This is a genomic window from Dickeya oryzae, from assembly GCF_009372235.1.
Lineage (GTDB): Bacteria > Pseudomonadota > Gammaproteobacteria > Enterobacterales > Enterobacteriaceae > Dickeya > Dickeya oryzae.
Genome location: NZ_ML762921.1, coordinates 519,044 through 559,584, shown reverse-complemented (window position 1 = coordinate 559,584; position 40,541 = coordinate 519,044). Strand labels below are relative to the sequence as shown.

At 54.2% G+C, this 40,541-nt stretch carries 27 protein-coding genes, 1 tRNA gene, 2 rRNA genes, 3 pseudogenes and 1 riboswitch (1 of these 34 cut by a window edge); of the genes and pseudogenes, 17 read left to right on the top strand and 16 right to left on the bottom strand.

The features are described 5' to 3' along the window. Nucleotides 1–119 precede the first annotated feature (119 nt). The 6 genes from FAZ14_RS07345 to aceK all read left to right on the top strand — a co-directional run bounded on the left by FAZ14_RS07345 (nt 120) and on the right by aceK (nt 9,759). Nucleotides 120–3,025: ribosomal RNA gene (locus tag FAZ14_RS07345) — 23S ribosomal RNA — on the top strand. A gap of 125 nt (nt 3,026–3,150) precedes the next feature. Beyond that, nucleotides 3,151–3,266, top strand: a 5S ribosomal RNA gene (gene rrf, locus FAZ14_RS07340). A gap of 494 nt (nt 3,267–3,760) precedes the next feature. After that, entirely contained in the window at nt 3,761–4,690 is a 930-nt protein-coding gene (gene metA / locus FAZ14_RS07335) for a homoserine O-acetyltransferase MetA (RefSeq protein WP_016940777.1), read from the top strand. A 303-nt stretch (nt 4,691–4,993) separates the two neighbouring features. Further along, nucleotides 4,994–6,592 carry a malate synthase A gene (gene aceB / locus FAZ14_RS07330; protein WP_016940776.1) on the top strand — a complete coding sequence of 533 codons (1,599 nt, stop codon included), beginning with the start codon at nt 4,994–4,996 and terminating at the stop codon, nt 6,590–6,592. A gap of 23 nt (nt 6,593–6,615) precedes the next feature. Further along, nucleotides 6,616–7,923: an isocitrate lyase gene (aceA, locus tag FAZ14_RS07325; RefSeq protein ID WP_016940775.1), complete on the top strand. Its 1,308-nt coding sequence runs from the start codon at nt 6,616–6,618 to the stop codon at nt 7,921–7,923. A gap of 78 nt (nt 7,924–8,001) precedes the next feature. Further along, nucleotides 8,002–9,759, top strand: coding sequence for a bifunctional isocitrate dehydrogenase kinase/phosphatase (gene aceK / locus FAZ14_RS07320; protein WP_016940774.1), 1,758 nt, complete (start codon nt 8,002–8,004; stop codon nt 9,757–9,759). A gap of 14 nt (nt 9,760–9,773) precedes the next feature. On the opposite strand, the gene iclR is transcribed toward aceK, so the two are convergent. Next, nucleotides 9,774–10,604: a glyoxylate bypass operon transcriptional repressor IclR gene (gene iclR / locus FAZ14_RS07315; RefSeq protein ID WP_012886319.1), complete on the bottom strand. Its 831-nt coding sequence runs from the start codon at nt 10,602–10,604 to the stop codon at nt 9,774–9,776. Nucleotides 10,605–10,768: 164 nt separating this feature from the next. Here iclR and metH point away from each other — a divergent pair, with 164 nt between their 5' ends. Further along, nucleotides 10,769–14,452, top strand: coding sequence for a methionine synthase (gene metH, locus FAZ14_RS07310; protein ID WP_020477012.1), 3,684 nt, complete (start codon nt 10,769–10,771; stop codon nt 14,450–14,452). A 73-nt stretch (nt 14,453–14,525) separates the two neighbouring features. Here the strand turns inward: metH and FAZ14_RS07305 are convergent, their stop codons facing one another. Next, on the bottom strand, nt 14,526–15,980 hold the full coding sequence (locus FAZ14_RS07305) for a DASS family sodium-coupled anion symporter (protein WP_016940772.1): 1,455 nt from the start codon (nt 15,978–15,980) through the stop codon (nt 14,526–14,528). Between the two features lie 293 nt (nt 15,981–16,273). Between FAZ14_RS07305 and FAZ14_RS07300 the strand changes: the two genes are divergently transcribed. Continuing rightward, nucleotides 16,274–17,920 carry a Na/Pi cotransporter family protein gene (locus FAZ14_RS07300; RefSeq protein WP_016940771.1) on the top strand — a complete coding sequence of 549 codons (1,647 nt, stop codon included), beginning with the start codon at nt 16,274–16,276 and terminating at the stop codon, nt 17,918–17,920. A 120-nt stretch (nt 17,921–18,040) separates the two neighbouring features. On the opposite strand, the gene lysC is transcribed toward FAZ14_RS07300, so the two are convergent. Then, nucleotides 18,041–19,405: a lysine-sensitive aspartokinase 3 gene (gene lysC / locus FAZ14_RS07295; protein ID WP_016940770.1), complete on the bottom strand. Its 1,365-nt coding sequence runs from the start codon at nt 19,403–19,405 to the stop codon at nt 18,041–18,043. A gap of 117 nt (nt 19,406–19,522) precedes the next feature. Beyond that, nucleotides 19,523–19,720, bottom strand: a riboswitch (Lysine riboswitch). A gap of 207 nt (nt 19,721–19,927) precedes the next feature. Here lysC and pgi point away from each other — a divergent pair. Together pgi and FAZ14_RS07285 are read left to right on the top strand one after the other, a co-directional pair. Then, nucleotides 19,928–21,577, top strand: coding sequence for a glucose-6-phosphate isomerase (gene pgi, locus FAZ14_RS07290; protein ID WP_016940769.1), 1,650 nt, complete (start codon nt 19,928–19,930; stop codon nt 21,575–21,577). Between the two features lie 259 nt (nt 21,578–21,836). After that, entirely contained in the window at nt 21,837–22,181 is a 345-nt protein-coding gene (locus FAZ14_RS07285) for a DUF4156 domain-containing protein (RefSeq protein ID WP_012886313.1), read from the top strand. A 51-nt stretch (nt 22,182–22,232) separates the two neighbouring features. Here the strand turns inward: FAZ14_RS07285 and epmB are convergent, their stop codons facing one another. Next, nucleotides 22,233–23,270, bottom strand: a complete 1,038-nt coding sequence (gene epmB / locus FAZ14_RS07280; RefSeq protein WP_016940767.1) for an EF-P beta-lysylation protein EpmB — start codon at nt 23,268–23,270, stop codon at nt 22,233–22,235. A 39-nt stretch (nt 23,271–23,309) separates the two neighbouring features. On the opposite strand from epmB, the gene efp reads away from it, so the two are divergent. Both efp and FAZ14_RS07270 read left to right on the top strand, forming a co-directional pair. Continuing rightward, nucleotides 23,310–23,876: an elongation factor P gene (gene efp, locus FAZ14_RS07275; RefSeq protein WP_016940766.1), complete on the top strand. Its 567-nt coding sequence runs from the start codon at nt 23,310–23,312 to the stop codon at nt 23,874–23,876. Nucleotides 23,877–24,036: 160 nt separating this feature from the next. Beyond that, complete coding sequence (locus FAZ14_RS07270) at nt 24,037–24,390, top strand: DMT family protein (RefSeq protein WP_012886310.1); 354 nt, start codon at nt 24,037–24,039, stop codon at nt 24,388–24,390. Between the two features lie 92 nt (nt 24,391–24,482). Here the strand turns inward: FAZ14_RS07270 and blc are convergent, their stop codons facing one another. The 5 genes from blc to frdA all read right to left on the bottom strand — a co-directional run bounded on the left by blc (nt 24,483) and on the right by frdA (nt 28,489). Continuing rightward, nucleotides 24,483–25,070, bottom strand: a complete 588-nt coding sequence (gene blc, locus FAZ14_RS07265; protein WP_016940765.1) for an outer membrane lipoprotein Blc — start codon at nt 25,068–25,070, stop codon at nt 24,483–24,485. A 113-nt stretch (nt 25,071–25,183) separates the two neighbouring features. Further along, the gene (gene frdD, locus FAZ14_RS07260) at nt 25,184–25,540 is read right to left on the bottom strand and encodes a fumarate reductase subunit FrdD (protein ID WP_016940764.1); all 357 of its coding nucleotides are present in this window, start codon (nt 25,538–25,540) and stop codon (nt 25,184–25,186) included. 14 nt (nt 25,541–25,554) lie between these two features. Then, nucleotides 25,555–25,950: a fumarate reductase subunit FrdC gene (gene frdC, locus FAZ14_RS07255; RefSeq protein ID WP_016940763.1), complete on the bottom strand. Its 396-nt coding sequence runs from the start codon at nt 25,948–25,950 to the stop codon at nt 25,555–25,557. 12 nt (nt 25,951–25,962) lie between these two features. Next, nucleotides 25,963–26,700, bottom strand: coding sequence for a succinate dehydrogenase/fumarate reductase iron-sulfur subunit (locus tag FAZ14_RS07250; protein WP_012886306.1), 738 nt, complete (start codon nt 26,698–26,700; stop codon nt 25,963–25,965). Continuing rightward, on the bottom strand, nt 26,693–28,489 hold the full coding sequence (frdA, locus tag FAZ14_RS07245; RefSeq protein WP_016940762.1) for a fumarate reductase (quinol) flavoprotein subunit: 1,797 nt from the start codon (nt 28,487–28,489) through the stop codon (nt 26,693–26,695). Before frdA ends, FAZ14_RS07250 begins: the two co-directional genes overlap by 8 nt. 407 nt (nt 28,490–28,896) lie before the next feature. Between frdA and epmA the strand changes: the two genes are divergently transcribed. Further along, the gene (epmA, locus tag FAZ14_RS07240; protein ID WP_029456275.1) at nt 28,897–29,874 is read left to right on the top strand and encodes an elongation factor P--(R)-beta-lysine ligase; all 978 of its coding nucleotides are present in this window, start codon (nt 28,897–28,899) and stop codon (nt 29,872–29,874) included. 117 nt (nt 29,875–29,991) lie between these two features. On the opposite strand, the gene mscM is transcribed toward epmA, so the two are convergent. From mscM to rsgA, 3 genes are all read right to left on the bottom strand, one after another. Continuing rightward, nucleotides 29,992–33,318 (bottom strand): miniconductance mechanosensitive channel MscM, encoded by a 3,327-nt coding sequence (mscM, locus tag FAZ14_RS07235; protein ID WP_153508292.1) that lies wholly within the window; start codon nt 33,316–33,318, stop codon nt 29,992–29,994. Between the two features lie 28 nt (nt 33,319–33,346). Beyond that, a complete protein-coding gene (asd, locus tag FAZ14_RS07230; protein WP_016940759.1) occupies nt 33,347–34,270 on the bottom strand; it encodes an archaetidylserine decarboxylase in 924 nt (307 codons plus the stop codon). Nucleotides 34,271–34,340: 70 nt separating this feature from the next. Continuing rightward, entirely contained in the window at nt 34,341–35,390 is a 1,050-nt protein-coding gene (gene rsgA, locus FAZ14_RS07225; protein WP_016940758.1) for a small ribosomal subunit biogenesis GTPase RsgA, read from the bottom strand. A gap of 146 nt (nt 35,391–35,536) precedes the next feature. Here rsgA and orn point away from each other — a divergent pair, with 146 nt between their 5' ends. Together orn and FAZ14_RS07215 are read left to right on the top strand one after the other, a co-directional pair. Further along, nucleotides 35,537–36,079 carry an oligoribonuclease gene (orn, locus tag FAZ14_RS07220; protein WP_016940757.1) on the top strand — a complete coding sequence of 181 codons (543 nt, stop codon included), beginning with the start codon at nt 35,537–35,539 and terminating at the stop codon, nt 36,077–36,079. 146 nt (nt 36,080–36,225) lie between these two features. Then, a tRNA-Gly gene (locus tag FAZ14_RS07215) sits at nt 36,226–36,301 on the top strand. 194 nt (nt 36,302–36,495) lie between these two features. Here the strand turns inward: FAZ14_RS07215 and FAZ14_RS07210 are convergent. Both FAZ14_RS07210 and FAZ14_RS07205 read right to left on the bottom strand, forming a co-directional pair. After that, nucleotides 36,496–37,595 (bottom strand): IS3 family transposase gene (locus tag FAZ14_RS07210; RefSeq protein WP_152446729.1). Its coding sequence is split into 2 segments (ribosomal slippage): nt 36,496–37,334 and nt 37,334–37,595, totalling 1,101 coding nucleotides; the frame shifts between segments, so codons are not numbered across the junction. Between the two features lie 42 nt (nt 37,596–37,637). Then, a pseudogene (locus FAZ14_RS07205) lies at nt 37,638–38,255 on the bottom strand (IS3 family transposase); the annotation flags it as partial. A gap of 5 nt (nt 38,256–38,260) precedes the next feature. Between FAZ14_RS07205 and FAZ14_RS07200 the strand changes: the two are divergent. Next, a pseudogene (locus FAZ14_RS07200) lies at nt 38,261–38,713 on the top strand (IS110 family RNA-guided transposase); the annotation flags it as partial. A gap of 203 nt (nt 38,714–38,916) precedes the next feature. Here FAZ14_RS07200 and FAZ14_RS07195 read toward each other — a convergent pair. Beyond that, nucleotides 38,917–39,033 (bottom strand): annotated as a pseudogene (locus FAZ14_RS07195) (transposase); the annotation flags it as partial. Between the two features lie 734 nt (nt 39,034–39,767). On the opposite strand from FAZ14_RS07195, the gene FAZ14_RS07190 reads away from it, so the two are divergent. After that, nucleotides 39,768–40,376, top strand: coding sequence for a LysE family translocator (locus tag FAZ14_RS07190; RefSeq protein WP_016940753.1), 609 nt, complete (start codon nt 39,768–39,770; stop codon nt 40,374–40,376). A gap of 137 nt (nt 40,377–40,513) precedes the next feature. On the opposite strand, the gene FAZ14_RS07185 is transcribed toward FAZ14_RS07190, so the two are convergent. Beyond that, nucleotides 40,514–40,541, bottom strand: partial view of a polyketide synthase gene (locus FAZ14_RS07185; RefSeq protein ID WP_016940752.1) — the 3' end only. It continues 722 nt past the right edge of the window; the window shows 28 of its 750 coding nt (coding positions 723–750); its start codon lies off the right edge, out of view; the stop codon is at nt 40,514–40,516.

Genomic DNA, 40,541 nt, shown 5'->3' with positions numbered 1-40,541 from the left:
TCTGCTCTTTAACAATCCGGAACAAGCTGAAAAATTGAAACGACAGCATGTGAGTGAGAATTCATGTGTTGTTCGAGTCTCTCAAAATACTCATACCCCGAGACACTTTCGGGTTGTGAGGTTAAGCGACTAAGCGTACACGGTGGATGCCTAGGCAGTCAGAGGCGATGAAGGGCGTGCTAATCTGCGAAAAGCGTCGGCAAGGTGATATGAACCGTTATACCCGACGATACCCGAATGGGGAAACCCAGTGTGATTCGTCACACTATCATTAACTGAATCCATAGGTTAATGAGGCGAACCGGGGGAACTGAAACATCTCAGTACCCCGAGGAAAAGAAATCAACCGAGATTCCCCCAGTAGCGGCGAGCGAACGGGGAGGAGCCCAGAACCTGAATCGGCTTGTGTGTCAGTGGAAGCGTCTGGAAAGGCGCACGATACAGGGTGACAGTCCCGTACACGAAGATGCACAGGTCGTGAGTTCGACGAGTAGGGCGGGACACGTGGTATCCTGTCTGAACATGGGGGGACCATCCTCCAAGGCTAAATACTCCTGACTGACCGATAGTGAACCAGTACCGTGAGGGAAAGGCGAAAAGAACCCCGGCGAGGGGAGTGAAATAGAACCTGAAACCGTGTACGTACAAGCAGTGGGAGCACCTTTTAGGTGTGACTGCGTACCTTTTGTATAATGGGTCAGCGACTTATATTCTGTAGCAAGGTTAACCGAATAGGGGAGCCGCAGGGAAACCGAGTCTTAACTGGGCGTCTAGTTGCAGGGTATAGACCCGAAACCCGGTGATCTAGCCATGGGCAGGTTGAAGGTTGGGTAACACTAACTGGAGGACCGAACCGACTAATGTTGAAAAATTAGCGGATGACTTGTGGCTGGGGGTGAAAGGCCAATCAAACCGGGAGATAGCTGGTTCTCCCCGAAAGCTATTTAGGTAGCGCCTCGTGAATTCATCTTCGGGGGTAGAGCACTGTTTCGGCTAGGGGGCCATCCCGGCTTACCAACCCGATGCAAACTGCGAATACCGAAGAATGTTATCACGGGAGACACACGGCGGGTGCTAACGTCCGTCGTGAAGAGGGAAACAACCCAGACCGCCAGCTAAGGTCCCAAAGTCATGGTTAAGTGGGAAACGATGTGGGAAGGCCCAGACAGCCAGGATGTTGGCTTAGAAGCAGCCATCATTTAAAGAAAGCGTAATAGCTCACTGGTCGAGTCGGCCTGCGCGGAAGATGTAACGGGGCTAAAACCATGCACCGAAGCTGCGGCAGCGACACTATGTGTTGTTGGGTAGGGGAGCGTTCTGTAAGCCTGTGAAGGTGGCCTGTGAGGGCTGCTGGAGGTATCAGAAGTGCGAATGCTGACATAAGTAACGATAATGCGGGTGAAAAACCCGCACGCCGGAAGACCAAGGGTTCCTGTCCAACGTTAATCGGGGCAGGGTGAGTCGACCCCTAAGGCGAGGCTGAAAAGCGTAGTCGATGGGAAACAGGTTAATATTCCTGTACTTGGTGTTACTGCGAAGGGGGGACGGAGAAGGCTATGTCATCCGGGCGACGGTTGTCCCGGTTTAAGCGTGCAGGTGGGTGGACCAGGTAAATCCGGTCTGCTGTTAACACTGAGGCGTGATGACGAGGCACTACGGTGCTGAAGTGACAGATGCCCGGCTTCCAGGAAAAGCCTCTAAGCATCAGGTAACATTGAATCGTACCCCAAACCGACACAGGTGGTCAGGTAGAGAATACTCAGGCGCTTGAGAGAACTCGGGTGAAGGAACTAGGCAAAATGGTGCCGTAACTTCGGGAGAAGGCACGCTCCTGTTGGTGAAGTCCCTTGCGGATGGAGCTGACGGGAGTCGCAGATACCAGCTGGCTGCAACTGTTTAATAAAAACACAGCACTGTGCAAACACGAAAGTGGACGTATACGGTGTGACGCCTGCCCGGTGCCGGAAGGTTAATTGATGGGGTTATCCGTAAGGAGAAGCTCTTGATCGAAGCCCCGGTAAACGGCGGCCGTAACTATAACGGTCCTAAGGTAGCGAAATTCCTTGTCGGGTAAGTTCCGACCTGCACGAATGGCGTAATGATGGCCAGGCTGTCTCCACCCGAGACTCAGTGAAATTGAACTCGCTGTGAAGATGCAGTGTACCCGCGGCAAGACGGAAAGACCCCGTGAACCTTTACTATAGCTTGACACTGAACCTTGAGCCTTGATGTGTAGGATAGGTGGGAGGCTTTGAAGTGTGGACGCCAGTCTGCATGGAGCCAACCTTGAAATACCACCCTTTAATGTTTGATGTTCTAACCTGGGCCCGTAATCCGGGCTGGGGACAGTGTCTGGTGGGTAGTTTGACTGGGGCGGTCTCCTCCCAAAGAGTAACGGAGGAGCACGAAGGTTAGCTAATCCTGGTCGGACATCAGGAGGTTAGTGCAAAGGCATAAGCTAGCTTGACTGCGAGAGTGACGGCTCGAGCAGGTGCGAAAGCAGGTCTTAGTGATCCGGTGGTTCTGAATGGAAGGGCCATCGCTCAACGGATAAAAGGTACTCCGGGGATAACAGGCTGATACCGCCCAAGAGTTCATATCGACGGCGGTGTTTGGCACCTCGATGTCGGCTCATCACATCCTGGGGCTGAAGTAGGTCCCAAGGGTATGGCTGTTCGCCATTTAAAGTGGTACGCGAGCTGGGTTTAGAACGTCGTGAGACAGTTCGGTCCCTATCTGCCGTGGGCGTTGGAAGATTGAGGGGGGTTGCTCCTAGTACGAGAGGACCGGAGTGAACGCACCGCTGGTGTTCGGGTTGTCATGCCAATGGCACTGCCCGGTAGCTACGTGCGGAAGAGATAACCGCTGAAAGCATCTAAGCGGGAAACTTGCCCCGAGATGAGTCTTCCCTGGGCCCTTGAGGCCCCTGAAGGGACGTTCGAGACGAGGACGTTGATAGGCTGGGTGTGTAAGCGTAGTGATACGTTGAGCTAACCAGTACTAATGACCCGAGAGGCTTAACCTTACAACACCGAAGGTGTTTTGGTGAGAGAGACGCGATTTTAGCTTGTTCGAGGATTGATGTCGTGGTGTGCACTGGTACACGGCGACATGAAGGATTAGGACGTTGAAAGACGTCGAAAGAATTTGCCTGGCGGCGAGAGCGCGGTGGTCCCACCTGACCCCATGCCGAACTCAGAAGTGAAACGCCGTAGCGCCGATGGTAGTGTGGGGTCTCCCCATGCGAGAGTAGGGAACTGCCAGGCATCAAACAAAGCGAAGGGCCCGGTCGAAAGACCGGGCCTTTTGTTTTTTGGTTTTCGGGTGAATGACCGGGTGGACAATGACCGGTTGAGCCGGGTCAATGCGCCCAACGAGCACTGGTTAGCGCCGGGATTTTACTGGGTATCGTCCGACGGCAGCCTGAGACAGCGGGTCAGTCACTTCTGACAGGGTGCCTTGATTACGCTGATTTATACGCGAGCCTCTTCATCCGGGCATCGGTTCCACCGTCGCTTTCATACCTCATCGCTTCTCCTCTGTATCCTTTTTGTTTTTCCCCATTATCGAGGCTTCATTCGACCCCACTCTGCCTTGCTCTTCACTCTTATGCTAAAGATGGATATACAAATCGAATTTCTTATGAAAGATTTTCAACCAGAGGGTTATGCGCTCGACATTGCCGCTGAAAATCGCTATCTTTAGCTGCCTAGAAGTCTAAACGTATAAACGTATAAACGTGTGCAGTGAGGTGTAGGCTATGCCAATCCGGGTTCCTGATGAGTTGCCAGCAGTCAGCTTTTTGCGTAATGAAAACGTCTTTGTGATGGCGTCTTCCCGAGCAAAGACACAGGAAATTCGTCCTTTGAAGGTGTTGGTGCTTAACCTGATGCCAAAGAAGATCGAAACGGAAAACCAGTTTCTGAGGCTGCTGTCGAACTCACCACTGCAGATAGATATTCAATTGCTGCGTATCGATAGCCGAGAATCGAAGAACACGCCGGTAGAGCACCTCAACAACTTCTACTGCGATTTTGAAGATATCGAGCACGAGAACTTTGACGGCCTGATTGTGACCGGCGCACCGCTGGGCTTGGTCGATTTTTGTGATGTGGTGTATTGGCCGCAGATCGAGCGGATTGTTAAGTGGGCTAAGGAACATGTCACTTCCACTCTGTTTGTGTGCTGGGCGGTTCAGGCCGCACTGAATGTCCTGTACGGTATTCCCAAACTGACCCGCGAGGTGAAGTTATCTGGGGTATATTCACACCTTACGTTGCAGCCTCATGCCTTGCTGACGCGTGGCTTTGATGAAACTTTTCTGGCTCCGCACTCCCGTTATGCCGATTTTCCTTCCAGTGTTATCCGCGAGCATACCGATTTGGATATTCTGGTGGAGTCTGATGAAGCAGGCGCCTATTTGTTTGCCAGCAAGGACAAGCGGCTGGCGTTTGTTACCGGCCATCCTGAGTATGATGCGTTGACCCTGTCGGGTGAGTATTTCCGTGACCATGAAGCCGGCCTGGAGCCGGTGATCCCGGTAAATTACTTTCCAGACGATAACCCTGAGAAAACCCCAAGGGCTACCTGGCGTAGCCACGGGCATCTGCTGTTTTCCAATTGGCTGAATTACTACGTTTACCAGATCACGCCGTTCGACTTGCGTCATATGAACCCTACACTGGACTGATTCTCCCTACCTCCATTTTTCCTGTCAGGCGCCTAACGGCGCCTTTTCTTTTCCTGTTGGTATACGACAGGCTCCTCCTTGTACATTTTTCATGATGTATGAAATAGGTTTCTCTATTGCATAAAAATTTAACCTTTTATTAATCAAATGGTTGTTTGTTATTTTTTTATAAAATGGAAATAGTTTTTGATTTTTAATTTTATTGGATTAGGCTTAGTTCTGTTGGCTGAAAAACGTTCGAGTTAAGTTCGCAGATTGAGCAGCCAATAAGGCGAAGATGGTGGAGCAAAAAGGAACGACGACATGACACAACAGACGATAAGCAGGGAACTGGTATTCACCGCAGCGTTAGGTGACGCGGAACGGCAGATTCTGACGACGGAGGCGGTTGATTTTCTCACTGCGCTGGTAAGCCGGTTTACATCGCAGCGCAATCACCTGCTGGCCGAACGTCAGGTAATACAGGCGCGGATTGATAGTGGTGAATTACCGGGTTTTATTTCGGAAATGGATTCCATAAAAAATTCTGACTGGAAAGTTCGTGGTATTCCGAATGACTTGTTGGATCGCCGGGTAGAGATTACCGGCCCGGTGGAACGCAAAATGGTGATTAACGCCCTGAACGCCAATGTGAAAGTCTTCATGGCAGACTTTGAAGACTCACTGGCACCCAGTTGGTCAAAAGTGATCGAGGGGCAAATCAACCTGCGTGACGCGGTACGTGGCTCCATCGCCTACACCAACGAGGCGGGAAAGATTTATCAGCTCAAGCCCAATCCCGCGGTGTTGATTTGTCGGGTTCGTGGGTTACACCTGCCGGAAAAACATGTGCTGTGGAATGATGAGCCTATCCCCGGCAGCCTGTTTGATTTCGCGCTCTATTTTTTCCACAACTACCGCCAACTGTTGGCAAAAGGCAGCGGCCCGTATTTCTATTTGCCGAAAACCCAATCCTGGCAGGAAGCAGCCTGGTGGAGCGAGGTGTTCAGTTACACCGAAGACCAGTTCGGTTTAGCGCGCGGCACTATTAAAGCGACGGTATTGATTGAAACCTTGCCTGCTGTGTTCCAGATGGACGAGATCCTGTATCACCTGCGTGACCATATCGTTGGGCTGAACTGCGGCCGTTGGGACTATATCTTCAGTTACATCAAAACGTTGAAGAATCACCCGGACCGCGTATTACCAGACCGCCAGTCGGTAACGATGGACAAACCGTTCCTGAGCGCTTACTCGCGTTTGCTGATCAAAACCTGTCACCGGCGCGGTGCATTTGCTATGGGGGGGATGGCTGCATTCATACCCAGCAAAGAGGCGGAGCGTAACGCATGGGTGCAAGAGAAGGTCAGGCAGGACAAAGAGCTGGAAGCGCGCAATGGTCATGATGGCACCTGGATTGCCCACCCCGGTTTGGCTGACACCGTGATGCCGGTGTTTGACCGCTTGCTGGGTGATCGCCCCAATCAGTTGGATGTGCTGCGTGAAGATGATGCCCCGGTAACCGCTGATGAACTGCTGGCCCCTTGCCCAGGTGAGCGTACCGAAGCGGGTATGCGTGCCAATATCCGCGTAGCCGTGCAATACATCGAAGCCTGGATTTCCGGCAACGGTTGCGTACCGATTTACGGTCTGATGGAGGACGCGGCCACCGCAGAGATCTCCCGCACCTCCATCTGGCAGTGGATTCACCATGGCAAAACCCTCAGTGATGGCCGCGTGGTGACCAAAGCCTTGTTCTGCCAGATGCTGGCTGAAGAGATGCAGGTTATCCGTAGTGAGCTGGGTGACACCCGCTTCGATAGCGGTCGCTTCGAGGAAGCAGGCAGACTGATGGAGCGTATCACCACGCAAGACGCGCTAATCGATTTTCTTACCTTACCCGGTTACGACTTACTTGATTAATCCTGTTTAAAAAAGGAATCGCTATGAACACCTCTCGTACCCAACAAATCGAGCAACTGGAAAAAGAGTGGAATACCCCGCGCTGGGAAGGCATCACCCGCCCGTATCGCGCCGAGGATGTGGTGAATTTGCGTGGTTCAGTGAACCCTGCCTGTACACTGGCGCAACTGGGGGCGGAAAAACTGTGGAAGTTATTGAACGGTAAGTCACGCAAAGGCTACGTCAACTGCCTTGGCGCGCTCACCGGTGGGCAGGCATTGCAGCAGGCGAAAGCCGGGCTGGAAGCGGTGTATCTGTCCGGCTGGCAGGTGGCGGCAGATGCCAACCTGGCCGCCAGTATGTACCCGGACCAGTCGTTGTATCCGTCTAACTCGGTGCCGGCGGTAGTGCAGCGCATTAATAATACCTTCCGCCGTGCGGATCAAATTCAGTGGGCTAACGGTATCGGACAGGATGACCCGCGTTACACCGATTACTTCTTACCGATCGTGGCCGATGCGGAAGCCGGTTTTGGTGGGGTGTTGAATGCGTTTGAGTTAATGAAATCGATGATTGAAGCCGGTGCGGCCGCCGTGCATTTTGAAGACCAACTGGCGTCGGTGAAGAAATGCGGTCATATGGGTGGCAAAGTGCTGGTACCGACGCAGGAAGCGGTACAGAAGCTGGTGGCGGCTCGTCTGGCGGCCGATGTGTTGGGCGTGCCGACATTGCTGGTGGCGCGAACTGATGCGGATGCGGCTGATCTGCTGACTTCGGATTGTGATGACTACGACCGGGACTTTATTACCGGTGAACGTACGGTGGAGGGGTTTTACCGCACCCGCGCTGGTGTAGAGCAGGCCATCAGTCGTGGACTGGCGTATGCCCCTTACGCCGATTTGGTGTGGTGTGAAACCTCTAAGCCGGATCTGGAACAGGCGCGGCGTTTTGCCGAGGCGATTCATGCCCGTTTCCCCGGTAAGCTGCTGGCGTATAACTGTTCGCCATCATTCAACTGGAAGAAGAATCTGGACGATCGCACCATCGCTCATTTCCAGGACGAACTGTCGGCGATGGGCTACAAATACCAGTTCATTACGCTGGCGGGTATTCACAGCATGTGGTTCAACATGTTCGATCTGGCGCATGCCTATGCGCAAGGCGAAGGGATGAAACACTATGTGGAGAAAGTACAGCAGCCGGAATTTGCGGCCATTCAACAAGGTTACACCTTCTCTTCTCACCAGCAGGAGGTGGGGACCGGTTACTTTGACAAAGTGACCACGCTGATTCAGGGAGGTGTGTCGTCGGTGACGGCGCTGACCGGATCGACAGAAGAACAACAGTTCTGACGCGGATTATCCGCCCTATCGCGGCCAGCCTGATGCTGGCCGCGTGTCGTTATGTCGATGGCCAAAGAGGAGAGTTGGATGAGTCGGGGACGGGAAAAACTGGTGGCACAGACCATTCTGCAAGGGTTCGATGCGCAGTATGGTCGGTTTTTGGAAATCACTGCCGGGGCGCAGCAGCGCTTCGAACAGGCAGACTGGCATGCGGTACAGCAGGCGATGAAGCAGCGTATCCAGCTCTACGATCACCATGTTGGGCTGGTCGTCGAACAACTGGGTTGTATTACTGACCGGCAATGTTATGAGGCCACCTTCGTCGCCCGGGTTAAACAGATTTACACCGCCTTGCTGCCAGATTATCCCCGCTTCGAAATTGCCGAGAGCTTCTTCAACTCCGTGTATTGTCGGTTGTTTCATCATCGGGAGCTGACGCCGGACAAGCTGTTTGTGTTCAGCTCGCAGCCCGCGAGACGCTTTCAAGAGATTCCACGACCACTGGCCCGAACTTATACGCCTGACAATGGGTGGGCGGCCATGCTGGAAGCGGTGTTGACGGCACTGCCATTGCGGTTGCCGTGGGAAGACCTGGCACGGGATATCGGCTATGTGGAGCGATCGCTGCGGGAGGCGTTTCCGACGGCATCGCTGGCTAAAGCTTCGCTGCAGGTAGCCAACGAGCTTTTCTATCGTAATAAAGCAGCCTGGCTGGTGGGGAAACTGCGTTTACCGGGGGGCGTATTTCCCTTTTTACTGCCGATTCACCATAACGAACGCGGTGCGTTGTTTCTGGATACCTGCCTGACTCGTCACTCGGACGCCAGTATTGTATTTGGTTTCGCCCGTTCCTACTTCATGGTCTACGCGCCGTTGCCGTCGGCACTGGTGGCCTGGCTGCGGGACATTTTACCGGGTAAAACAACGGCTGAATTGTATCTGGCTATTGGGTGTCAGAAGCACAGCAAGACCGAATACTACCGGGAATACCTCGATTTTATCGCCAGCACTCAGGAGCCGTTTATTATCGCGCCGGGCGTGAAAGGGATGGTGATGCTGGTGTTTACACTGCCGACGTTCGATCGGGTGTTCAAGGTGATCAAAGACAAGTTTGCGCCGCAAAAAGAGGTCAGCGAGGCACGGGTACGCGAGTGCTATCGGCTGGTGAAGGAGCATGACCGCGTCGGACGCATGGCTGATACGCAGGAGTATGAAAACTTCGTGCTGGAGAAAGCGCGCATCAGCCCTGAACTGCTGGCGGAGCTGTGGCGGGAAGTACCAGACAAGCTGGAAGATCTGGGCGACCGGCTGGTCATCCGCCATCTGTATATGGAGCGGCGAATGACACCGCTGAATATCTATCTGGAGCAGGCTAGCGGGCAGGCGCTGCGCGATGTGATTGAGGAGTACGGCAACGCCATCCGACAACTGGCGGCCGCCAATATTTTCCCCGGCGATATGCTGTTCAAGAACTTCGGTGTGACCCGTCACGGCAGGGTAGTGTTTTATGACTACGATGAAATCTGTTACATGACCGAAGTGAATTTCCGCGATATACCTCCACCGCGCGATCCGGCGGACGAGCTGGCAGCAGAACCCTGGTATAGCGTTGGGCCGAATGATGTCTTTCCCGAGGAGTTCCGCCAGTTTTTGTGTAGTGACCGCCGTTTGCTACCGCTGTTCGAAGAACTGCACGCCGACCTGTTTCGGGCTGAGTACTGGCGGGCGTTACAGCAGCGGATCAGCAGCGGTCATATCGAGGATGTCTACGCCTATCGGCGCAGAAAGCGCTTTAGCTTGCGCTATGCCGACCCGGTGACGCCAGACAGCGCGCTGACGTCATGATGTGCTGATGCAGCTTAACGTGCGCCACCGTATTGGTAGCTAATTTCTTTGGCCGCCTTAATCACCAGCGCACCCAGTTCGGTAATGCGGCTGTCGGTGATGCGGGACACTGGCCCGGAAATAGAGATAGCGGCAAAGGCTTCGTGGTGTTCATCGAGAATGCAGGCGGCGACACACCGTAAGCCTAACGCATGTTCTTCATCGTCCAGCGAGTAACCCTGGCGGCGAATCGCCGTCAGATTCTCTTTCAACGTCTGGGCGCTTAGGGTGTGTGGGGTATAGCTGTGTAACCCTTTGCGGTGCAGTAACTGGGTGACTTTGTCATCCGGCAACATAGCGAGAAACGCTTTTCCGGCACCGGAGGCGTGCATCGGCAGCTTGCCACCGATAGGCGCTGACATACGCATCAGCGCGGTACACTGCACCTGATCGATGATGATTGCCTGATAATCGGTTTGGTCCAGCACAGCCAGATTCACCGTTTCACCGGAGCTTTCCATCAACTGACGCAGCATTGGGTGCACCAGGCTGAGCAGATTTCTGCTTTGCAGAAAGCTACTGCCGACGATAAACGCATGGGTACCGATGGTCCATAATCCTAAATCACCGACCTGGCGAACAAAGCCTTGCTGTTGCATGGTGGTCAGCAATCGGTGTGTGGTGGAGTTGGGCAGGCCTGCTTGTTGGGCCAGATCGGTCAGCGCGATGCTGCCGTTGGCCTTGGCGATATATTCCAGCAGTGTCAGGCCACGGGTCAGCGATTGTACCTGACCGGCGGGTTGCGCTGTGCTGGCCGTGGTAGCGCGGGGTTTTTTACCGCGTTTGGCGGGTTCGGGTGGCGTCATCATCGGTTTCCTTTTTCATATCATGGAATCGATTTTCGTTTTTTTAGCGCAGAATGCAACCGTCTTATCAGATGGGGTTATCAACGGTGCGCAGCGCTGGCACGACGCACTCTTGTGCTAGGATAAGTATTCGCACAGACGAGGGTAATAACGAGAATAAGATGATGGCAAATCGGTTACAGGCATTACAGCAGCAACTGGCGCAGCGCATTATGATTCTGGATGGCGGCATGGGCACCATGATCCAGAGTTACCGCCTGCAGGAGGAAGATTATCGCGGTGAACGTTTTGCCGACTGGCACTGCGACCTGAAAGGGAATAACGACCTGCTGGTGCTGAGTAAGCCGGAAGTCATCACCGCCATTCATCACGATTATCTGGCCGCGGGCGCGGATATTCTGGAAACCAACACCTTCAACGCCACCCGTATCGCCATGGCCGACTACCAGATGGAAGCGCTATCGGCGGAAATCAACACGGTCGCCGCCCGTCTGGCGCGAGCTTGCGCCGATGAGTGGACGGCACGTACGCCAGAGCGTCCACGCTATGTGGCCGGGGTCTTGGGGCCGACTAACCGCACCGCGTCAATCTCACCGGATGTGAACGACCCGGCGTATCGTAATGTCAGTTTTGACCAACTGGTGGCTGCCTACCGGGAATCGACCCGCGCGCTGATTGACGGCGGCGTTGATATCATCCTGATTGAAACGATTTTTGACACGCTGAACGCGAAGGCCGCTATTTTTGCGGTAGAAACCGAATTCGAGGCGCTGGGTGTCACGCTGCCAGTGATGATTTCCGGCACCATTACCGACGCTTCCGGCCGTACCCTGTCCGGGCAGACCACCGAGGCGTTTTATAACTCGCTACGCCATGCCCGGCCGCTGTCGTTCGGTTTGAACTGTGCACTGGGGCCGGATGAGCTGCGCCAGTATGTGGCGGAGTTATCGCGCATTGCTGAATGTTATGTCACCGCACACCCCAACGCCGGGCTGCCGAACGCCTTTGGTGAATACGATCTGGATGCGGATGAAATGGCGCACCAGATTGGCGAATGGGCGCAGTCTGGTTTCCTGAATATCATCGGCGGGTGCTGCGGTACCACGCCAGAACACATTGCTGCAATGGTGAAAGCCGTTGAGGGTGTCGCGCCGCGCGCGCTGCCGACGCTGCCAGTTGCCTGCCGCTTGTCCGGGCTGGAGCCACTGAATATCGGTGATGACACGTTGTTCGTTAACGTCGGCGAGCGTACCAACGTTACCGGCTCTGCCAAATTCAAACGTCTGATCAAAGAAGAGAAGTACAACGAGGCGCTGGATGTGGCGCGCCAACAGGTGGAAAGCGGCGCGCAAATCATCGACATCAACATGGACGAAGGGATGCTTAACGCCGAAGCGGCGATGGTGCGTTTCCTGAATCTTATCGCCGGTGAACCGGATATCGCCCGTGTGCCTATCATGATCGACTCCTCCAAATGGGAAGTGGTAGAGGCGGGGCTGAAGTGCATTCAGGGTAAAGGCATCGTCAACTCGATTTCGATGAAAGAAGGCGTGGAAGCCTTTGTTCATCACGCCCGGCTGGTGCGCCGCTACGGTGCTGCCGTGGTGGTGATGGCGTTTGACGAAGTGGGGCAGGCGGATACCCGCGCACGCAAAATCGAAATTTGTCGCCGTGCTTACCAGATCCTGACGGAAGAGGTCGGTTTCCCGCCGGAAGACATCATTTTCGACCCGAACATTTTTGCTGTTGCCACCGGTATTGAAGAGCACAACAACTATGCGGTGGACTTCATTGAGGCTTGCGTCGATATCAAAGCCCAGTTGCCGCACGCGCTGATTTCCGGCGGTGTGTCCAACGTGTCGTTCTCGTTTCGTGGTAACGAGCCGGTACGTGAGGCGATTCACGCTGTGTTCCTGTATTACGCCATCCGTAATGGCATGGACATGGGGATCGTCAACGCCGGTCAGTTGGCTATCTACGACGACCTGCCCGCTGAACTGCGTGATGCCGTCGAAGACGTCATTCTCAACCGGCGCGACGACGGCACCGAGCGGCTGCTGGAGATCGCTGAGAAATACCGGGGCAGCAAATCCGATGACGATAGCAACAAAGGCGAAGCGGAATGGCGTGGCTGGCCGGTGAAAAAACGGCTGGAATACGCGCTGGTTAAAGGCATCACCGAGTTTATCGAGCAGGATACCGAAGAGGCGCGAGCGGAGTCGGCACGTCCCATTGAAGTGATCGAAGGGCCGTTGATGGACGGCATGAACGTGGTCGGCGACCTGTTCGGTGCCGGTAAGATGTTCCTGCCGCAGGTGGTGAAGTCGGCGCGGGTCATGAAACAGGCGGTAGCGTACCTGGAGCCGTTTATCCAGGCGAGTAAAGAGCAAGGGTCCAGCGCGGGTAAAATTCTGTTGGCGACGGTGAAAGGCGACGTACACGACATCGGCAAAAACATCGTTGGCGTGGTATTGCAGTGCAACAACTACGAAATTATCGATTTGGGCGTGATGGTGCCGACCGATAAAATTCTCAAGACGGCGCGTGAAGAGCATGTCGATATCATCGGCCTGTCAGGGTTGATTACCCCCTCGTTGGATGAAATGGTCAACGTCGCCAAAGAGATGGAGCGCCAGGGTTTTACGTTGCCGTTGCTGATTGGCGGCGCGACCACCTCCAAAGCGCACACCGCGGTGAAGATCGAGCAGAATTACAGCGGCCCGACGGTATACGTGCAGAATGCGTCGCGCTCGGTGGGCGTGGTGTCGGCGCTGCTCTCTGATACGCAGCGCGATGACTTTGTGGCGCGTATCCGCAAAGAATACGAAACGGTGCGCATCCAGCATGGCCGTAAAAAACCGCGCACACCGCCGGTGTCGCTGGAGGTGGCGCGCGATAACGCGATGCCGCTCGACTGGGAAAGTTATACGCCACCAGTAGCACATCGCCTTGGGGTACAACCAGTTACCGCCAGTATCGAGACTTTGCGTAACTATATTGACTGGACGCCGTTCTTTATGACCTGGTCGCTGGCGGGCAAATACCCCAACATTCTGGAAGACGAGGTGGTGGGGGAGGAGGCCAAGCGGCTGTTTGCGGATGCGAATGCCATGCTGGATACCCTGTCTGCTAACGGTACGCTGAACCCGCGTGGCGTAGTGGGGCTGTTCCCGGCTAACCGGGTAGGTGATGATGTTGAAATCTATACCGATGAGCGCCGCACGGAGGTGCTGACCGTCAGCCATCACCTGCGTCAGCAAACCGAAAAGACGGATTTCCCGAACTACTGTCTGGCGGATGTGGTGGCACCGAAAACCAGTGGCAAGCCGGATTATCTCGGTGCGTTCGCGGTAACCGGCGGTCTGGAAGAAGATGCGTTGGCGGCGCAATGGGAAGCGCAGCATGACGACTATAACAAGATCATGCTCAAGGCGCTGGCAGACCGGCTGGCGGAAGCATTCGCCGAGTACCTGCACGAGCGGGTGCGCAAGGTCTACTGGGGCTATGCGCCGAACGAGAACCTCGGTAACGACGAGTTGATCCGCGAAAATTATCAGGGCATTCGCCCGGCACCGGGGTACCCGGCTTGCCCGGATCACACCGAGAAAGCCGTCATCTGGCAATTGCTGGACGTGGACAACACCGTTGGCATGAAACTCACCGAGTCCTACGCCATGTGGCCGGGTGCGTCGGTGTCTGGCTGGTACTTCAGTCATCCGGACAGCAAGTATTTCGCCGTGGCGCAAATCCAGCGTGACCAGGTGGAAGACTATGCGGTTCGTAAGCAGATGCCGATAGAGGACATTGAGCGTTGGCTGGCACCGAATCTGGGGTATGACGCAGACTGATTAACCCGTAGCGTCGATAAGAAAAAACAGGCCGGGGTAACCCGGCCTGTGCTTTTTTTGATGTCTGACAGGCTTAGTAAAGGCCGATGGTTTTCCACCATAACAGGCCAACAGTCATGAATATCGCCTGATTAATCAGGCTGATGATAAAGCCGGTTCGCCACCAGACGGCGGTGGGGACGTAACCTGCGCCGAACAGAATCGGGCCACGGGCGTGGGTGTATTGGGTCAGCGAACAGTACAGGCTGCTGGTGAACGCCAGCATCAGGGCCATCGGTGCCGCCGGGATGTGCAGATTGATACCGACGCCGAGAAACACCGCGTACAGCGCCGCAATTTGCGCGTTGCCGCTGGCGAAAAAGTAGTGGGTGTAGAAATAGGCGGCATTGAGTAACAACAACACCAGTACCCAACTGGTGCCCTGCATCAGATGACCGATATTATTGCCGATCAGGTCGCCAAACCAGTTAGTGAAACCGAGTTTCTTCAACTGGTTAGCCATCATGAGCAACGCGGCGAACCAAATCAGCGTATCCCACGCGCCTTTTTCGCTCTTGATGTCTTCCCAATTGAGTACGCCAGTCAGCAGTAAAAAGGACAGGCCAACAAAGGAGGCGGTGGTGGCGTCCACTCCCAGCATGTCACCAAAAATCCACAAGACCAGCAGGATAACCACGGTAACGGCCATCAGCCATTCACCGCGCGACATGCGCCCCATTTTTTGCAGTTCGGTAATTGCCAGTTTCGGCGCGTCCGGCGTGTGGCGAATTTCCGGCTTCGCCAGCACATACACACACAGCGGTACCAGCAACAGCGAAATCACACAGGGTACTACCGCAGCGACAAACCAACTGCCCCAGGTGATGGTGACACCGGCGTTGGCTGCCAGTTTCACCGCCAGCAGGTTGCCGGTGTACCCGGTCATGAACAAGGCGGCGGTGACATCATTCACGTTGCCGATACAGGTAATCAGGAAGGTGCCGATCTTACTGCGGGAGGCGTCTTCCGGTTTGGAGTCGAAGCTGCGAGCTAACGAGTCGGCGATCGGGTAAATGACCCCACCGCAGCGTGCGGTGTTACTGGGCATAGCGGGGGACAGCACCAGATCGGCGAAGGCTAATCCATAAGCCAGCCCGAGTGTGCGTTTTCCCAACAGGCGGATCATTTGCAAAGCGATACGGCGGCCCAGACCGGTTTTGATAAAACCGCGGGCGATCATGAATGCCACCACGATCAACCAGATAAGCGAACTGTTGAGATCGCTTAATGCAGTTTGAATCGAGGCGCTGGCATTGGTGTCGCCAGCGGCATAGCTTAGGGCGAACAAGGTAATGCTGATGAGGCCAATAGCGCCAATAGGCAAGACATTCGCCACAATGCTGATGATAGTAGCGACAAACAGTACGGCGGAGTGCCAGGCGGCGGGTTTCAGTCCGGTAGGTGGCGTCAGTTGCCAGAAGAAGGCGCCCACAATCACAATAATGAGCAATGCCAGCCAGTTCAGGCCATATGCGGTTTTAGTCTTCATCCATAATTTCCTTTGCTCAAGGCTGAAACGTTACCGTCGCCGGTATTGATTGCAACGGCTGATGAAAAAAGCATAACGCCAGAAATAGGCGGCGTGGGGGAAAAACACCTTGTTTTTGATTTAGACCGTGTTTTTAAAAAATTACGTGTATTTACCCCCGTTGGCTCACGTAAGAATAGATAAGATATCAGTAAGATGGCAGCCTCAAGAACGGATACGGGCAGGAGGCGCCTGGTTTAGGGAGGGATACCTGTGTTTATCACCACGGTTTTAACTGAAGGAGGCCGGGCTCTGTGCTGACGTTGTTGAACTTGTTGTCTGCCATCGCGCTGTTGGTGTGGGGAACGCATATTGTTCGTACCGGAATTATGCGGGTGTACGGCGCACGTTTGCGTCGCACTATCAGCGATAGTGTGAGCCGTAAGCCACTGGCGTTTCTCGCCGGGATAGGCGTGACGGCACTGGTACAGAGCAGTAATGCGACCGCGCTGCTGACCATTTCTTTTGTTTCGCAGGGGTTGATCGCGCTGGCTCCGGCGCTGGTCATCATCCTGGGGGCCGATGTCGGTACCGCCTTGATGGTTCGTGTGCTGACGTTTGATCTCTCCTGGCTGTCACCCTTGTTGATATTCCTTGGCGTGGTGTTCTTTCTCGGCCGGAAACAGACCCGGGCCGGTCAACTGGGGCGTGTTGCTATCGGGCTGGGGTTGATTCTGCTGGCGCTGGAGTTGATTGTGCAGTCGGCGACGCCGATTACCCAAACCACGGGTGTTCAGGTGCTGTTTTCGTCCCTGACCGGGGATGTGATGCTGGATGCGCTGGTCGGTGCGGTGTTCGCTGTAGTCAGTTATTCCAGTCTGGCGGCGGTATTGCTGACGGCGACATTGACCGCCAGCCATGTGATTTCCCTTGATGCGGCGTTGTGTCTGGTCATCGGTGCCAATCTGGGCAGCGGCATTGTCGCGCTGGCGAATGCCAGTACGCAGGGTGCGTTGGCACGGCAGGTTGCGCTGGGCAGTATGTTCTTCAAACTGATCGGTTGCCTACCAGCGTTGCCCGCTATCGGCTATCTGGCTGGCCTGATGGAGGCGTTGCCATTACCGGATGCGGAGCGGGTGATTTACTTCCATCTGTTGTACAACCTGGTGCGCTGCCTGCTGCTGTTGCCGTTTGCCGGACGTATGGCGGAGTTGTGCAGTAATCTGGTGCGGATTGAGCCCGATCTCGACCCACGACTGCGCCCCCGTCATCTCGATACCAGCGCGCTGGATACCCCGACGCTGGCGCTGGCTAACGCCGCGCGGGAAACGCTGCGCATTGGCGATGTGATTGAACAGATGTTGAAGATGTTTCAGGACGCACTGCAGGGCAATCGCCCGCCGGTGCGCGAGATCCGTAAGCTGGATGATGATGTGGATGTGCTCTATAACGCCATCAAGCTCTATCTGGCGCAGATTGAAAAAGCTGGCCTGCATAAGCGTGATTCCCAACGCTGGGCAGAAGTGATCGAAATGGCGCTCAGTCTGGAACAGGCTGGCGATATCATCGAACGGGTGGTTTGCGATTTAGACGCCCACACGCCTGACGGGTTGCGCGGGTTCTCAACGGCAGGTCAGGACGAGCTGAACACGTTGTATGAGCAACTGATGAACAACCTGCGTCTGGGGATGTCGGTATTCCTGTCGTCGGATGTGACCAGCGCCAGACGCCTGCGCCGCGCCAAACACCGTTTCCGTATTCTGAACCGGCGTTATTCCCATGCGCATGTTGACAGGCTGCATCAGCAAAATGTGCAAAGTCTGGAAACCAGTTCGCTGCATCTTGGGTTACTGGGCGATATGAACCGGCTGAATTCACTGTTCTGCGCGGTGGCCTATAACGTGTTGATGATGACGGAAGACGAGGATGACGAGCGGGAAGAGTCCTCTGCGTCGGCGTAACCCGGTGATAGCCGTTTAGTGAAGGTAAAAAAAACCGAAACCCTATGGATTTCGGTTTTTTTGTTGTCAGCTTTAACCACCTCCTCGGGAGGTGGTGATTGTTGCGGCAGTACGGAAGGCTTATTCGAACAGGTTGTGGTGCAGTGTCTGTACCACCTGCTCGGCATCGCTGGAGGGCACCAGGAAGCACAGGTTATGGCTGCTGGCGCCATAACAGATAAGGCGAATGTTGAACGGCTCCAGTACACCGAACACTTCTTTGCCGACACCGCAGGCTTGCGACAGTTTGTTACCGATCAGCGCTACCAGTGACATGTTCTCTTCCACTTCCACCCGACACAGCGAGGAGAGTTCAGTCAAAAGCGCACTGGACAGCAGGCTGTCGCCGGTGGAGGTTGAGCCGGTTGTGTCCAGCGTCAGCGCGACATTGACCTCAGACGTGGTGATCAAATCCACCGAGATGTTGTGGCGAGCCAGAATGCTGAACACTTCCGCCAGAAAGCCGCGTGCGTGCAGCATGTTGAGGCTGTGCAGGGTCAGTAGCGTCTGTTTACGGCGCAATGCCAGCGCACGGAACAACGGTGGGTTTTCGGTGTTGTTGCACACCAGCGTGCCGCCCGCCGCCGGGTCTTTGCTGGAGCCAACAAATACCGGAATATCGCTGCGTACGGCGGGCAACAGCGTCGCCGGGTGCAGCACTTTGGCACCGAAAGTCGCCATTTCGGCGGCTTCTTCAAAGGTAATCTGGTCGATGCGGTGGGCTGATGGCACCACGCGCGGGTCGGTAGTATAGATACCGGGTACGTCAGTCCAGATATCGATGCGGCTAACGTTTAACGCTTCACCCAGCAAGGCGGCGGTGTAATCGCTGCCGCCGCGGCCCAGTGTGGTGGTGCGGCCTTTGGCTTCGCTGCCGATAAAGCCCTGGGTAATGATCAGACCTTGTGCCAGACGCGGTGCCAACTGGCTACGGGTTAACTCACCGAGCGTGTCGCAGTCTGGTTCGGCGCGGCCGAAGCGGTCATTGGTGCGCATGATTTTACGCACGTCAAACCATTCTGCGGCGACATTACGCTCACGCAGGATTTCCACAAACAACAGGGTGGACATCAGTTCGCCGTGGCTGACCAGCTCGTCGGTCAGGGCATTGGACGTAGCCAGCGACGCCGCTTCCGACAGGCGGGCTACGTTTTCCAGCATACGTTCAATTTCTTCGCGGATAACGGCAGGCTGGTTGAGACGGTTGATAATGGCGTATTGAATCTGGCGTAGTTTTTCCAGTTGTGCCGCCCGTTCATCCGGCGGCAAACCTTCAGCCAGCGCCACCAGCAGGTTGGTGACGCCGGCAGAGGCAGACAGTACCACCACGCGTACCTGAGCGTCAGACAGCACGATGTCGGCGCTGCGGTTCATGGCGTCGAAATCTGCGACGCTGGTGCCGCCGAATTTGGCAATAATCAGTGAGTCATTCGTATTAACAGACATTCAAAAAACCTCGTGTCAGGGGCGTCATCGTCGTTATCGACAACAGCATTCCATCGTTAAGCCTTGGCACAAGGGAAGAGCGGTAAGCAGGGGGCAGGCGTAGGAACTGGCTACGGCACACCCAGAAGCGCTCCACCTTGCTGATCGTTTCGCGTTGCGAAGCGATGCGGGTGACAACCCAGGGGATTCAGCCCCTGCAGTCGACAGCGTAAACACCGTAGGTTACGTCCGTCTCGGCGCTGCTCCCCCTCTGGTATCGTCATCGGATACGGTTCCTCCGATACCTTGCCTGGGCGGCGCTCCTCTTCTGGCTTGCGCAACACGTGCGCAAGTAGTCTTTTACAAATAGCGGGTAACGCGTCGGCTGTCAATCAACATTGGATGGGGGCGGGGCATTTCGCAAGAAAAGGGCTTCCCAGCACAGCGTTAAGGGATACAATCGGGGTAAATGCGGGTGGGGTTTCCCGCCTGTCGACCGATTTATTATTAAACCGACTTGTTCTCAAACCGAAGAGTAGTGTGATGAAAAATATCAACCCGACGCAGACTGCCGCCTGGCAGGCATTGCAGCAGCATTTTGCCGCGATGAAAGAGGTTCAGATTAGCGATCTTTTTGCCCAGGATCCTGATCGTTTCTCGCATTTTTCCGCCACATTCGGCGATTTGATGCTGGTGGATTATTCCAAAAACCGCATCACCGCTGAAACGCTGGAAAAACTGCAGGCGCTGGCGCGTGAAACCGAACTGTCCACGGCCATTAAATCCATGTTCTCCGGCGAGAAGATCAACCGTACGGAAGATCGCGCCGTGTTGCATGTCGCGTTGCGCAACCGCAGCAATACGCCGATCGTGGTTGATGGTAAGGATGTGATGCCGGAAGTGAACGCCGTGCTGCAAAAGATGAAGCAGTTCAGCGAGCGCGTCATTGGCGGGGAATGGAAAGGGTATACCGGTAAGGCGATTACCGATGTGGTGAACATCGGCATCGGTGGGTCCGACCTGGGGCCGTTCATGGTGACAGAGGCGCTGCGCCCCTACAAAAATCACCTGACCATGCATTTTGTTTCCAACGTTGACGGCACCCACATTGCTGAAGTGCTCAAACGCGTCAACCCGGAAACCACCCTGTTCCTGGTGGCCTCCAAGACCTTTACCACCCAGGAAACCATGACCAACGCCCACAGCGCGCGTGACTGGTTCCTCAAGGCTGCTGGTGATGAAAAACATGTCGCTAAGCACTTTGCCGCGCTGTCTACCAACGCGAAAGCGGTTGGCGAATTCGGCATTGATACCGACAACATGTTTGAGTTCTGGGACTGGGTCGGTGGTCGCTACTCGCTGTGGTCTGCTATTGGTCTGTCGATTGTGCTTTCCGTCGGCTTCGATAACTTCGAGCAATTGCTGAGTGGTGCACATGCCATGGACCAGCATTTCGCCACCACCCCGGCTGAGAAAAACCTGCCGGTACTGTTGGCGTTGATCGGCATCTGGTACAACAACTTTTTTGGCGCGGAAACTGAAGCGATTCTGCCATACGATCAGTACATGCATCGTTTCGCGGCTTACTTCCAACAGGGCAACATGGAATCCAACGGTAAGTACGTTGACCGCAACGGCAATGCTGTAGATTACCAGACTGGCCCTATCATTTGGGGTGAGCCGGGTACCAATGGTCAGCATGCGTTCTACCAGTTGATTCATCAGGGGACCAAGTTGGTGCCGTGTGATTTCATTGCGCCGGCGACGACCCACAACCCGTTGAGCGACCACCACAGCAAGTTGCTGTCGAACTTCTTCGCGCAGACTGAGGCGCTGGCGTTCGGTAAATCCCGCGAGGTGGTGGAAGATGAGTTCGCCGCTGCGGGCAAATCCGCTGCTGATGTGGCACACGTGGCACCGTTCAAGGTGTTTGAAGGCAACCGCCCGACCAACTCCATCCTGTTGCGGGAAATCACGCCGTACAGCCTGGGGGCGTTGATCGCGCTTTACGAGCACAAGATCTTCACGCAGGGCGCTATCCTGAACATCTTCACCTTCGATCAGTGGGGTGTTGAGTTGGGCAAACAGCTGGCTAACCGTATCCTGCCCGAACTGCAGGATGACGCGGTGGTCAGCAGTCATGACAGCTCCACCAATGGGCTTATCAATCGCTTCAAACAGTGGCGTGCGTAATGACCGCGGCGCTGCGGCGTCTTGAGCGCTGCGCGATCGCTGTCACGTCATGACGATAAGTCATAAAACAGGCCCCGATTTCGGGGCCTGTGAGTTTGTAGGGGACGTGATCGCCGTCATGGTGACAGAAATAGTTGCTCCATGAACAATGACTGCCATGCTGATAGTGGTAACATGGGATTGTTTCGGCATAAGTTTTCGGTTGTCGGGTCGGGTTAGCCCGGCTTCGGCCAGTGTATCGATCATCACGGAGAGAAGCATGCGGACTCGAATACTGATGGGATTGGCTGCCATCACGCTGTTGGCAGGGTGCAGTACGAATAACGATCTCAGTGCTGCCGGTCAGGCGGTGCGTTTTACTGACACCAAACCTGCAGCGCAATGCCAGTTATTGGGTAGCGTTACTGGCACACAGTCTAACTGGTTGTCGGGCAGTGGTAATGAAGGCAGCTCCATGCGTGGTGCGGCGAACGATCTGCGCAATAAGGCGGCGGCCATGGGCGGTAACGTGATTTATGGCGTGAGCACGCCGAGTCAGACGTTCCTGTCCAGCTTCGCGCCGCTGGACAGTAAAATGCAAGGCCAGGTTTATAAGTGCCCTTGATATTCAAGACCGTCAGCGCCATGGGCAAATACCTGTGGCGCTGACAGCGTTTCAGCTCTGATTTTCCTGGCGCATACCAATATCCAGCAGTGTTTTGCTGGCCTCACCGCCGATTTCCCGCGTCAGGTTCGGCACCAAATAGCCCGAAACCTGCGTCATCAGCCCCCGAACCAACGCACGAGCTTCATCATCCGGTACCAGAAAGTGCGCGGCACCTTGAACCTTATCCAGCACATGCAGGTAGTAGGGCAGAATACCGGCGTCAAATAAGGCATTGCTGAGTGCCACCAGCGTGTCAACACGATCGTTAATGCCACGTAGCAAGACACTTTGGTTGAGCAATGTCACCCCGGCACGACGCAGACGCGCCATGCTGTCGGTGAGTTCTGCGTCGATCTCATTGGCGTGGTTGATGTGGGTGACCAGCACCACCTGCAGCGGGGATTGCGCCAACCGCTGGCAAAGCTCCGCCGTGATTCGTGCGGGGATCACCACCGGCAGGCGGGTATGGATGCGTAAGCGCTTGAGATGCGGAATCTGTTCCAGTTCGGTTAGCAGCCAGTCCAGCTCGTGATCCTTGGCCATCAACGGGTCGCCGCCGGAGAAGATGATTTCGTCCAACTGCGGGTGTTGGCGGATATAATCCAGCGCCTGACGCCAGTTAGCTTTGTTGCCCTGATTATCCTGATAAGGGAAATGGCGGCGGAAACAGTATCGACAGTTGACCGCGCATCCACCTTTCACCAGTAGCAGGGCACGGTTGTGGTATTTATGCAGTAACCCCGGAACGACACTCTGCTGTTCGTCCAGTGGGTCCTGGCTAAAGCCCGGTGCGACAATAAACTCGTCCTGGGCGGTCAGTACCTGTAGCAACAGTGGGTCGTGGTCGTCGCCGGGTCGCATGCGAGCGGCAAAGGCGCGGGGTACCCGCAACGGAAATAGCGTGCGAGCTTCGCGTCCGGCGGCCAGTTGCGGATGCTTATCCAGAGCCAGAAGTCTCAGCAATTCATCGGGATCGGTAATAACGTCGGCGAGTTGCTGCAACCAATCTTCTCGGGAGGGTATATTTAGGGTTACAATGTGTGCCATTTTTTTGGCTAAGTACCAGTATCAATGTAGAGGGCCATTATGGCGACTTATTTTAGCAACGATTTCCGTTCCGGTCTTAAAATCATGTTCGAGGGCGAGCCGTATGCTATCGAATCCAGTGAGTTTGTGAAGCCGGGTAAAGGCCAGGCTTTTGCTCGTGTCAAAATGCGTCGTCTGTTGACGGGCTCCCGCGTTGAGAAAACCTTCAAGTCTACTGACTCGGCAGAAGGCGCTGACGTAATGGATACCAACATGAACTACCTGTATAACGACGGGGAGTTCTTCCATTTCATGCACCCTGAAACCTTTGAACAGCATCAGGTTGAAGCGAAAACCGTGGGTGATTCTGCCAAGTGGTTGCAGGACAACGCTGAATGTATCGTTACCCTGTGGGATGGTCGTCCGATCGCCGTTCAGCCGCCGAACTTTATCGAAGCTGAAATCACCGATACCGATCCGGGCCTGAAAGGGGATACCGCAGGTACAGGTGGCAAACCGGCAACGCTGTCTACCGGTGCTGTGGTGAAAGTACCGTTGTTCGTACAGATCGGCGAAGTTATCAAGGTTGACACTCGTTCTGGCGAATACGTTTCCCGCGTGAAGTAAGCCTTCCTGGCGCGTAAACTGTCCATCGGGCGGTTTACGCGTTACCACACCTCTGATTCCCGTCTGAAAAACTCTTTCACACAACCAGAATGTTCCCTGATGGTATTTTATCCCGGCTAACGTAATAATGCCGCGTCTTGGTTAAGGAGAGAGCAGAGCTATGTCCCCACTTATTATCACAGTATTCATGCTGACCCTCAGCAATGTGTTTATGACTTTTGCCTGGTACGGGCACCTTCGCTATTTCAGTGGACGCACCTGGATGGTGGCCGCGCTGGTCAGTTGGGGGATTGCACTGTTTGAATATTTGTTGCAGGTGCCTGCGAACCGTATTGGCTATCAGGTCGCCTCCGCTGGGCAACTGAAAATCTTGCAGGAAGTGATCAGTCTGTCGGTGTTTATTCCTTTCTCGATAGTGATTCTCAAAGAACCCTTCCGTACCGACTATATTTGGGCCGGACTGTGCCTGTTAGGCGCGGTATTCTTTATGTTCCGCGACAAAATTATGGGCTGATCGACCGTCACGTTATTCGATAAAACAGCCGGTATAACAACCGGCTGAAAATACGCCGATGAGAGGCGTTATCATGATGTGAAATTATAATATCAAAACGATGTTTTATTTATTTTCTCTTTCTGTTGGTTCCCGCTGTTTATTTCCCCGTACCGGCTTTTTGTGTTTACCCAAATTAATTTATCCGTCTGAAAGCCATTACGCTGCGCGCTCGCCAGCAGTGCTTGCTTTACAAGCGGCGAAATCTCAGGGGTACGGGAGAGAATCCACAAATACTCGCGGTTTGGCCCGCAAACCAGTGCATAACGGTAGTCGCTGTCCAGCGCTATCACATTGTAGCCGCCATAAAATGGCCCGAAGAAAGACACTTTCAGCGCAGCGCGTTGTGGCGAGCCGGTGAAGTACCCCTTGCCGATACTTTCGCGCCAGACGCGTTTCACCGGGTCGAAACCACGGTTAATCACGGTGATACCGCCATCGTCTCGTGGGCTGTAGGTCGCGGTAACCTGCTCCAGACCACGCTCGAAACGGTTGTCCAACCGGGCGATTTCATACCAGGTTCCCATATAACGGGCAGGTTCGAAATTATCCACGACCTGAACACCCTGCGGTGGTGTGGTGCTGCAGGCTGTCGTGAATAAGGTGATCAATGAGGTCAGCAATACGCGCCAACTTTTCATTTGCGGCTTCCTGTGTTGGTTTATCTCGGGGTTAAAGGTAGGAAGCGGAATGCAAAGATGCAATAAAAAAGGCCCGCGTAATGCGGGCCGTGACGTATAACCATGAGGCGCTGTTACAGCGTTGCGACACCAATGATGGTGACGACGGAGAGGATGGCTGCCAGACCGTAGAACACCCAATTACCGGCCGGAACATGAATCTTCAGGTCATGCATGGCGTGATGGATACGGTGCAGACCGCACCACAGCGGCAGTACAATCATCAGCAGCAGAAATGCACGGCCAATCAGGCTATGGCTGAATGCGGCGATACGATCGTAGGTCAGCGCCTGTGGGAACAGGCCAAGCGGCAACAAAATCCCGATAAGCAGGATGATAACCGGCGCGAACATTGCGCTCCACATGCCGCCTGCGCCGAACAGGCCCCAGAACGGTGGTTCGTCGGAACGTTTGGGTTGTTGATTACTCACGAGATTCCTCCTGTTCAGAACAGCAAGGCGATGGCCAGCACCGCCAGCGTGATGACCACAGTGGCCGCCCACAGTCCTTTAACGACCGGCTCCGGCCCCATTTTTTCATCTTTCACGATGATGATGGAGGCCTTCGGCGCCAGATCAAACCAGGTCTTGGTGTGCAATACCGCCGCCAGCAGGGCGACAATGTTGAGTAGCAGCACCAGCGGGTTTTGCAGGAAGCCGATAAACTGGCTCCAGCCTTCCGGACCGGCTTTGAGCGAAAACACGCCATGTAGCAGGACGATGCTGAACCAGACCGCAGGCACCGCAGTACCTTCGCGCAGCATATAGAAACGGTAGAAACCGAGCTTCTGCCACCAGGTGGGCGTCATGCCACGGACATACGCTTTACGTTTGGTGATCATTTGTTGCCTCCCTTATTGTGGTCTCAGCATGGCGATCATGAAGTCTTTAGCGCTTTCCACTTTGCTTTGCTGGATAGCAGCCGCCGGATCGACGTGCTTCGGACACACTTCAGAGCAGTAACCAACGAAGGTACAGGACCAGACGCCGTTGTCGCTGTTCAGTTGCGGCATACGCTCTTTCTTACCGTGGTCGCGATTGTCCAGATTGTAACGGTGTGCCAGCGTAATCGCGGCAGGACCGATGAACTCCGGATTCAGGCCGAACTGCGGGCAGGCGGCGTAGCACAGCCCACAGTTGATGCAACCGGAGAACTGATGGTATTTCGCCATCTGTGCCGGTGTCTGTGTGTTCGGGCCCTGATCCGGTGTGCGGTTGTTGCCGATGATATAAGGCTTGATAGCTTCCAGACTTTCGATGAAGTGGGTCATATCCACCACCAGATCGCGTTCAATCGGGAAGTTGCCCAGCGCTTCAACCTTCATGCCGCTGCTGGCATAGTCACGCAGGAAGGTTTTACAGGCCAGCTTCGGCACGTTGTTGACCATCATGCCGCAAGAGCCGCAAATCGCCATACGGCAGGACCAGCGGTAAGACAGGTCCGGTGCCAGGTTGTCCTTGATGTAGCCGAGCGCATCCAGCAGCGAGGTTTCGCGGGTATACGGCACGTCGTAGGTATCGAAGTGCGGAGCGTTATCCTGCTCTGGGTTATAGCGCATGACTTCCATTTTCAGGGTTTTCATATCAGCCATTCGCTTGCTCCTTCTTGTTTTTCTCCTGAGCTTCTGCTTCGGCACCGTAAACGCGTTTTGCCGGCGGCAGCTTGGTGATTTTCACATCGCTGTATTCCAGACGTGGTGCGCCTTCCGGGTTGTAGAACGCCAGCGTGTGCTTCAGGAAATTGACGTCATCACGCTCGGTGCAGCCTTCATCCAGACGCTGGTGTGCACCACGTGATTCTTTACGGTTGATGGCGGAATGCGCCATACACTCGGCGACGTCCAGGCTGTGACCCAGTTCGATGGTGTAGAGCAGATCGGTGTTGAACACGCTGGAACGGTCGGTGATTTTCACGCGTTTGAAGCGTTCTTTCAGCTCGGCCATCTTGTCGACGGTTTTCTGCATCAGCTCGGTGGTACGGTAAATACCGCAGCCTTCTTCCATCGACATACCCATTTCGTCGCGGATTTTAGACCAGCTTTCGGTACCTTCCTGCTTGAGCAACGCGTGCAGGCGCTGTTCCACGTCTTTCGCCTGAGCATCCAGTGCGCTGGCGTTGGCCGGGGCTGCTGACTGCGAACGTTCTACGGCTTTTTCACCGGCTACGCGGCCGAACACCACCAGTTCTGCCAGTGAGTTGGAGCCAAGGCGGTTGGCACCGTGCAGACCAACGGATGAACACTCGCCAACGGCGAACAAGCCCTGAATGCGGGTTTCACACTGCTGGTCGGTTTCGATACCGCCCATGGTGTAGTGCGCAGTCGGACGAATTGGAATCGGCTCTTTGACCGGGTCGACACCGACGTAGGCTTTTGCCAGTTCGCAAATAAACGGCAGACGCTCTTTCAGTTTCTTCTCGCCCAGATGACGCAGGTCGAGGTAGACCACATCGCCCAGCGGGGTCGATACGGTGCGTCCGGCGCGCCATTCGTGCCAGAATGCTTGCGATACTTTATCGCGCGGCCCCAGTTCCATGTATTTGTTTTTCGGCTCGCCCAGCGGCGTTTCCGGCCCGAGGCCGTAGTCTTGCAGATAGCGGTAGCCGTCTTTGTTGACCATGATACCGCCTTCGCCACGGCAGCCTTCAGTCATCAGAATACCGGAACCCGGCAGGCCAGTAGGGTGGTACTGAACGAATTCCATGTCACGCAGCGGTACGCCGTGACGGAACGCCATGCCCATACCATCACCGGTGACGATGCCGCCGTTGGTGTTGTAGCGATAGACGCGACCCGCACCGCCTGTTGCCATCACGATGGCGTTGGCACGAATCTGAATCAGCGACCCTTCCATCATGTTGATGGCAACGACCCCACGGGCATGTCCGTCATCCACCAGGATGTCTAGCACGAAATGCTCGTCGAAACGCTGAATCTGTGGGTATTTCAGAGAGGTCTGGAACAAGGTGTGCAGCATGTGGAAACCGGTTTTATCCGCAGCAAACCAGGTCCGTTCGATCTTCATCCCACCGAAACGACGTACGTTAACCGAACCATCCGGTTTACGGCTCCACGGGCAACCCCACTGTTCAAGCTGGGTCATTTCGCGCGGGCAATTCTGCACGAAGTGGTCCACCACGTCCTGTTCACATAACCAGTCTCCCCCTGCCACGGTGTCGTGGAAATGGAAGTCGAAGCTATCATGATCCTGTGTGACCGCCGCCGAACCACCTTCTGCTGCCACCGTGTGGCTACGCATTGGGTAGACTTTGGAAATCAGCGCAATCTTGAGTTGGGGATTTGCTTGCGCCGCAGCAATCGCGGCCCGTAAACCTGCTCCCCCGGCCCCGATAATGGCCAAATCGGCATTAAAGGTTTGCACTGCATGCCTCCAGTTACTTAAGTTAAATAAATTAAATTAAGAAAATAATATGCAATCTAACGTCGTCACTTATTTTCCGTTTTAATTTCAAGACAGTAAATCGAGTGAAAAAATATCTGATCTACCTATAAAGAGAGATTCAATCACTCTTTTTTTGTATGGGAAGGATTATAGCGATTTGAAGGTGTCTGAAATTTGATGTGATCCAGTATTTTGCTGTTTTTTAATATCCGCACGGACATATTCCAGAAAACGTGACGGGAAATGTGATTTATTCATAAATATCACTTTTATTTCTTTAATAATCTCGACAAATCAAATTGAAGAAAGCCTTCCGCTGGATAAATTTGTCTGGTTGGGGGGATACGGGTAGACTGCATCTCCAGTTTGAGTGTGGAGTGGAAATCATGAGCGAAACGGCCAGTTGGCAACCCAGTGCCCCTGTCGCTAATCTGTTGAAGCGGGCGTCGATAATGAAAGAAATCCGGCGTTTCTTCTCAGACCGGGGCGTGCTGGAAGTGGAGACGCCGGCCATGAGCCAGGCGACGGTGACGGACATACATCTGTTCCCGTTCCAGACCCACTTTGTCGGCCCCGGTGCGGCTGATGGTATGGCGTTGTATCTGATGACCAGCCCGGAATTCCACATGAAGCGCTTGCTGGCGGCGGGAAGTGGACCGATTTATCAATTGTGTCGCAGCTTTCGCAACGAAGAGTCCGGCCGCTATCACAATCCTGAATTCACCATGCTGGAGTGGTATCGTCCCCACTACGATATGTATCGCCTGATGAATGAAATGGATGACCTGCTGCAACAGGTGCTGGAATGCGACAGCGCCGAAATGCTGTCTTACCAGCAGGCGTTCCAGCGTCATCTCGAAGTAGACCCGTTGTCGGCCGATAAAGCACAGCTGCGTGAAGCGGCGGAGAAAATCGGTGTCGGTGATGTGGCGAACCGGGAAGAAGATCGCGATACCCTGTTGCAGTTGCTGTTCGCATTTGGCGTAGAGCCGCAGATTGGCCGTGATAAACCGGCATTCGTCTACCATTTCCCGGCCACGCAGGCTGCGCTGGCGGAAATCAGCACCGAGGATCACCGCGTGGCGGAGCGGTTTGAGGTGTATTACAAAGGTATCGAGCTGGCCAACGGTTTTTGCGAGCTAACGGACAGTAAAGAGCAGCGTCAACGCTTCGAGCAGGACAACCGCAAGCGCGCCGCGCGTGGTTTGCCGGTACAACCGATTGACGAAAACCTGCTGGCGGCCTTGGCCGCGGGTATCCCGCCGTGTTCCGGTGTGGCGCTGGGCGTCGATCGCCTGGTGATGCTGGCGCTGAACGCCGAGTCTATCGGCGAGGTGATGGCATTTACGGTGGATCGCGCCTGATACCGTTTTCTCTTCTTAAGAATCGAGTTTGACAGAAACCACGGAAGCTATTGCTTACCGTGGTTTCCTTTATTCAGCGCAATAACAGCATTCAGCGAAATGACCACGTAAGCGCCATTACAACCCCCCCGTAGTACGGGTGGCGGTCGAGGCGTTGCGCCCGGCGATTTGTACTGAGTCCATCTGCACCTGGAACGGTGGGAACGGCATCACCAGATTGTGCTCGCGGTAGCTTTCCAGAATCAGCTGGTGCAGTTCGTGGCGCAACGGCATACGGTGACCCATTTCGGCAGCGAAAATACGCAGTTCAAAAATTTGGATGCCCTGACGCAGGTCGACCAAAAACACTTCCGGTGGGGGATTATCCAGCACCAGCGAACAGCGTTTCACCGCATCCAGCAGTAGCGTGGTCACTTCCTGCGTACTGGCATCGGCGGGGGCGGGAATGGTCAGTACCACACGGGTGACCGAGTCAGACAGCGACCAGTTGATGAACTGTTCGGTGATAAAGGCTTTGTTGGGCACGATGATCTCTTTGCGATCCCAGTCGGAAATCGTGGTGGCGCGCGTATTAATGCGCATCACACTGCCGGTCAGATCGCGAATGGTCACGGTATCGCCAATACGGATCGGCTTTTCGAACAAAATGATCAACCCGGAAATAAAGTTGGCGAAGATCTCTTGTAAGCCAAACCCCAGCCCTACACCGAGTGCGGCCACCAGCCACTGCAATTTCGACCACTCGATACCGATCAGTGAGAATCCCGTCAGCCCGCCAACCAGCATCATCAGGTACTTGCTAATGGTAATAATGGCGTAGCCGGTACCGGGCGACAGTTCAATATGCTGCAATACCGCCAGCTCCAGCAACGCGGGCAGATTTCGCATCAACTGGGCGGTAATAATAAACACCAGCAGCGCTATCAGTACCGAGCCTAGCGTAATCGGTTGTACACTCTCTACACCTTTCACCGTGCTGGTGACGTCCCACAGGCTGATATTTTCCATAAACGCAAAAGCGGAATGGATTTCCGACCACAGCGCGATGACCGATACCAGCGCGACCAATGTCAGGATAGACCGCACCAGTTTCAGTGAGCGGGCGCTGATGGCATCCAGATCCACCACCGGTTCTTCCACGACATCCCCGCTGGCTTCGTGCGACGACAGCGTCGTATTTTCGTCTTCACCCCTGGCGCGTTGCGCCAGCATGTCCGCCCGGCGTTGTCTGGCGCGGTCAAACGCGATGCGACGGCGTTGAATCAGCATCCAACGGCGGATGATGTGATAAATCACCAGCAGGAAGAACCAGATGGCGACGGAGGTTTCCAGCCGTGCCAGCAACGCCTGCGATGTGGTGAGATAGCCCAGGCAGGATGTCAGTGCGGCAATCAGCGGAATGCAGATCATCAAATTCCACATCGCACGGTTTACCGGGTTTTCACCGGATCCTTCTTTATCCAGATACAACGGGATCCCGGCGCGTTTCAGGCTGGTAGTCACCAGACTGAGCGCCATGCACAGCAGGATAAAGCACAGCCGCCCCAGCGTACTGGAAAACTCCCGATCGTTGAGGTTATCGAAGGTAATCAATGCCATCACCAGCGGTACAATAAAGGCGATAGAAAGACGGTAGTAGCGCATGGCGCGCGCCACCTGCTTCGGCGACCAGCCGAAATGCACGATGAACAATCCCTGACGGCGGGAAAACGCGGCACCGATCATCACCACCCACATCAGCGGCACGGTGGCGGTCACACTGTCGCCGATGGCGACGGCGACCGGGTAAGGCCAGGCGTTTTGTAACCCGTAGCCGAGTGCCGCCCACAGTACCGGCAGCGGCATCGCCACCATCACCGACCAGAATACAGTACGTAGCGTCAGCATGAAGTAATCGAGCGTCACCTTGCCGACCCGGCTACTGGCACGGTCCAGAAAGGCGTGGTAATGGCGGCGTGAGCTGATGCTAAGCCCGACCAGCAGTAACGCGCCCAGCAGTGGCAACAGGGTTCCCTGACTGGTGACCATCATCAGCATGGCACCACTGAGTTGGGTGAGGGTGTCGAGCGATAACAGGCGAGACAGATCGCGTAACAGGTTCAGCGGGTAGGCAAAACCAATCGGGTCGACATCCGCCACCCAGAACAGGTAGCGGTGTGCTGCGTCACGGATCTCAATCAGGGCGTCTTCCAGTTGGTTACTGGCGACCTTCAACTTGGTCAGTTCCAGAATTAGCGTGTCGCAACCGGAAATCAGAGACGTGAGCAGATCGCGCTGGGTGCGTTGCTGATCGTTGACGATCTTTTGCTGAGCGGCAGTCAGCGGGGTACCGTTATCCTGTCGGGTCGGTTCGCCGCTTGCCGACAACTTATTGAGCTGGTCTCCATAATGCAGGCGCTGGGCGCGCAGTTGTGCCATGTCGCCATCCAGTTGCTGGGGTTTGGGCATTTCCGGCAGCCTGGCGACCTGAGCGCGCAACGTTTCTCCCAGCGCGGGTGAGGAACCGAGCCATTGCGCCTGTTCGCGCAGTGTACTCAGTGCCTGACGCACCTGTAGCGTTTGGGTGGCGGTCTGGCGTTGGTGTGCTGCTATTTGATCCATGCGCTGCGCCTGCTGGTTCAACGCCATGGAAAGCTCACGGTTGGCTTGCAGCAGGCTGGCGACGGCGGTAGGTAACTGGCCTTCCTGCTCTGCCAGTTGCTCCGTTCTTTCTAATGCCTGCTCCGCTTCACGTTGGCGCAACGTATTCAGCGTGCTGCGCAATAATTGGAGCTGATTATCCAGCCGGTCACGCCGCTTTTTATAAACCTCAGCTTGCAGACGCGAGAGCTCCTGACGGTTACTGGCAGAAAGCTGCGCCAGTTCCAGCTCTTCCAGACGACTTTTACGCAACGCGGCTTCAGCCTGTAACGCGGCCAGTTGCGTCTGGCCGAGAGGTGTCGTGGGAGTACCCAGCGCCTGTACGCGTCGTTCGACGTCGCTCAGTGCACGGTTAGCTTCGGTCTGCTGCTGTGGCAACTGGGCCAGCGAGTCGCTGATTTCACGCTGGTGGTCCTGCTCTTGTTGTAACTGGCGGGTTTGCTCCAGCAACTGACTACTGATCTGGACAATTTGTTGTTCCAGGTCGTTAACCGATGTGGTTTTGGGGGGGGCCGCTGGTTTAGCGTCTTCCGCGTCAGACTGCTGGCGCAGTTCGCGGGTCAGTTTGGGGAAGTCATCAATCGCACGCTGGTACTGGTCGGCCCGTTGGCGGGTCTCCCGGCGCTCATCCAGCAACCGTAACGCCGATTGCAGCTCTTTGACGATGTCGGCTTGCGCCGGAGTATTCTTATTAGTTTCAGCCTGCTGGAGATCCTGTTTCAGTTGCGTTTCGTCAGGCAACTGGGCGGCCCGCGACGTGGTTGATAACAGGCATCCCATCAGGAAAATCAGAATCAGACGCACGGCTGGCCTCCTCAGGTTATTGATGGGGTCAGGGGGTGGTGTCGGTCGTGTCGTTGTCGTTGGCCGCACTCATGCGTGCCCGTACACTCTCATCCAACGCTTCGGCCATGGCTTCACCCATACGGGTGACACTCTGGCTGGCCAGTCCAGGCATTAACTCTACACGACCTTTCGCAAACAGGTTAATGACCGTGGAGCCGAGTTTGAAACGACCCATTTCGTCGCCTTTTTCCAGAATGACTGCGTCTTCGCCTTCCAGCGGATAAGCCCAGCGTTTGATGATGCCTTCACGCGGCGGCGTAACCACACCCGCCCACACCGTTTCGATGCTGCCGACAATGGTCGCGCCCACCAGGATCTGCACCATGGGGCCGAATGGCGTATCGAACAGGCAGATCACACGCTCGTTGCGGGCAAACAGGTTCGGCACGTTGGCAGCGGTCAGTGGGTTAACGGAAAACAGGTCGCCCGGCACGTAGATCATGTCGCGCAAAATACCGTCACACGGCATATGCACGCGGTGGTAATCGCGCGGTGAGAGATAAGTTGTGATGAACACGCCGTCGCGAAACAGGTCAGCGAGAATGACGTTACCGGCCAACAGCGCTTCCAGTGAATAGTTGTGCTGTTTGGCTTGCAAGACCTGAAGATCGTCAATGGTGCCCAACTGAGAGATTGCGCCATCGGCAGGGAACACTAACCGGTTTGCCAGTGGATCAACCGGACGAATTCCCGGTTTTAGCGGGCGCACAAAAAAGTCGTTGAACGTACGGTAGGATGCGGCCTTGGGTTGTTGCGCTTCCTGCATATTGACCTTGTAGATGCGCACAAACAGTTCAATCACCAGTCTGGTAAGCAGGCCAGCCTGGCGGTTGGCTCCCCAACCGGCCAGTTGCGTCAGCCAGACCTTCGGGAGCAGATGTTGTAGAGCAATCTTGATTCTGTCCAGCACAGTGAGCCTCGTCGTTTTCTAAGGGTACGCCGTAAAAAGGGGCGCATTGTAGCGGTGGATACGATAAATGTCAGTTATCCGAAGCAGAAAAGGATTTACGCGTTTTTACCTGCGCCATGCTCTCCAGAATGCGGTGGTAGTTATCAAAACGCTCAGCGGCTATCTCACCTCGCTCCAGCGCGGCGCGGATGGCGCAGCCGGGGTCGGTATCGTGTTTGCAGTCACGGAATTTACAACTGCCCAGATAGTCGCGAAACTCGATAAAACCCCGTGTGACCTGCTCAGGCTCCAGATGCCACAGGCCGAATTCGCGTACGCCCGGCGAGTCGATAACGTCGCCGCCGTGGGGGAAGTGGTACAACCGCGCGGCGGTGGTGGTGTGCTGGCCAAGCCCTGAAGCATCGGACACATCGTTGACCAGAATTTTGGCGTCATCAGGGTAGAGCAACGCATTGAGCAGGCTCGACTTGCCGACGCCGGATTGCCCGGCAAAGATACTGACACGGCCGGTCAACGCGGCTTCCAGTTCGGCGATGCCCTGTTGGGTGTGGCTGGACAGCATCAACACCCGGTAGTGCAGGTTGCGATAGATATCCATCACGTCTTCTACGAACGCCCGGCCTTCGTCATCCAGCAAGTCGGTTTTGTTGAGCACGATCAACGGCTCGATTTCCAGCGTTTCACAGGCCACCAGATAGCGGTCGATAATGTTGAGCGACAGCTCCGGCAATATGGCGGAGACAATCACAATCTGGTCGATATTAGCGGCGATCGGTTTGATACCGTCATAGTAATCCGGCCGGGTCAACACCGACTGACGTGGGTGTACCGCTTCGACAATACCGCTGATGCCGGCCTGCGTTTCATTACCGGCACGCCAGACGACCCGGTCACCGGTGACCAGCGAGGGGATAGTACGGCGAAGATTACAGCGGTGCACCTCGCCATCCGGCGCTTCCACATCAGCATGCATGCCGAAGCGGCTGATAATGATGCCTTCCTGCGGTTCGCCCAATTGGTTGTCATCCCACTCGACTTTGCTGTCGGCATGCTTCAGGCGGCGCTGATGGTTGGCGCTAACCCGCCGTTGCTGACCTTTTGACAGTTTCTTTTTACTCACGCAGTCTCTCTTGGTTCGGCGCTTATCGCCGGTGGCGATGGAAGCGACTATAATACACGCTATTTTATTTTAATTAACCGCTGCCGGGCCTGTCAGCCTGCTGGCGGCGAAACTTTCAATAGCAAGGGCGACACGGGAACGCGACGATGGTAAATGAAAACAACCTGATCTGGATCGATTTGGAAATGACGGGGCTGGATCCTGAACGGGATCGGATCATCGAGATCGCAACACTGGTGACCGACGCTAACCTGAATGTGCTGGCAGAAGGCCCGACGCTGGCGGTGCATCAGCCTGATAGCCAACTGGCGCTGATGGATGACTGGAACGTGCGTACCCATACTGCCAGCGGGTTGGTGGAGCGAGTGAAAGCCAGTCACGTTGACGAAGACGCGGCGCAGCGGGAAACCATTGCTTTCCTGCAACAGTGGGTACCGGCGGGCAAATCGCCGATTTGCGGCAACAGCATCGGGCAGGATCGTCGTTTCCTGTTCCGCTACATGCCGGAGTTGGAAGCCTATTTCCACTACCGCTATCTGGACGTCAGTACGCTCAAGGAACTGGCGCGCCGCTGGAAACCCGAGATTCTGGCGGGCTTTAAAAAGCGCAATACTCACCAGGCGCTGGACGATATCCGTGAATCGGTCGCGGAACTGGCGTACTACCGCGAGCACTTTATTCAGTTGTAACGGTTGGCTATTGCGGGGATTTTCGGCGTATTGCTGATTTTGTCGGCACTTGCACACAATTTTTTGTCAGGGGGGTTGCGGGAGAGAAAGTTTCTCGTATAATGCGCTCCCCGTAACGACAGTAAATTACGTTACGTCACACCCCTGCGGGAATAGCTCAGTTGGTAGAGCACGACCTTGCCAAGGTCGGGGTCGCGAGTTCGAGTCTCGTTTCCCGCTCCAAATTATGATCTACAGAGTTCTATCGAAGTCTGTAGATACTTGAAAATAGGACCTGAGGGTCCTTTTTTCGTTCCAGCGCAGTCCACAGAAATCCAGCTACATCCGAGGCTTTGTAAGCACACCCGTTTTAGTTCCATGCACTTTTTGAGATATCCGGTTTTTTGACCTCCCCCCAATATCCGTACCAGGCTAAATCAGAGATCCGGGCCTTTTTGGTGACTTCGGGCAAATTCTGCCGGAGTCAGGTTATTTAAAGAAGAATGCGGGCGAAAGTGATTATATTCGTGCCGCCAGTGTTCGATTTTCTCCTGCGCATCTTCCAGTGACAGGAACCAGTGTACATTTAGACATTCATCCCTCAGACTGCCATTAAATGACTCGATAAAGGCATTATCAGTAGGTTTTCCGGGGCGTGAGAAGTCCATCGTTACTTGGTTTTCATATGCCCACCGATCCATCGATTTTGAGATAAACTCACTGCCGTTGTCTGTCTGCAGCCTTTGAGGAATGCGCCCCTGTGACTGTTTTAATCGGTCCATGACAGCCACAACATCATCGCCACGTAAACCCTGACCGACCTCGATCGCCAGACATTCACGACTAAAATTATCCACTATAGTTAGCGCCCTGATTCGACGCCCGTTGAACAGATTATCAGCAACGAAATCCATGCTCCAGCACTGATCTACGGTGAGTACCTGAGGCCGACCTTTCCTGTGTCTGGCGGTCACATGCCGCCGTGGACGTTTAGAACGCAGATTAAGCCCCTCAAGGCAGTAAATACGGTGTGTTTTCTTACGGTTAACCAGCCAGCCCTCACGGCGCAGAAGAATATGAATGCGCTCGTAGCCATAACGGATCCGTGTTTCAGCAATTTCCCGTATCCGCTGAGTAATGGCCCTGTCATCGCGATGGCTACGATAGTTGTATACGGTACGGCTCTGCATCATCAGCCTGCACCCTCTGCGTACACTGATACGGTACGCCGCCAGCAGATATTCTACCGCATCGCGCTTCTGCAGCGGCCTCAGAACTTTTTTCGGATGACATCCTGCAGCATCTCCTTGTCCAGACTCAGATCAGCTACCAGGCGTTTGAGGCGCTGATTCTCTTCCTCAAGCTGCCGAAGACGACGTAACTCTGTTACGCCCATACCGCCGAATTTCTTCTTCCAATTGTAAAATGTTGCCTCGGAAATTCCCATCTTTCTGCAGACCTCCTCGACTCGAGTGCCGGTTTCAGCCTGTTTGAGTGCAAAAGCGATTTGTTCCTCGGTATAACGTGTCTTTTTCATGCCGGATGACCTCTTTTTGACGGAGAAGAAGGGCCGAAAACTCTACTTTACAGCGGTACTGAATGCAGGGGGAAGATCATTTTCAGTCATCAGCCGGTATTCTTCCGGCGTCAGGTTATTCAGGGATTCATGAGGCCGCTCGCTGTTGTATTCCGTCAGCCAGCGCTCTGTGATTTCCCTTGCTTCATTCAGCGTCCTGAACAGATAAAAATCCAGTATCTCTGTCCGGTATGTCCGGTTAAAACGTTCGATAAAGGCATTTTGCGTGGGTTTTCCCGGTTTGATAAATTCCAGCATGACACCATGCTCTTCTGCCCACTGCGCCAGCGAGACCAGTTCTGGTCCGTTGTCCATCCGCAGTTTCAGCGGATAACCACGGTTTGCCACGATCCTGTCCAATACCCTGACCACCCGCTGCGCCGGGATATTCAGATCGATTTCTATCGCGAGAGCCTCGCGGTTAAAGTCATCTACCACATTAAAGGTCCGAAAGCGCCTGCCGCAGACCAGCGCGTCATGCATAAAATCTATCGACCAGCTCTGGTTAAGTGCTTCCGGCGTCACCAGCGGTGCGGGGTTACGCACGGGCAAACGTTGCTTTCCTTTACGACAAAAATTCAGTTTTAACAGGCAGTAAATACGATGAACGCGTTTATGGTTCTAGCTTTTTTGATAAAGAAATAGACGTAGTATTCAGGCAATCCGAAGCTTGTCAGCGAATTGCCAAGGTTAAGGGCATAGGGCCAAAAACTGCCACTGCAGTAGTTGCTGCGATAGGTAAAGGAACAGAATTTAAGAATGGCCGTCATTTTGCTGCGTGGCTTGGTTTAGTCCCTCGACAGCACTCAAGCGGTGACAGACAGGTACTGATGAATATGACAAAAAAAGGCGACAAGCATCTGCGGACTCTGTTTATTCACGGTGCCCGGGCTGTCGTCAGAGTAGCGACAAATAATAATGATGGATATCTAAACCAATGGGTGAATCAGCTAAAAGAACGGCGTGGATTTAATAAAACGACTGTTGCAGTAGCCAATAAAAACGCCCGGATTATCTGGTCAATTCTTCGGAACGCAACTGAATACCAGCCCGCAGGGATACGAAACTTACCTGATTAAAGTTGCAGAGTACTGAAAAATGGAAACAGGTTGCACCTGCACAATCGGAACCTGATTTTTACACTGGCCCCCAGGCCGTCCAGTTGTTGAGGCGATTGTGTGCGGATTACCCATTTGGGCACAGATTTTCCTGATGCCGGATAGATGTAAGCAACAACCCAAAACCAGGTTCAGTACTTGCAAAACGGAGGTAGTCCATAGATGTAATATGAAGCCTCGGATATTCCCGCTTCGCGACAAACGTCTTTGACGGTCCGTCCGGTTTCAACGGACTTCAAAACGGCGATGATCTGGTGTTCGGTAAATCGGGCTTTGCGCATGGCGATCTCCTCAACGGGACATAATCAGTATGTCGGAAGATCTCTAAAAGTGAATGGTTCGGTTTACCGGGATACTTACATCTCCCCCTTGTGTCGGCGTGTTTTTTCCCATATAAGAGTATGAGTTGGTGCTAACAGCAGGCCGATTGTTTAAAGGAACTTGCGGGGAGCTGTCAATGGCGTCCATGCATCGATTCACGGATTTGAATTATCAGACTCCAGTTTGCGAAAGGTTGATTTCGATATACCTGATAACCTGGAATGCTCATTAAGAGCAATACTTATTGTTATACCTGTCATACCTTCGGGTTATAGGTGTGTTGGTTGTCCTTGCTTACTCAGTCACTTATTTTATTTCTTCTAAATTTAATAAATGTTATTTATTATTTTAATAACTATTCTTATTTTTTATCGTGACCTTGGGAAGCATTCATCAGCAAACTGAATTAGTTACCATAACAAGGTGACCTGTTTTGCTGAACCAGACTGATCCAGATAGAAAGGCGGCGGTTTTGTTTTAGGGAGCTGACTATACCCTAAATATTGGAGCTGCAGGACAACACGCTTGCATGTTGAACGACGCAACACGTTGGCCCGCAGGAGCGGGACCTGGGGATGGGCCGAGTAATAAACCAACGCACCTGTAGCTTGAAGTATGACGGGTATATATTGGATTGCTGATCTCGGAACAACACCAGACCACAGGTTATTAGTTTAGTAAAGGGAATACCAAAATGATTCATGGAAGTGAATATATAAAGATTACATTATACATCGCGTTATTTCTGATCATACCAGGGCCAACCAATACATTGCTTCTTTGCTCTGGTTATACCCAAGGTTTTGTTAAAAGTATAAAACTGACTTTATCAGAATGGCTCGGGTATCTCTTGGCTGTCACTGCATGGGGGCTACTATTTAACTATTTAGCACAACATGGAAACCCGGTGCTGAGCGTTATTAAATTTTTGTCGGCATTTTACGTCGTCTATTTGGCAATAAAAGTGTGGAAGTTTTCGCTGCATCAAACTAGCGGCAAGATCACTTTCAGTACTGTCTTTATCACGACCTTACTCAATCCGAAGGCCTTTGTGTTCGCTGATTCCATCATTCCTCCGTCAGCTTTCATATATCAACACAGCTATATCCAGGCGATGCTCTGTTTGTTGTTGGCATTGCTGCCAATGTCTTTTATATGGATTTACTTCGGTACGTTGATGAATATCAGCGGCGCCTCAAGCCAGCACAGACTAAAACCGAAGTTGTTTTATCGCGGCGCTTCGCTCGTCATCTCGCTTTTTGCTGCTTCAATGTTCTATAAATCGGTGTCAATTATGTTTTAGTGAAAAGATTGCTTGTGGCCGTAAGCTTGAGATTGTGGTTTCCAGAAAACTGTCGACCTATAGCGCCTAATTTAAGCATGCTCAGGCAGTTTCTGGTTGTTTTAAGCCCCTTCTGGGTGAGGGGGCGCTGTATTCACTTAGTTGCCGAATAGGTTGGAGATATTT

What these genes read in the sequence shown, in the direction of transcription:
- metA (WP_016940777.1), top strand. Translation starts at nt 3,761, where the DNA reads ATGCCAATCCGGGTTCCTGATGAGTTGCCAGCAGTCAGCTTTTTGCGT.
- aceB (WP_016940776.1), top strand. Translation starts at nt 4,994, where the DNA reads ATGACACAACAGACGATAAGCAGGGAACTGGTATTCACCGCAGCGTTA.
- aceA (WP_016940775.1), top strand. Translation starts at nt 6,616, where the DNA reads ATGAACACCTCTCGTACCCAACAAATCGAGCAACTGGAAAAAGAGTGG.
- aceK (WP_016940774.1), top strand. Translation starts at nt 8,002, where the DNA reads ATGAGTCGGGGACGGGAAAAACTGGTGGCACAGACCATTCTGCAAGGG.
- iclR (WP_012886319.1), bottom strand. Translation starts at nt 10,604, where the DNA reads ATGACGCCACCCGAACCCGCCAAACGCGGTAAAAAACCCCGCGCTACC.
- metH (WP_020477012.1), top strand. Translation starts at nt 10,769, where the DNA reads ATGGCAAATCGGTTACAGGCATTACAGCAGCAACTGGCGCAGCGCATT.
- FAZ14_RS07305 (WP_016940772.1), bottom strand. Translation starts at nt 15,980, where the DNA reads ATGAAGACTAAAACCGCATATGGCCTGAACTGGCTGGCATTGCTCATT.
- lysC (WP_016940770.1), bottom strand. Translation starts at nt 19,405, where the DNA reads ATGTCTGTTAATACGAATGACTCACTGATTATTGCCAAATTCGGCGGC.
- pgi (WP_016940769.1), top strand. Translation starts at nt 19,928, where the DNA reads ATGAAAAATATCAACCCGACGCAGACTGCCGCCTGGCAGGCATTGCAG.
- FAZ14_RS07285 (WP_012886313.1), top strand. Translation starts at nt 21,837, where the DNA reads ATGCGGACTCGAATACTGATGGGATTGGCTGCCATCACGCTGTTGGCA.
- epmB (WP_016940767.1), bottom strand. Translation starts at nt 23,270, where the DNA reads ATGGCACACATTGTAACCCTAAATATACCCTCCCGAGAAGATTGGTTG.
- efp (WP_016940766.1), top strand. Translation starts at nt 23,310, where the DNA reads ATGGCGACTTATTTTAGCAACGATTTCCGTTCCGGTCTTAAAATCATG.
- FAZ14_RS07270 (WP_012886310.1), top strand. Translation starts at nt 24,037, where the DNA reads ATGTCCCCACTTATTATCACAGTATTCATGCTGACCCTCAGCAATGTG.
- blc (WP_016940765.1), bottom strand. Translation starts at nt 25,070, where the DNA reads ATGAAAAGTTGGCGCGTATTGCTGACCTCATTGATCACCTTATTCACG.
- frdC (WP_016940763.1), bottom strand. Translation starts at nt 25,950, where the DNA reads ATGATCACCAAACGTAAAGCGTATGTCCGTGGCATGACGCCCACCTGG.
- FAZ14_RS07250 (WP_012886306.1), bottom strand. Translation starts at nt 26,700, where the DNA reads ATGGCTGATATGAAAACCCTGAAAATGGAAGTCATGCGCTATAACCCA.
- epmA (WP_029456275.1), top strand. Translation starts at nt 28,897, where the DNA reads ATGAGCGAAACGGCCAGTTGGCAACCCAGTGCCCCTGTCGCTAATCTG.
- orn (WP_016940757.1), top strand. Translation starts at nt 35,537, where the DNA reads ATGGTAAATGAAAACAACCTGATCTGGATCGATTTGGAAATGACGGGG.
- FAZ14_RS07190 (WP_016940753.1), top strand. Translation starts at nt 39,768, where the DNA reads ATGATTCATGGAAGTGAATATATAAAGATTACATTATACATCGCGTTA.